General features: G+C 68.6%; 38 protein-coding genes and 1 pseudogene. 26 read left to right on the plus strand and 13 right to left on the minus strand.

The annotated features are described in order from the left end of the window. Positions 1-146 precede the first annotated feature (146 nt). Complete coding sequence (locus VHR41_16655; GenBank protein HEX3235830.1) at positions 147-2,852, plus strand: protein kinase; 2,706 nt, start codon at positions 147-149, stop codon at positions 2,850-2,852. Positions 2,853-2,904: 52 nt separating this feature from the next. Further along, positions 2,905-3,108 (plus strand): hypothetical protein, encoded by a 204-nt coding sequence (locus VHR41_16660; protein ID HEX3235831.1) that lies wholly within the window; start codon positions 2,905-2,907, stop codon positions 3,106-3,108. 36 nt (positions 3,109-3,144) lie between these two features. Here the strand turns inward: VHR41_16660 and VHR41_16665 are convergent, their stop codons facing one another. Continuing rightward, the gene (locus VHR41_16665; protein HEX3235832.1) at positions 3,145-5,844 is read right to left on the minus strand and encodes a protein kinase; all 2,700 of its coding nucleotides are present in this window, start codon (positions 5,842-5,844) and stop codon (positions 3,145-3,147) included. 208 nt (positions 5,845-6,052) lie between these two features. Then, positions 6,053-6,430, minus strand: a complete 378-nt coding sequence (locus tag VHR41_16670; protein ID HEX3235833.1) for a hypothetical protein — start codon at positions 6,428-6,430, stop codon at positions 6,053-6,055. A gap of 218 nt (positions 6,431-6,648) precedes the next feature. On the opposite strand from VHR41_16670, the gene VHR41_16675 reads away from it, so the two are divergent. Further along, positions 6,649-9,321 carry a protein kinase gene (locus VHR41_16675; GenBank protein HEX3235834.1) on the plus strand — a complete coding sequence of 891 codons (2,673 nt, stop codon included), beginning with the start codon at positions 6,649-6,651 and terminating at the stop codon, positions 9,319-9,321. A gap of 52 nt (positions 9,322-9,373) precedes the next feature. Here the strand turns inward: VHR41_16675 and VHR41_16680 are convergent, their stop codons facing one another. Beyond that, a complete protein-coding gene (locus tag VHR41_16680) occupies positions 9,374-9,892 on the minus strand; it encodes a VOC family protein (GenBank protein HEX3235835.1) in 519 nt (172 codons plus the stop codon). Between the two features lie 193 nt (positions 9,893-10,085). Between VHR41_16680 and VHR41_16685 the strand changes: the two genes are divergently transcribed. The 13 genes from VHR41_16685 (at position 10,086) to VHR41_16745 (ending at position 26,267) form a co-directional block, all read left to right on the plus strand. Next, positions 10,086-11,495, plus strand: coding sequence for an amidohydrolase family protein (locus VHR41_16685; protein HEX3235836.1), 1,410 nt, complete (start codon positions 10,086-10,088; stop codon positions 11,493-11,495). A gap of 93 nt (positions 11,496-11,588) precedes the next feature. Next, complete coding sequence (locus VHR41_16690) at positions 11,589-11,762, plus strand: hypothetical protein (protein HEX3235837.1); 174 nt, start codon at positions 11,589-11,591, stop codon at positions 11,760-11,762. Beyond that, the gene (locus VHR41_16695) at positions 11,759-12,496 is read left to right on the plus strand and encodes a hypothetical protein (GenBank protein HEX3235838.1); all 738 of its coding nucleotides are present in this window, start codon (positions 11,759-11,761) and stop codon (positions 12,494-12,496) included. Before VHR41_16690 ends, VHR41_16695 begins: the two co-directional genes overlap by 4 nt. Before the next feature lie 100 nt (positions 12,497-12,596). Continuing rightward, positions 12,597-13,145: a hypothetical protein gene (locus VHR41_16700; protein ID HEX3235839.1), complete on the plus strand. Its 549-nt coding sequence runs from the start codon at positions 12,597-12,599 to the stop codon at positions 13,143-13,145. A gap of 135 nt (positions 13,146-13,280) precedes the next feature. Next, a complete protein-coding gene (locus tag VHR41_16705; protein HEX3235840.1) occupies positions 13,281-13,532 on the plus strand; it encodes a hypothetical protein in 252 nt (83 codons plus the stop codon). Then, complete coding sequence (locus VHR41_16710; protein ID HEX3235841.1) at positions 13,529-14,488, plus strand: serine/threonine-protein kinase; 960 nt, start codon at positions 13,529-13,531, stop codon at positions 14,486-14,488. Before VHR41_16705 ends, VHR41_16710 begins: the two co-directional genes overlap by 4 nt. 208 nt (positions 14,489-14,696) lie before the next feature. Next, entirely contained in the window at positions 14,697-17,402 is a 2,706-nt protein-coding gene (locus tag VHR41_16715; GenBank protein HEX3235842.1) for an EAL domain-containing protein, read from the plus strand. Positions 17,403-17,416: 14 nt separating this feature from the next. Further along, positions 17,417-18,685 (plus strand): methyl-accepting chemotaxis protein, encoded by a 1,269-nt coding sequence (locus VHR41_16720; protein HEX3235843.1) that lies wholly within the window; start codon positions 17,417-17,419, stop codon positions 18,683-18,685. A 65-nt stretch (positions 18,686-18,750) separates the two neighbouring features. Further along, positions 18,751-19,560: a M48 family metallopeptidase gene (locus VHR41_16725; GenBank protein HEX3235844.1), complete on the plus strand. Its 810-nt coding sequence runs from the start codon at positions 18,751-18,753 to the stop codon at positions 19,558-19,560. A 145-nt stretch (positions 19,561-19,705) separates the two neighbouring features. After that, positions 19,706-20,881: a beta-aspartyl-peptidase gene (iadA, locus tag VHR41_16730; GenBank protein ID HEX3235845.1), complete on the plus strand. Its 1,176-nt coding sequence runs from the start codon at positions 19,706-19,708 to the stop codon at positions 20,879-20,881. A gap of 2 nt (positions 20,882-20,883) precedes the next feature. Continuing rightward, positions 20,884-21,705, plus strand: coding sequence for a cyanophycinase (locus VHR41_16735; protein HEX3235846.1), 822 nt, complete (start codon positions 20,884-20,886; stop codon positions 21,703-21,705). A gap of 17 nt (positions 21,706-21,722) precedes the next feature. Beyond that, a complete protein-coding gene (gene cphA, locus VHR41_16740; protein HEX3235847.1) occupies positions 21,723-24,530 on the plus strand; it encodes a cyanophycin synthetase in 2,808 nt (935 codons plus the stop codon). Positions 24,531-24,548: 18 nt separating this feature from the next. Beyond that, positions 24,549-26,267 carry a Mur ligase family protein gene (locus VHR41_16745; GenBank protein HEX3235848.1) on the plus strand — a complete coding sequence of 573 codons (1,719 nt, stop codon included), beginning with the start codon at positions 24,549-24,551 and terminating at the stop codon, positions 26,265-26,267. On the opposite strand, the gene VHR41_16750 is transcribed toward VHR41_16745, so the two are convergent. Next, positions 26,264-26,998, minus strand: a complete 735-nt coding sequence (locus tag VHR41_16750; GenBank protein HEX3235849.1) for a class I SAM-dependent methyltransferase — start codon at positions 26,996-26,998, stop codon at positions 26,264-26,266. The genes VHR41_16745 and VHR41_16750 overlap by 4 nt on opposite strands. Before the next feature lie 73 nt (positions 26,999-27,071). Here VHR41_16750 and VHR41_16755 point away from each other — a divergent pair, with 73 nt between their 5' ends. After that, positions 27,072-27,929: a carboxypeptidase-like regulatory domain-containing protein gene (locus VHR41_16755; GenBank protein ID HEX3235850.1), complete on the plus strand. Its 858-nt coding sequence runs from the start codon at positions 27,072-27,074 to the stop codon at positions 27,927-27,929. A 9-nt stretch (positions 27,930-27,938) separates the two neighbouring features. On the opposite strand, the gene VHR41_16760 is transcribed toward VHR41_16755, so the two are convergent. Then, entirely contained in the window at positions 27,939-29,078 is a 1,140-nt protein-coding gene (locus VHR41_16760) for an AAA family ATPase (protein ID HEX3235851.1), read from the minus strand. A 15-nt stretch (positions 29,079-29,093) separates the two neighbouring features. Then, positions 29,094-29,462, minus strand: coding sequence for a hypothetical protein (locus tag VHR41_16765; GenBank protein ID HEX3235852.1), 369 nt, complete (start codon positions 29,460-29,462; stop codon positions 29,094-29,096). A gap of 63 nt (positions 29,463-29,525) precedes the next feature. On the opposite strand from VHR41_16765, the gene VHR41_16770 reads away from it, so the two are divergent. Beyond that, positions 29,526-29,822, plus strand: coding sequence for a hypothetical protein (locus VHR41_16770; protein ID HEX3235853.1), 297 nt, complete (start codon positions 29,526-29,528; stop codon positions 29,820-29,822). On the opposite strand, the gene VHR41_16775 is transcribed toward VHR41_16770, so the two are convergent. Then, complete coding sequence (locus VHR41_16775) at positions 29,803-30,159, minus strand: hypothetical protein (GenBank protein ID HEX3235854.1); 357 nt, start codon at positions 30,157-30,159, stop codon at positions 29,803-29,805. The two genes, VHR41_16770 and VHR41_16775, sit on opposite strands and share 20 nt — an antisense overlap. Before the next feature lie 184 nt (positions 30,160-30,343). Between VHR41_16775 and fdh the strand changes: the two genes are divergently transcribed. The 4 genes from fdh to VHR41_16795 are packed head-to-tail and all read left to right on the plus strand — an operon-like array spanning position 30,344 to position 35,746. Beyond that, complete coding sequence (gene fdh, locus VHR41_16780; GenBank protein HEX3235855.1) at positions 30,344-33,508, plus strand: formate dehydrogenase; 3,165 nt, start codon at positions 30,344-30,346, stop codon at positions 33,506-33,508. Continuing rightward, complete coding sequence (locus VHR41_16785; protein HEX3235856.1) at positions 33,505-34,464, plus strand: 4Fe-4S dicluster domain-containing protein; 960 nt, start codon at positions 33,505-33,507, stop codon at positions 34,462-34,464. The genes fdh and VHR41_16785 overlap by 4 nt, the downstream gene beginning before the upstream one ends. Beyond that, positions 34,461-35,516: an NrfD/PsrC family molybdoenzyme membrane anchor subunit gene (gene nrfD, locus VHR41_16790; protein HEX3235857.1), complete on the plus strand. Its 1,056-nt coding sequence runs from the start codon at positions 34,461-34,463 to the stop codon at positions 35,514-35,516. Before VHR41_16785 ends, nrfD begins: the two co-directional genes overlap by 4 nt. Continuing rightward, positions 35,513-35,746 (plus strand): hypothetical protein, encoded by a 234-nt coding sequence (locus VHR41_16795; protein HEX3235858.1) that lies wholly within the window; start codon positions 35,513-35,515, stop codon positions 35,744-35,746. Before nrfD ends, VHR41_16795 begins: the two co-directional genes overlap by 4 nt. Here VHR41_16795 and VHR41_16800 read toward each other — a convergent pair. Then, positions 35,743-36,465, minus strand: a complete 723-nt coding sequence (locus tag VHR41_16800; GenBank protein HEX3235859.1) for a BON domain-containing protein — start codon at positions 36,463-36,465, stop codon at positions 35,743-35,745. The two genes, VHR41_16795 and VHR41_16800, sit on opposite strands and share 4 nt — an antisense overlap. 297 nt (positions 36,466-36,762) lie before the next feature. Between VHR41_16800 and VHR41_16805 the strand changes: the two genes are divergently transcribed. Then, entirely contained in the window at positions 36,763-37,158 is a 396-nt protein-coding gene (locus VHR41_16805; protein HEX3235860.1) for a response regulator, read from the plus strand. Positions 37,159-37,167: 9 nt separating this feature from the next. Here the strand turns inward: VHR41_16805 and rocF are convergent, their stop codons facing one another. The 5 genes from rocF to VHR41_16830 all read right to left on the minus strand — a co-directional run bounded on the left by rocF (position 37,168) and on the right by VHR41_16830 (position 42,129). Continuing rightward, positions 37,168-38,073 carry an arginase gene (gene rocF, locus VHR41_16810; protein ID HEX3235861.1) on the minus strand — a complete coding sequence of 302 codons (906 nt, stop codon included), beginning with the start codon at positions 38,071-38,073 and terminating at the stop codon, positions 37,168-37,170. A gap of 18 nt (positions 38,074-38,091) precedes the next feature. Next, on the minus strand, positions 38,092-38,886 hold the full coding sequence (locus VHR41_16815; protein ID HEX3235862.1) for a glucose 1-dehydrogenase: 795 nt from the start codon (positions 38,884-38,886) through the stop codon (positions 38,092-38,094). Positions 38,887-38,891: 5 nt separating this feature from the next. Continuing rightward, positions 38,892-40,256 (minus strand): glutamine synthetase family protein, encoded by a 1,365-nt coding sequence (locus tag VHR41_16820; protein HEX3235863.1) that lies wholly within the window; start codon positions 40,254-40,256, stop codon positions 38,892-38,894. Then, positions 40,253-41,671 (minus strand): aldehyde dehydrogenase family protein, encoded by a 1,419-nt coding sequence (locus VHR41_16825; GenBank protein HEX3235864.1) that lies wholly within the window; start codon positions 41,669-41,671, stop codon positions 40,253-40,255. The genes VHR41_16820 and VHR41_16825 overlap by 4 nt, the downstream gene beginning before the upstream one ends. Before the next feature lie 110 nt (positions 41,672-41,781). Next, positions 41,782-42,129 carry an MGMT family protein gene (locus VHR41_16830; protein HEX3235865.1) on the minus strand — a complete coding sequence of 116 codons (348 nt, stop codon included), beginning with the start codon at positions 42,127-42,129 and terminating at the stop codon, positions 41,782-41,784. A gap of 62 nt (positions 42,130-42,191) precedes the next feature. Here VHR41_16830 and VHR41_16835 point away from each other — a divergent pair. The 3 genes and pseudogenes from VHR41_16835 to VHR41_16845 all read left to right on the plus strand — a co-directional run bounded on the left by VHR41_16835 (position 42,192) and on the right by VHR41_16845 (position 43,388). Further along, positions 42,192-42,509 (plus strand): annotated as a pseudogene (locus VHR41_16835) (tyrosine-type recombinase/integrase). A gap of 65 nt (positions 42,510-42,574) precedes the next feature. Then, entirely contained in the window at positions 42,575-42,976 is a 402-nt protein-coding gene (locus VHR41_16840; GenBank protein ID HEX3235866.1) for a nuclear transport factor 2 family protein, read from the plus strand. A 187-nt stretch (positions 42,977-43,163) separates the two neighbouring features. Next, positions 43,164-43,388 carry a DUF3565 domain-containing protein gene (locus VHR41_16845; protein ID HEX3235867.1) on the plus strand — a complete coding sequence of 75 codons (225 nt, stop codon included), beginning with the start codon at positions 43,164-43,166 and terminating at the stop codon, positions 43,386-43,388. Positions 43,389-43,495: the final 107 nt, after the last annotated feature.

A 43,495-nucleotide genomic window follows, 5' to 3' on the forward strand; every position in this document is an offset into this window, starting at 1 on the left:
GTCGGCGAGCCGGAGAAGGCGTTGGATCAGCTCGAGCCGCTGCTCAAGATGCCGTACTACCTGTCGCCGGGGTGGCTCAAGATCGATCCGGCGTTCGAGCCGCTGCGCAAGAACCCGCGGTTCCAGAAGCTGGTGGCGGGCACCGCGTGAGCGCCGAGCTTCGCGTCGCGCTGGAGGCCGCCCTCGCCGGACGGTATGCGCTGGAACGTGAGCTGGGCCGCGGCGGCATGGCGACGGTCTACCTGGCGCAGGACGTGAGGCATGACCGCCCGGTCGCGCTCAAGGTGCTGCACGCCGAGCTGGCTGTGGCACTGGGCGCGGAGCGTTTCCAGCGGGAAATCAAGCTGGCCGCCCGGCTCCAGCATCCGCACATCCTCACGGTGCACGACTCGGGTGAGATCGCGGGACCGCCGGGCAGTCCGCCGATTCTCTGGTTCACCATGCCGTACATCGAGGGCGAAAGTCTGCGCGAGCGCCTCACACGCGAGAAGCAGCTCTCGGTCGATGAAGGCCTTCGGATTACCCGTGAGGCGGCCGACGCGCTCGACTATGCCCACCGTCATGGGGTGATCCACCGCGACATCAAGCCGGAGAACATCCTCCTCAGCGAGGGCCATGCGCTGGTCGCCGACTTCGGGATCGGCAAGGCGCTCACCCAGGCAAGCGACCAGAAACTCACCGAGACCGGCATGGCGGTGGGCACGCCGGCCTACATGAGTCCCGAGCAGGCCGCGGGTGACAAGGATCTCGATCCCAGGAGCGACATCTACAGCCTGGCGACCGTGCTCTATGAGATGTTGGCCGGTGCGACGCCGTTCGACGCGCCGACGTCGCAGGCGATGATCGCCCGGCGGTTCATGGAGACGGCGCGCCCCCTGCGGCAGCTCCGCGACGCAGTGCCGGAGCATGTCGAGCAGGCGGTGCAGCGAGCTCTGGCGCGCACGGCTGCCGATCGGTTCGCCAGCGCGGCGGAGTTCGCGCGTGCGCTCGGTGCAAACGTGTCGGCACCAGTTCCTACCGTGAGGACAGCCGCGGCCCCCGCTCCCGCCCCATCGCCCGCGACCACCGGCGGGCGCCCGCGCGGTAGGCGCAGGGTCCCGGTCGCCGCCACGTCGCTTGGCCTCGGGTTCCTGCTGGGGCTCGGACTGCTCTTCGGGTGGCTCAAACGGCATGGGCCTCCCGCTCGCGAAGAGAACGGCCCCCGACGCCTCGCGGTCCTGCCGTTCCAGAACCTGGGCAGCGCGGCGGACGAGTACTTCGCCGATGGCGTCACGGACGCGGTCCGCGGGAAGCTGACGGCACTGCCGGGGTTGCAGGTGACCGCGTCCAACAGCTCGACAGAGTACAAGGGCACCGTGAAGTCGGCCGAGCAGATCGGGCAGGAACTGGGCGTGGATTACCTGCTCGTGGGGAAGGTGCGCTGGGAAAAGAGCGGTGGCGCCAGCCGGGTGCGGGTGAGCCCCGAGCTGATCCAGGTTTCCACCTCGACTGCCAGGTGGCAGGAGCCCTTCGACGCGGCGGTGACCGACGTGTTCCAGGTCCAGACCGACATTGCAGGACGCGTGGCCCAGGCGCTGGATGTGGCGCTCGGTAGCGCGGAGCGCCAGACCCTGGCGGCAAGGCCGACCGCCAGTCTGCCGGCGTACGACGCCTTTCTCAAAGGCGAAGAGATCAGTGTCCGCCTCAGCACCATTGATCCGGTGACGCTGCGGCGGGCGGCTGGATACTACGAGCAGGCTGTGGCGCTCGACTCCACGTTCGCGACCGCCTGGGCTCAGCTCTCGCGAGCGCGCTCGACGATCGCCGGCACCGGCGGCTCGTCACTCGACGGAAGCCTCGCCCGCGTCGGCGCGGAGCGCGCGCTTGTTCTCGCACCCACCAGCTCGGCCGGCTATCTGGCCATGGGCGACTACTACGCCGCTTCGGGGGATTTTCGACGAGCCGTCGACCAGTACGCAGCGGGGCGGCGGCTTTCTCCCAACGACGCCGAGCTGCTCGCGTCGGCGTCATTGGCCGAGCAGAGCACCGGCCACTGGACGGATGCGCTCGAGCACCTCCAGCAAGCAAGCCGCATCGATCCGCGCTCGGTTCTCACGGCCCGGCGGTTGGATCGCGCGTACCTGTTCCTCCGGCGCTATCCCGAGGCGCGTGAGGCCGGCGAGCGGGCACTCCAGATCGCCCCGACGTCGTTGGATGTCATCGAGACTCATGCGATGACTTTCCTGGCCCAAGGCGACCTCGAGGGAGCACGGTCCGTGCTCGCCGCCGCCGCCACTCGGGTGGAGCCGACCACGCTGGTGGCTTTTACCGCCACATTCTGGGATCTCTACTGGGTATTGAATGACGAACAGCAGGCGCTTCTGCGCCGGCTCACGCCGGGACCGTTCGACGACAATCGGGCGGGATGGGGACTGGCGCTGGCCCAGGCCTATGCGCTCCACGGCGATGCGTTGCACGCGCGGGCCTACGCCGATTCCTCCCGCATCGCGTTCGAGGCGTTGTTACGCGCTGATCCGAACAACGGACAGAATCGCGTGCTCCTAGGTGTCGTCCTGGCCTACATGGGCCGGAAGGCTGAGGCAGTGCGCGAGGGACAGCGGGGGCTGGCGTTGGCCCCGATCTCGAAGGACGCGTATGGCGGGGCCTACAATCAACTCCAGCTGTCCCGGATCTACATCATGGTGGGTGAGCCGGACAAGGCGCTGGACCAGCTCGAGCCGCTGCTCAAGTTGCCGTACTATCTCTCGCCCGGGTGGCTCCGGATCGATCCTACGTTCAACCCGCTCAGGAGCAACCCGCGGTTCCGGAAGCTGGTCGAGGGGACGACCGCCGCTCCAGGGCAACCCAACTGACCGACCAACCTCTGCTTCCCCGGAGCACGGCTACAAGACAGCTGGAGTGAGCATGCCATTCAAGAGCAAGGCCCAGCGCAGAAAATTCGCCGAGCTTCTGGTCAAGGGAGAGATCTCGGAGGAGACATTCGAGGAGTGGAATCGGGAAACCGGAAAGGCGAAGCTTCCCGAGCGGGTTCAGCCCAAGTCGAGAGCGAAGGCCAAGGCGAAAGCGAAGGCGAAAGCCAAGACTAAGGCGAAGGCCAAGAAGCGTTAGCGTTAATGGAGGGGGCTAAAGAGGGAAGCGCCTGACTCAGCGTCGCGCCTTCATGTTGGCGGTGAACTCATCAAGCCAGTTTTCGACGTAGATCACATTCCGACCCGCCTCCTCGCTCGCCTCCCGGATCATCAGGAAGTGGCGGTCGTCGGGCGCCACATCGTATTCCTGGCGGTTTCGGGCGGCACGGTAGCCGGACAGATCGAACAAGGGCCGCGGACTTCCAGAGGTGAAGGTCGATCCGGGCGTCACCTCGACCACCATCATCCGTCGCGGGCCTCGGAAGAACAACTCCCGGCCGCTATGGGCCCAGCGTGGCTCGGACCCGCCGTCTCGGGAGACGACGTGAGTGGACGTGGGATTGGGGAAGGAGGTGACGTAGATCTCTCGTCGCCCGCTTGTCAGCAGCGAGTAGGCCAGCCAGTGACCGTCGGGTGAGAGCGAGGCCTCGTTGCTCTGGTCCTTTCCCACTACCAGCGGGACCAGCGCGGTATCACTGCCTCGAAGTCGCCGGGCGCGGATATGGCCGATATCTCCTTCTTCGTCCGAGCGTACGACCAGCCACTCTCCATCATGCGAGAGCTCGGCTTCCCAAAGACCAAAGGTATGGTGCAGCAGCCGCACCGGCGCGGTGCTGCCGTCTACCGGCACCTGATACACATCGTAGGCATCCTGACCGCCGGCGCCGTTCATGTTCGACAGGTACACCAGCGCCTTGCCATCCGGCACCCAGGAGGGGCGCCAGTTCACCGTCCCGGTCTGCGACAGTTTCTGACGAGTCCCGTCGGCCCGCCGGATCCAGAGCTGGGTCGAACCGTCTCGCACACTCACCGCGAGCGCCTTGCCGTCCGGAGACAGCGCGGGATAATGGAAGTCCGCCTGCCAGGCGGTGTCGAGTGGAACGGCCTGACCGTCCCGAGCAACCCACATCAGCTCGGACGACGCACTGCCGCCTTTGACGGAGTAGAGCGCGGTGCCGGACGGCGACAAGCTGAAGCTGACCGGCGCCACATCCTCGAGCACCGGGACCACGCCAGAGGTGAGGACGAGCCGCTTGAGATCGATCGACGCGGCGTAGAGGCCGCCGGTGCGATCGGTGTAGAGCAGGTGACCACTCGGTGAATACCATGCGCCGGCCGCGTTCGGCACGATCATCCGACCGCTGTCGGCGGCGAAATCGAAGACGTAGATCGAGGATTCGATGCCGCAGTTCCCCGGGCAGACCGTGGCGAGGACGCCGCGGCTGCCGGGCAACGCCTGCAGGGTGGCGATGTTGACTCGATCGGTCGAGCTGCTTCGCCTCACCACCCGGCTCTCCCCACCGTCGGCCGACACCCGGCGAAGTTCCTGTTCCTGGCCGACGTAGACGATCGTGCCATCAGCCAGCCAGGTCGCGCCGAGGTAGCCCGAATTCGAGGAGTTTGCGAGGGTAATCGAACCGCCGCCTTCGACCGGCACCTTGCGCAACCGTCCGTCGATCGTCAGATACCCGATCCACCTCCCATCGGGTGAGAAGAAGGGCGAGACGCCGCCCTCCGTTCCAGCCAGTGGAGCGGGCTCGATCTCATCCCGTCGCTTCCGCAACAGCAGGCTGGTATTGCCGACGGAATCGACGAACACGATGCTCGAGCCATCAGGAGCGATCGCGGCCTGGGTGATCAGGTGCTCGAGCCCCGGGGCGAGAAACTGCCCGAACGAATGATTCCACAGCGCCACCCGCTGGCGACTCACGCTGCCCCTGGGAGCGCGCCCAAGCCAGCCCCAGAGGGCGAGTGCCCCGGTGATGACGAGTGCGACAGAGAGCCCAATAACTGAACGGCGGAACGACGGCACCGGGGACACGGGGAAGCGGGACGACGCGCGGCTGATAGTCCTTTCCGTTCCTCCTGACCGCCGAACCATCGTCTCGTCCCTCAGCGCACCGGCGAACTCCGCCGCACTGGCGAAGCGGTCAGCGGGGAGCTTGGACAACGCGACGCCTACCGCGGCATCAACGTAAGGCGGGATGGTACGGCGCTGCATGGTGAGCGAGCGCGGTTCCTCGGTCATCATCTTGGCGACGATGGCCTGGGCGGTGGGCCCGGTGAACGGCGGCTCCCCGACCAGCATCTCGTAGGTGACGCATCCCAGGGCATAGACATCGGAGCGCGCCGTGATCTCCCGCTCGCCCATGGCCTGCTCGGGGCTCATGTAGTGCGGGGTGCCCAACGACATGCCGGTCTCGGTCATCCGGGTCCCGCCGGCCTTGCTCGCGGCGAGCGCAATGCCGAAGTCGGCCACCAGCGCGGAGCCATCGTGCAACAGGATGTTCTCCGGCTTGATGTCGCGGTGGATCACGCCGTGGCGGTGGGCATAGTCGAGGGCACTGGCCACCTCGGTGGCGAGGCGCACGGCATCATTGATCGGCAGCTGCTTCTCGCGGTTGAGCCGGTCGCGAAGAGACTCTCCTTCGACGAACGGCATCACGTAGTAGGCGGTGCCGTTGACCTCGCCGCTGTCGATCAGACCCAGGATGTGGGGGTGCTGCAGGGTGGCGATGGTATTGATCTCACGGAGGAACCGCTCAGCGCCGATCACGGCGGCGAGCTCGGGCTTGAGCACCTTGATGGCGACGTGGCGGTGATGCTTGAGGTCTTCGGCGAGATAGACCGTGGCCATGCCGCCCGCCCCCAGCTCGCGTTCGAGACGGTAGAGATCGGCTACGGCGTCGGCCAGGCGGGACGGCGGCTGGGTCATCGAGGGTGAAGATCCCTCCGCACGGCTCACCCGGCCGGCCAGAGCCCGCGGGAGCGTGCTGGTCGGATGGGCGATCGTGTCGTCTGGTTCGGGGTGTAGAGAGATGGAACTTAGCAGCGCCGTCAGGTTGCTGCCATCGGCCCCGGTTCGCCACCCACTCGCCCATGTCGGGGTGAGGAGTTGCCCGCTTGGGTGCGGGCTACGCGCACTAGTCGGTGTATCCGCAGAAGACGATGCACAGCACGCCCAGCGTCGCTGCGGCCGCACCCACCAGCGATCCCCCCACGAGCAAGGCAGTGCGCGGCGCGCTCGGGCGCCTGACATCCAGCTCCCGGACCTGCCCCAGTGGGATGGCGACGGCTGTCGTGTCGCGCGTGCCGGTCAGGGTATCGGCCCTGAGCGCGGGATGGTCGAGCTTGAACCGCTGCCCGTCCAGCGTGGTGACGCGGACGCCTTTCCTCACCAGGTTTGAATCCTGGAGTACTCTCTCGGGAGCGACGTTCGGAGCTTGCCAGCTGCTGCACCCGGACAGCCAGCTGACCAGCAGAACCGCCGAGCTGTAGCGCCGCCTGATACTTCGCATCATGGGAGCCTCCCCTGTCGGATTGAACCGCGACGGCGAACACCGACATGATCGCAGGTGCCCGTGGCCTCCGCGTTACCTGAGGGTGACCCAATCCCTGACGCGTAAAGGCAGGCGGGTTGGAGAGTTACTAGCACACCCGGGCCGCGTCTGCCACTGGCGCCGGTTCCGAGCTGGGCTATTATTGGGTGGCTCTCTCCCCTCTACAATCGAGCTGCGGCATGGCCGAGCCGGTCCGAGGACTGGTAGAATCGCTGCGCGACCGCTACGCGATCGAGCGCGAGCTCGGCCGCGGCGGCATGGCCACGGTCTACCTCGCCCGCGATCTCCGGCACGACCGGCCGGTGGCGCTCAAGGTTCTGCACGCTGACCTTTCCGCCTCGCTCGGGCCGGAGCGTTTCCTCCGCGAGATTCGGCTGGCCGCTCGCCTCCAGCACCCCCACATCCTGACCGTCCTCGACTCTGGCGAGGTCGCGGTGCCCGGAGCGCCGCCGCTCCTCTGGTTCACCATGCCCTTCGTCCGGGGCGAGAGCCTGCGCGACCGACTCACCCGCGAGAAGCAGCTCCCGGTGGAAGATGCGCTCCGCATCACGCGCGAGGCCGCCGACGCGCTGGCCTACGCGCACGAGGAAGGGATCATCCACCGGGATATCAAGCCCGAGAACATTCTGTTGGCTGGCACGCACGCACTGGTGGCGGACTTCGGGATCGCGCGGGCGCTGGGCGCGGGGGACGAGAAGCTCACCGAGACGGGGCTGGCCGTGGGCACACCGGCCTACATGAGCCCGGAGCAGGCGAGCGGCCAGCGCGATCTCGACCAGCGGACCGACATCTACTCCCTCGGCGTGGTGCTCTACGAGATGCTGGCGGGGGAGACGCCGTTCGCGGCCCCCACCGCGCAAGCCATGATCGCGCGGCGGTTCATGGAGACGCCAAGGCCGGTGCGGCTGCTGCGCGAGACAGTGCCGGAGCAGGTGGAGCAGGCGCTCCAGCGGGCGCTGGCGCGGACAGCGGCAGATCGGTTCGCCACGGCGGCCGAGCTCGCGCGCGCACTCGAGCCCGGGACCCGGCCGCTCGCCTCCGTGACGACAGGCGCCCCACCCATCCCACCACCGGCAACGTCCGCCACGGCCCCCGCGCGTTCGCCGCGCCGGGTCAACGCGGCCGTCACCTTCGTGCTTGGCCTCCTGGTCACCGCGACGATGGGGATGCTCGTCTGGCAACGGGCCCACCGGAGCGTTGAGGACACGGGCAAGGGTCCCAAGTTCGTCGCCGTTCTGCCGTTCGAGAATCTGGGCAGTCCCGACGAGGAGTATTTCGCGGACGGGGTGACCGATGCGGTTCGCGGCAAGCTCACGGGGCTGCCCGGCCTAGAGGTCATCGCGTCCAACAGCTCCAGCCAGTACAAGCATGCCAGCAAGACGCCGCAGCAGATCGGACAGGAGCTGGGGGTGCAGTATCTCGTCGTGGGCAAGGTTCGGTGGGAGAAGCGCGATGGGACGAACCGGGTGCAGGTGAGCCCGGAGCTTATCCAGGTCTCGACCGGCACGGCCCGGTGGCAGCAGCCGTTCAACGCGGCGATCACGGACGTGTTCCAGGTCCAGGCCGACATCGCCGGCAATGTCGCGGAGGCGCTCAATGTGGCGCTCGGTGCCGGCGAGCGGCAGGCACTGGCCCAGAAGCCGACGCAGAGCATCGCGGCGTATGACGCGTTCTTGAAGGGCGAAGAGGCGTCCGCGAGGTTGGGCGAATCGGATCCAGGCAAGCTGCGGCAGGCGATCGGTTACTACGAGCGGGCAGTGGCGCTCGACTCCGGGTTCGTCGGGGCCTGGGCGGAGCTCTCGCGGGCGCACTCGGCCCTGTACTACAACGGATCGGGCAATGGCGGAGATGCCGGCGCGGCGCTGGCGGGGGCACAACGCGCCGCTGCCGTCGGACCGGACGCCGGCGAGACGCATCTCGCGCTGGGTGACTATTACAACCTGGTGGTCGGTGACTTCGCTCGGGCACTGGAGCAGTACGCGGGCGGCCTGCAACGCACACCCGCCAACTCCGACCTGCTGGCCGGCAGCGCGATCGTCGAGCAGAGCCTCGGACGAATGGACTCCGCGCTGGCGCTCTTTCAGCGTGCCGCGACCCTGGATCCGAGGTCGGTGTTTCCGATTCGCCGGATGGCCCGCGCGCTGCTCTGGCTCAGGCGATATCCGGAGGCGCAGGAGGCGACCGAACGGGGGCTCGCCATCGCGCCGGACAATCTGAGCCTGCTGCAGAACCGAGCCATGGTGGCCCTGGCTCAGGGGGACCTTGCCGGAGCCCGCGCCAGTCTGCAGAACGCCAAAGGCGTGGACCCGATTGGGCTCGTCGCCTTCATGGCCAACTACTGGGACACGTACTGGGCCCTAAGCGAGTCGCAGCAGGACCTGCTGCTCCGGTTGACCCCCGCGCCGTTCGACGACAACCGCGGGGCCTGGGGCCTGACGCTGGCCGGAACGTATAGGCTCCGCGGCCAGGAAGCTCGCATGCGAGCATACGCCGACACCGCCCGGCGAGCCTTCGAGGAGGCGCTGAAGCTCACGCCTGACGATGCGCAGAGCCATCCGCTGCTCGGTGTCGCCCTGGCCTACCTGGGACGCAAAGCGGAGGCGATCAGGGAGGGTGAGCGGGGAGTGGCGCAGGCCCCGATCTCCAAGGACGCGTACGGCGGACCGTACAATCAGCTCCAGCTGGTGCGGATCTACATCCTCGTGGACGAGCCCGAGAAGGCGCTCGACCTGCTCGAGCCGCTGCTCCGGATCCCGTTCTATCTCTCGCCGGGGTGGCTCAAGATCGATCCGACATTCGACCCGCTGCGGAAGAATCCGCGGTTCATGAAGCTGGTGGCGGGGACCGCGTAGGGTGATGAGCCAGCCGCACGCCGAGCACTTCGACTCGGCGTGCGGCCACTCGTCAGCGCCGGCTTCCGGCCGTCTCTCCCTCGAACGCCCGCTCGAGCTCGGCGATGTCGAGCTTCTTCATCTGCAGCAGCGCCTGCATCGCCCGCCCCGCCTTCTCCTTATTCGGGTCGCTCATCATCTCCGCCAGTACGGTGGGCACCACCTGCCAGGATAGCCCGTACTTGTCCTTGAGCCAGCCGCACTGCTGGGAGTTCTTGTCGCCGCCCTGGGAGAGCTTGTTCCAGTAGTGATCGATCTCCTCCTGGGTCCGGCACATGATCTGGAAGGAGACGGCTTCGGTGAACTTGAAGATGGGGCCGCCGTTGAGGGCGGTGAACGGCTGGCCGTTGAGCTCGAACTCGACGGTCATCACGGTGCCGGGGGCCTGCCCGTGCACTTCACGGCCAACCTCCCCGTAGCGGGAGATCTTGCCGATTTTGGAGTTCTTGAAGATGCCGGTGTAGTAGCGGGCGGCCTCTTCGGCCTGGTTGTCGAACCAGAGGCACGGGGTGATCGGTTGGGGTGCAGCCATGATCTCGCTCCTTAGTACGTGTCAAGAACGCACCCGGCACGGGGCCGGCGGATTTCACAATTCACCACACCAAACTCTCACCAGAAGACCTTCAAGGAAAGCCCACTTTCAAGGCAGTTAGACGTCTAGGCTGAGCGGGCAGGCACGCTGTAGCTTTACACCGGCGATCCGTTCCTCCCCAATGGAGAACTCCATGATAGACCGCATGGCGGGTGCAGCGCTCCTCGTCCTGGCTCTCGCGTGCCGGCCAGGAAATACCGCGTCCGCACCCGAGCCCGCCGCCACGCCGGTTGGTGCCGTCGCCCTGGTTGGCGGCACGCTGGTCAATCCGGGCGCTCCGCCGATTCCAAACGCCACAGTGGTCCTGCAGGGCGACCGAATCTCATGCGCCGGACCGACAGCGGAGTGTGCGCCTCCCAAGGGCTCGACCAAGCTCTCGGTTCAGGGCACGTACGTGGGCCCAGGCCTGATCGACGCCCACGTGCACTACTCCCAGACCGGCTGGGTGGACGGGAGACCCGACGCGATCGACCTGCGCTCGCAGTATCCCTACGACTCGGTGGTTCGCGACCTGGCGTCTCACCCGGAGCGGTTCCACCGCTCCAACCTCTGCAGCGGTGTCACCAGCGTGTTCGACGTGGGCGGATTCCCCTGGACCTATGAGGTGGCTCGGGCGAGTCGTGTCGCGAGCGACGCGCCCCGCCTCGAGGCCGCCGGGCCGCTGCTCGCCACCATCCAAGTCGACTCGCAGATGCGGGGACAGTTCGACTACATGAGCGACAGCGCGACGGTCCAGGCCGCCGTTCGCGAGCACCAGAGGCAGGGTGCCGAGGCGCTCAAGGTCTGGTACATCCAGGTGCCCGACTCGGGGCATGCGCATGCCAAGGCGATGCTCATGCTGGCCGGCGAGGAGGCGCGGAAGGCGGGGCTCCGGCTCATCGTACATGCGACCGAGCTGCCCCAGGCGAAGGACGCACTAGAGGCGGGCGCGGTAGTGCTGGTGCACGACGTGTTCACGGGGACGGTCGATGACGAGTTCCTGAGCGCGGCCAAGCGAAATCACACCATCGTGATCCCGACGCTCAGCGTGCTCGAGGGTTATGCCGATGTCTTCGCCGGGCGATCGCCGGGGCTGCGCTATCCACTGGACTGCATAGATCCCGGCGCACGGCACAAGCTCGAGACGGTGCTTCCCAACTCGCTGCGCGCCCAGGGCAACGCGTACTGGCAGGGACCGGACGCGAAGCGGGAGCGCGACACCGGTGCGGACAACCTCCGGCGGTTGTATGAGGCGGGGATCCCGATCGCGATGGGGACGGACGCGGGAAACCCCGGCACGGCGCACGGGCCGAGCGTGTACCGGGAGATGGAAGCGATGCAGCAGGCGGGGATGCCGGCCGCGGCGGTGTTCGCGTCTGCCACGATCGTCGCCGCCCGCGCCATGGCGCTCGACGGGGAGATCGGCTCGATCGCGCCGGGCAAGCGTGCAGACGTGGTGGTGTTCGAGGCGGATCCCACGGCCGACAGCCGGAACGTGCGTCGGATCCGGCTGGTGATACGCAACGGCAAGGTCTATCAGCAGCGTGAGTTACTGCCCCACTAAACAAATCTTCATGGGTGATTCAAGCGAGCTTCGCCAGTTCCGGTGTAGCGTGCTCTGGCGCGTGGTTTTCCCTAACGGACGGGGCACTTTCCGATGAACACCGAACGAATCCGCATCGAGCAGCAGGGCCTGGCGGGCGTGGTGTGGGTCTGGGCCTGGCTCTTCACCATCGGGTTGCTGCACCTCACGTTCTGGAAGGCGGTGCTAGGCATTCTCCTGTGGCCGTATTATCTCGGCGTCACCCTCAGCGCGCTGCTTCCCAAGTGAAGCGCCGCGCAGGGCGGGTCATCGGGGCGGGAGCCGCAACGGTGGCGCTGGCTGGCCTGGGCTACGTCGGCATGACCTGGCTGCGGTATGGCAAGCGGACGTCGGTACTCGGCCGCCCCGATCCGCTGGTCGACCGGTTCATGCCGACCTACGAGGTGCGGGAGCTGCACGAGACGAAGGTTGCGGCCCCGGCCGACATGACCTATACCGCGGCGCGCGATCTCGACCTGCAGCGATCCGGCCTGGTCCGGGCGATCTTCAGGGGGCGCGAGCTGTTGATGGGCGCGCAGCCTCCGAGGGGTCGTGTGCAGCAGACTTTCCTGAGCGAGGCGCTCGCCCTGGGTTGGCGCATGCTCGCGGACGAGCCGGGACACGAGCTGGTGATGGGTGCGGTGACCCAGCCGTGGGAGGCAAACGTCGTGTTCCGCGGCCTGCCACCCGATGAGTTTGCGGATTTCCACCAGCCCGGCTACGCCAAAATCGTCTGGACGATGAAGGTCGACCCGACCGGCCTCGACAGCTCGATCTTCAGCACCGAGACGCGGGTTGCCACCACGGACCCGCACTCGCGCGAGCGGTTCCGCCGCTATTGGTCGCTGCTCTCGCCCGGCATCCTGCTCATTCGCCGGGAGATCCTGAGGCTCGTCCGGGAGGACGCCGGCCGGCGCCTCAGGGCCAGGCTGACGCTCCAGGCCGGCGGGGCAGTGATAAGCTCATCGCCCTCAGAAGGTTAGGAGCAGCCCAGAGGGCCCGGGCCGCCACCCTGGCGCGCACGTGGTGGAGGGCTATTATTCGGCGTTGCTGCTCCCACCTCAGACGCGGCGTGGCCGCCCTATGAACCAGATCCTCGCTCTCGGGACGGTCGCACTGCTCGCCCTGGGTCGTCCGACCGCGCCGGCCGCCGGCTCGGCCGCCGCCGGTCGCGACGAATCCGACGTCGCGGCCGTCATCGCCAAATTCAAGGAGAAGGACCCGGGCATGGCCCGCGTGTTCGCGCAGGCCTACGGCTACGCCGTGTTCCCCACGGTCGGCAAAGGGGCCATCGGCATCGGCGGCGCGCGCGGCAAGGGTTGGGTGTACCAGCACGGACACCTGATCGGCCGCTCCACGCTCACCCAGGTGACCATCGGCTTCCAGCTCGGCGGGCAGGCGTACAGCGAGGTGGTCTTCTTCAAGGGCCCAGACGCGCTGGAGAACTTCAAGCTGGGGCATCTCAAACTCGACGCGCAGGCGTCGGCGATCGCGCTCACGGCGCGAGCGTCCGGTGACCTGGCCTACCGGAGCGGAGTGGCGATCGTGACGATGGCCAAGGGCGGGCTCATGTACGAGGCGTCCGTGGGCGGGCAGAAGTTCTCGTTTCACGCCGTCGAGAAGGGAAGCTGACGCAGTGACGGACCGCTCGACCTGGCCGGTTCGGGTACGGGGACTGCACGACCCCGAGCGCGACCATGACCTACGCGCGAGACTTTCGCGACATACTGTCCGCGTTCTCCGCGGGGGAGGAGAGGATCCCGCCTGATGCCGGATCTCCGAAGCGAGCTCGCGGCCGCGTTGGCCGATCGATACACCATCGAGCGCGAGCTGGGCCGCGGCGGCATGACGACCGTCTTCCTGGCACTTCTGGGTGAGCCGGAGAAGGCCCTCGACCAGCTCGAGCCGCTGCTCAAGGTCCCCTACTCTCTCTCGCCCGGCTGGCTCCGGATCGACCCGATGTTCGACCCGTTGCGGAAGAACCCCCGCTTCCAGAAGCTGGTCGCCGGCACCTCGTGAAGCCCGACCTCCGCGCGCTGATCCAGGCCGGCCTGGCCGACCGCTATGCCCTCGACCGCGAGCTCGGCCGCGGCGGCATGGCCACCGTGGTGCTGGCCCGGGATCTCCAGCACGACCGTCCCGTCGCCATCAAGGTGCTGCTGGCCGAGCTGGCCCAGACCGTCGGCGCCGACCGCTTCAAGCGGGAGATCCGGGTGGCGGCCCGGCTGCAGCATCCCAACATCCTCAGCGTGCTCGACTCCGGTGACATCGAGGGCCAGCTCTGGTTCGCCATGCCGTTCGTGGAGGGCGAGAACGTGTACGAGCGGCTCCAGCGGGATGGGCCGTTCGCCCCGGCGGAGGCGCTTCGAATCGCCCAGGCTGCCGCGAGCGCGCTGGCCTACGCGCACGAGCAAGGCGTGGTGCACCGGGACATCAAGCCGGAGAACATCCTGCTCTCCGGCGATCAGGTGCTGGTGGCCGACTTCGGGGTGGCGCGGGCGGTGAGCGAGGTGGCCGAGAAGCTGACGGCCACAGGCATGGTGGTGGGCACGCCGACCTACATGAGCCCCGAGCAGGCCAGCGGCGAGAAGGCGATCGACGGCCGCACCGATACTTTCGCGCTGGGCTGCGTGCTCTACGAGATGATCAGCGGTGATGCCCCCTTCAAGGGGCCCACTCCCCAGGCCACCCTGATGCGCCGATTCATGGGACCGCCCCGCCCGCTGCGCCCCATGGCCAACATCTCGGAAGCGGTCGAGCAGGCCATCATGCGCTCGCTGGCCCGGGAACCGGCCGAGCGGTTCGCCACGGCGGCGGAGTTCGCCGACGCGCTGGCGGGCAAAGCGGTCCCGGCGGCGGCACCTGCGCTGGCCACGGGAGCGGACGCCTCCACTCCCGCCAAGAAAGGCTGCGGCGCCGCGGTGCTCCTCTTCATCGCCCTTGGCGGCGTGCTCGGGAGGGCCCTCCTGGGCTGAATCCCTCCGGCACCATCATTGCCAAGTCTTGCACTCCGACCTGGGTTCCCAAGCTAACCTCCTGCCCTAGCTGAGTTTCCGTCCCCGCTCCAGCGCTCTGCCAGTTGCAGAACGCCACGAACTGGGCGACCGGCGATGGGCCAGGACCCTGGAGGGCTCCATCTCCGACACCGCACCGTCCCAGAGCCGTCGCGGCTTTCCCTTCATCGTGGCGTTCCTCACCGCCTGCTACGCCGTGGCGTACCTGGTGTGGGAGGGCAGCGACTGGGGCAGTCCCCAGATACGCAACCTGATCAGCAACGTCGCCTTCATGCCGCTCAACCTGGGCGTGCTGGTGCTGAACGCGCTCGCGTCCCGCCGCACGGTGCTGGACCCCGGGGTCCGGCGGGCTCTCCGGCTGCTGGCGATCGGCGGCGGGATGGTGTTCATCGGGAACGCCATCTCGGTCCTCTACCTCACCGTGCTCAGCCGGAATCCGGCGGTCACCTGGGCCGACCCGTTCTACCTGGCCGACTCGCTGCTCACGCTGAGCGCCCTGCTCTCCTTCCCGCTGGCACGCCGCACCCGGCTGGAGCGGTGGAAGTTCGTGCTCGACGCCGCGATGGTGCTGGTGGGCGGCGGGGTGGCAATCTGGTACTTCTCGGTCCGGCCCACGGCCGCGTCCGAGGGGAACAGCATCATGGTGACGATCCTCGCCTTTGCCTACCCGCTGGCGGGCATGCTGGTGCTGCTTGGCAGCACCACTGTCTGGCTCCGACGGCCGATCGACGGCAACCGGGCGGCGTTCCGGCTGCTGATCGGCGGCGTGGTGGTGAGCATCGTCGCGGACCTCACGTTCAACGTGATCCGGGCCCAGACCGGCGAGCGGCCCGCCAGCTGGACCGACGCGGTGTTCCTGCTCTGCTACGTGATGCTCATCGCGAGCGCCGAGCTGTTCTACCGGCGCCCGGTGGCGGGCACGGTCTCGACCGCGGCGCCTCGGCCGAAGATTCAACCGCTGAGCCCCCTGCCCTATCTGGCCGTCGGCAGCACCTACGCGCTGCTCCTGGTGACCGCCATCCACCCGTGGACCGATCCGGTGAGCGGGCTCGCGCTCGGCGCGCTGCTGGTGACGGCCCTGGTGGTGTTCCGGCAGCTCCTCACCGTCCGGGAGAACGTCCGGCTGTTGGCCGAGACGGCGGCACGGCAGAACGAGGCGCGGTTCCGCTCGCTGGTGCAGCACTCCTCCGACGTCATCATCGTGATCCGCGCCACCGGGGTCATGCGCTTCGTGAGCCCGGCCGCGACCCGGGTGTTCGGGTACGATCCATCCGCGCTGGCCGGTATGCAGGTGTCCGATCTCCTGCATCCGGAGGATCGGGACCGCGCCGCCAAGTTCGTGACCGACGCCGCCAAGCGCCCCGGCGTGACCGGCCCGGTGGAATGGCGCTTCCGCCAGCCGGACGGCTCCTGGCTGCACGCGGAGATCCTCGCCACCAACCTGCTGAACGACTCGACGGTCCGCGGCATCGTGCTGAACACCCGTGATGTCAGCGAGCGCAGGCGGCTGGAGGAGCAGCTCACCCACCAGGCGTTCCACGATCCCCTCACCGGCCTGGCCAACCGCGCGCTGTTCCGCGACCGGGTGAGTCACGCGCTGGCGCTGGCGCGGCGGCAGGGGAACCCCATCACCGTCCTCTTCCTCGACCTGGACGACTTCAAGAAGGTCAACGACAGCCTGGGACATGGCGAGGGCGACCGGCTACTGATCGCGGCCGCGGAGCGGTTCCTCTGCTGCGCGCGAGCGGCGGATACGGTGGCGCGGCTGGGCGGGGACGAGTTCGCCATCCTGATCGAGCATGTGGCCGGGTCGGACGGGCGGGCGGGCATCCTCGACCGGCTGGCCGCCGCCATGACTCACCCTTTCTCGCTCAGCGGCAACCAGATCCAGGTGAGCGCCAGCATCGGCGTGGCCACCGCCGCCGGCGACGAGACGGCGGATGACCTGCTCCGAAACGCCGACGTGGCGATGTACGCCGCCAAGCGCCGGGGCAAGGGGCGCTCCGAGACGTACGAATCCCGGATGTACGCCGACGTGCGCGACCGGCTGGAGATGGAGGCCGCGCTCCGGACCGCCATCGAGCAGTGCCAGCTCACCCTGCACTACCAGCCGATCGTGGTCCTCCGGACCGGGGCGATCCAGGGCGTGGAGGCGCTGGTGCGCTGGGATCACCCGCGGTACGGCCATCTGCTGCCCCAGCACTTCGTGCCCCTGGCCGAGGAGACCGGGCTGATCGTGCGACTGGGCGGCTGGGTGATGGGCGAAGCGTGCCGGCAAGTCCAGGCGTGGCGGGTGGCGTATCCCCAACATTCGCTCTCGGTCTCGGTCAACATGTCGGGGCGGCAGCTGCAACACGCCGCGATCATCGAGGAGACCCGGAACGCGCTGGTGACTTCGGGGATCGATCCGGCCGCCGTGGTGCTGGAGATCACCGAAAGCGTGCTGGCACAGCAAACCGAGACCATCCTGGAGCGGCTGCGCCAGCTCAAGGCGCTGGGCGTGCGCCTGGCGATCGACGATTTCGGCACCGGCTACTCGTCCCTCAGCTACCTGCAGCGCTTTCCGATCGACATCCTCAAGATCGCGAAGCCGTTCGTGGAGGAGGTGGGTCTCGGGGCCGACCGCTCGGCACTGGCGCGCGCCATCATCGGTCTGGGCGACACGCTCAAGCTGCACACCATCGCGGAGGGCATCGAGATGGCGGAACAGCGCGGCGCCCTGCTCGAGCTCGGCTGCGGACTGGGGCAGGGACACTACTTCGCGCCGGCATTGCCACCCCCGGCGATGGAGCGGCTCCTCGGCACCGGGCCGGTGCTGGGTGGAGAGCTCGCCGCATCTCACCATGGCCGCATGGCGGCCGTCTCTCCCACCTGAGCCGCTGAATAGCCATGGCCTCTGCACGCCAGAAATTCATCACCAACCTGTACCTCGCGGCCATCGCCGCCGTGGCTCCGCTCGGCCTCATCGTGGCCCTGCTGCTCGCCTCCGTCACCAGCAACCGGGAGGCGGTGATCCGTGGGACGCTGCTCTTCGTCGCCGCCGGCATGGCCGCGGCGTGGACCCTGGTCCGGCTGCTGCTGGTAAGGGTGCTGAGGCCCACCGGGCGGGCGGCCGGCATCGCGAGCCGGGTGGCGCAAGGGAACCTGAGCACCGACGGCGAGACCGGCAAACCGGGACAGGATGCGCTCTCCACCTCGCTCAACACCATGCTGCTCAAGCTGCGGGACCTGGTCGGCACCATCCGGCAGCACGCGCACGACGCGGCCGCGATGGCGGAGGAGATCGCCAGCTCGACCCACCAGATGACGGCATCCACCCAGGAGGTGGCCAGCACCACGGGCGACCTGACGGAGCGCGCCAACCAGCAGGCGGTCGTGGTCCGGGCCGCGGCCAACGACGCCAGCCGGATCCTGGGAATCGCCCAGGAGCTCGCGGCGGGAGCGGTCGAGGCGGCGGACCGCAACGGTGCACTGGCCCGGCTGGCCCGCTCGCACCGGGAGCGGCTGGACGCGAGCACGGCGGAGCTGGGACGCCTGGCGGAGGAGGTCGAGCAGGCGGCCACCGAGGCTGACGCGCTGGCGGTGGCCTCGGAGGAGATCGAGAAGTTCATCATCCAGACCAAGGCGATCGCCAAGCAGACCCACATGCTGGCCCTCAATGCCTCGATCGAGGCGGCCCGGGCGGGCGAGGAAGGCAAGGGATTCAGCGTGGTGGCGGAAGAGGTCCGGAAGCTCGCCGGCCAGGCGGCGCAGGCGGCCGCGTCCACCAGCGAGACGGTCCAGGTGGTGCTGGCCCGGGTGCAGACCGCGCGGGAGCGGCTCATCCGGCTGAGTCATGGCGGGATGGCAGCCAAGGACGCGGCACACGCGGCGGCGGACGGCCTGATGCACGTGGCGGCGGACGCGGAGGCCAACGACGAATGGACCCGGCGGATCTCCGCGTCCGCCGGCGAGGTTCGCGGGCTGGTCGAGGGGATCGCCGGGCGCATGCGCGAGGTGTCCGCCGGGACCGAGGACTACGCCGCGGCCGCCCAGGAGATCGCCGCGGCCGCGCAGGAGCTGAACGCGTCGACCGAGGAGATCTCCGCCTCGGCCGGCCACCTGGCGGAGGCGGCGGAGCGGCTCACCGGCGCGGTGGGCGGATTCACGCTGGGGTGAGGACGGTCACCGCCCCGGCGCGGTGATCCGATGTAAATGGGACGATCCTCTCCGGGAGCCGTCCCATGTCGCGCGGAAGACTCTGGATCGCCCTCTTCGTCGCTGCCATCTCCCTGTTCGGTTACTTCGGCAGCAGCGTCTTCAATCCCATCACCCAGGAAAAGCAGCACGTCGGCAGCATCACCCCCGAGCAGGAGGTGGCGCTGGGGCTGCAGGCCGCGCCGGAAATGGAGCAGCAGTACGGCGGGCCCGACCCCGACCAGGAGGCGCAGGCGCGGGTCAGCCGGGTGGGCGAGCGGGTGGTGACCCGGAGCGCCGCCGGAAAGAGTCCCTACCGCTTCGAGTTCCACCTGCTGAACGATCCCGAGACGATCAATGCGTTCGCGCTCCCTGGCGGCCAGGTGTTCATCACCGAGGGTCTGCTCAAGCGGTTGACCAGCGAGGGAGAGCTCGCGGGCGTGCTGGGGCATGAGACGGGACACGTCGTGGGGCGACACGGGGCGGAGCACATCGCCAAGGAGCAGCTCACCCAGGGGCTGACCGGCGCGGCGGTGCTCGCCACCTACGATCCCAACGATCCGTCGAGCCGGAACTCCAGCGCGGTGGCGCTGATGATCGGGCAGCTGGTGACCATGAAGTTCGGCCGACAGGACGAGCTCGAGGCCGACCGGCTGGGGGTCAGGCTGATGAGCGAGGCAGGGTACGATCCGCGGTCGATGGTCGCGCTGATGGAGATCCTGGAAAAGAGCGCCCAAGGCCCCAGGACGCCCGATTTCTTCAGCACGCATCCCAATCCGGAGAATCGGATCGTGCGGATCCGGGAGGCGATTCAGGCGCAGTATCCCAACGGGGTGCCGGAGGGGCTGGAGAAGTGATGGGAGGCCGGTGGGCGGGAGGCGGTAAGGGCGGTAAGGACGGTAAAGGCGGTAAGAACGGTAAGGAATTCAAGCCCTGCACGTACGAACCTTACCGCCCTTACCGCCTCCCGTCCTTCCCGCCCTTCGTTAACTTCCGGGCGCCATGATCCACCTCCTCCGCAACGCCGAGTTATACGACCCGGAGCCGCGAGGCCGCGCCCACCTGCTGGTGGCGGGCGAACGCGTGGCCTGGGTCGGCACCGACGTGCCCGCCCTACCGGCATCGCTCGGGGTGACCGAGCACGACCTCGAAGGGCGCCGGGTGATTCCGGGCCTGATCGATGGCCACGTGCACCTGACCGGTGGCGGCGGCGAGGCCGGACCCAACACCCGGGTGCCGCCGCTCGGGCTCAGCCGCATGACGTCGGGCGGAGTCACCACCGTGGTAGGACTGCTGGGCACCGATGACGCGGTGCGGACGACCGCGGAGCTGGTCACGGTGGCGCGCGGCCTCAACGCCGAAGGGCTCACGGCCTACTGCCTGACCGGCGGATATCATCTCCCTCCGACGACGGTGACCGGCAGCGTCCGGCTCGATATCGTCCTCATCGATCTCATTCTCGGCGTGGGCGAGGTGGCGATCAGCGATCATCGCTCCAGCCAGCCCATCCTGGACGACCTGCTGCGCGTTGCCGGTGAGGCGCACGTCGGCGGGCTCATGGCGAACAAGGCGGGGATCGTCCACCTGCACGTGGGCAACGGCGCACGCGGACTCGAGCTGGTGCGCCGAGCGCTCGGATGCAGCGAGCTGCCGGCCGGCGTGTTCAATCCGACCCACGTGAACCGGCGGAAGGCCCTCTTCGACGAGGCGCTGGCACTGGCGGAGCGCGGCTGCACCATCGACATGACCGCCTTCCCAGTCGAGGAGGGCGAGGATGCCTGGCCGGCCGCGGAGGCGCTGCTCAGATACCTGGACGCCGAGCTTCCGGCCAATCGAGTCACCGTGAGCTCGGACGGCGGTGGCTGCTTCCCGACGTTCGACGGTGAAGGCCGAGTGGTGACGTTCGACGTGGGGCGCCCCTCCGCGCTGGGAGACACGCTGACGGAGCTGCTGGCCGGCGGGCAGGCGCTCGAGCGGGTGCTGCCGGCGTTCACCAGCAATCCGGCCGGGCTGCTGCGGCTGCCCCGCAAGGGCCGGCTCACCGCCGGCTCGGACGCCGATCTGGTGGTGCTGGACCGGGAGCATCGGCCGGCGGACGTCATGGCGCGGGGCCGCTGGCATGTACGTGACGGCACGCCGGCGGTCCGGGGGACGTTCGAGTGGCTCGAGGGCCGCTAGCGTTGGAATCGCCGCGGGGCTACATCATTCCGGTCGGCGGGGCCGAGGAGAAGATTGGCGACGTCGAGATCCTGCGCCGGTTTTCCACTATCTGCGGCGGCGGCGACTGCCGGATCGCGATCATCCCCACCGCATCGGAGCTGAGCGACACCGGGCTCCGCTACGAGCAGATCTTCACCAGCCTGGGCGTGGGGGAGGCGCGGGAGATCCCGATCGCCAGCCGGTCCGACTGCGAGCGCCGGGAGTGGCTCGACCTGCTGGATCAGGTGAACGGCGTCTTCCTGACCGGCGGGAACCAGCTCCGGCTGAGCACCATGATCGGCGGCACCGAAGTAGCCAAGGCGTTGCGGCGGCGGAACCGCGAAGGGATGCACGTGGCCGGCACGTCGGCCGGGGCGGCGTTCCTCTGCGAGCACATGATCGCGTTCGGAAAGGAAGGGTCGCTGCCCCGGTCCAAGATCGTCACCCTGGCGCCGGGGCTGGGACTCACCAACCGGGTGCTGATCGACCAGCATTTCCGCCAGCGGGACCGGCTGGGGCGGCTGCTCACGGCGCTGGCGTACAATCCGTTCGCCATCGGGATCGGGCTGGACGAGAACACCGCCGCGTTCATCGGTCCCGACGAGACACTCGAGGTCGTGGGTGGTGGGGCGCTCACCATCGTGGACCCCTCAGAGCTGGAGTTCTCCTCCATGGCGCGGGTCCGCAAGAACGATCCCATCTGTCTGATCGGCCTTCGCTTGCACATTCTCGACCAGGGCTCGACGTTCAACCTGCAGACCCGGGCGGCGGCGGCGGCGCCGATCATCGCCAAGCGGGTCTAGAAGGGTCGTGAGGTCCGATGCGCATACTGGATAGAGCGGTCTACGTGGGCCCCAGCCTCTATGCCCACTTTCCGGTGATCCGGCTGGAGCTGGATCTCGGCGAGCTGGAGGAATGGCCGTCGGGGAAGCTGGGGCCGGCGTTCACCGACGCGCTGGTGGCCGCCTTGCCGGGTCTGCAGGAGCACGGCTGCTCCTACGGGGAGCCGGGCGGGTTCATCCGCCGGCTCACCGAGGGCGAAGGCACCTGGATGGGCCACATTCTGGAGCACGTGGCGATCGAGCTGCAGAACGTGGCCGGCGAGCCGGTGACGTTCGGAAAGACCCGGTCCCAGGGTGCCCCGGGCCACTACCACGTGGTCTACCAGTACGAGCAGGAGGACGTGGGCCTCGAGGCCGGACACCTCGGGATCACCCTGCTCCACTCGCTGCTGCCCCCCGCCCTCCGGCCCGAGGGCTCGGTCCCGGCGGGGTTCGACTTTCCGGCCGAGCGGGACGAGTTCATCCGCTTTGCCCAGCGGCGGGCGCTGGGTCCGAGCACCATGTCGCTGGTGCGGGCGGCGGAGGAGAGGCGGATCCCCTGGATCCGGCTCAACGAGCAGAGCCTCATCCAGTTCGGGCATGGACGCTTCCAGCAGCGGATCCAAGCCACCGTCACCAGCCGTACGCCGCACATCGCCGTGGAGCTCGCCTCCGACAAGGAGGAGACCAACCGGCTGCTGGCCAACCTTGGCCTGCCGGTGCCGCGCCAGCGGCTGGTGCAGCGGGTGAACGACGCCGTATCCGCGGCGGAGCAGATCGGCTACCCGGTGGTGGTGAAGCCGTACAACGCCAATCACGGCCGGGGGATCTCGATCCACCTGACCACCGAGACCCAGGTGCGCGACGCGTTCGAGCTGGCGCGGGAGCACAGCCGCAGCGTGATCGTGGAGAGCTTCATCACCGGCGAGGACCACCGGATGCTGGTGATCAACGGCGAGCTGGTGGCGGTCTCCAAGCGGGTGCCGGGACACGTGGTGGGCGATGGGGTGCACACGGTCGAAGAGCTGGTAGAGGAGGTGAACCGCGACCCGCGCCGCGGCATCGGCCACGAGAAGGTGCTCACCCGGCTGGTGTTCGACCACCAGGCAGACACCCTGCTCGCCGGGCGAGGCTATACCCGCGAGACGGTGCCCGCCGATGGTGAGCGGGTCTTTCTCCGGTCGACCGGCAACCTCTCCACCGGCGGGACGGCCACCGATCTCACCGACGTGGTCCATCCCGACAACATCGGGATGGCGGTCCGCGCCGTCCGGGCCATCGGGCTCGACGTTGGCGGGGTGGACTTCCTCACCAGCGACATCACCGAATCGTACAAGGACGTGGGCGGCGCGATCTGCGAGGTGAATGCGGCGCCCGGCTTCCGCATGCACATGGCGCCGAGCGAGGGACGGCCGCGCGACGTGGCGGGACCGGTGATGGACATGCTGTTCCCGCCGGGGACGCCGAGCCGGATCCCCATCGCGGCGGTGACGGGGACCAACGGCAAGACCACCACCGCCAGGATGCTGGCCCACATCCAGAAGCTGGCGGGCCACCACGTGGGACTCACCTCGACCGACGGGGTGTACATCGACGGGCAGCGCACCGTCGCCGGCGACATGACCGGCCCGGTGGCCACCCGCATGGTGCTGAGCGATCCGGGCGTCGACGTGGCGGTGCTGGAGATCGCCCGGGGCGGGCTGCTGCGTGCCGGCATGGGGGTGCGGCACTGCGACGTGGGTGCCGTGCTCAACGTCAAGTCCGACCACCTGGGACTCCGTGGAGTGGGCACGCTGGCGGAGCTGGCCAAGGTCAAGCGGATCGTGGTGGAAGTGGCGCGGGACACCGCCATCCTCAATGCCGACGACCCGCTCTGTCTGGCGATGGCGGACTACACCGAGGCGAAGCACCTCTGCTACGTGACCATGGACCCCACCCACGGCCTGGTGGGCGAGCACATCAAGGCGGGCGGCCGGGGCGTGGTGCGTGAGTCGGGCATCAAGGGCGAGATGATCACCATCTACGACCGCGGCGCGCACATCCCGCTCCTGTGGACCCATCTGATCCCGGCCACACTGGAGGGCCGCGCCCTGCACAACGTGCAGAACGCGATGTTCGCGGCCGCGATGGCCTTCAGCATGGGACTCAAGCTGGAGGACATCCGGCACGGCCTCCGGACGTTCGATACCACGTTCTTCCAGGCCCCCGGCCGGATGAATATCTTCGACGAGCACCCGTTCAAGGTGATCCTGGATTACGGGCACAACGCCGCCGCGGTGGAGGTGATGTGCCAGCTGGTGTCGAGGCTCGAGGTGAGCGGACAGCGGATCTGCGTGCTGGCAGCGCCGGGCGACCGACGGGACGAGGACATCGTGGAGGTCGGACGGATCGCCGCGGGACACTTCGATCGCTACATCGTCCGCCGGGACGACCATCTGCGGGGCCGGGGACCGGAAGAGGTGCCCCACCTGCTGCGGGACACGCTGCTCCAGGCCGGGGTTGCCGCCGAGCGGATCGCGGTGATCCCCGACGAGCAGGCCGCGATCGACGCCGCGCTCCGCGAGGCTCAGCCCGGCGACCTGGTACTGATTTTCGCCGATGCCGTCACCCGGAGCTGGAAGCAGGTGATCCAGTTCCGCCCCGAGGCACCCAACCGGCCGATCGACCGGACCAGGGCGGCGGTGGCCGAGCCGGTGGCGGTCCCCGCGGCTCCGAGCCCGGTGCCCGCACCGGGCGAAGATGGCCGGCGGGAGTTCGTCCGCGACGGCCGGGGAGTGCGGCTCGCGCGCGAGGAGCAGGCGGACTGACGGCTCCCCGCCCCGGCGATGACCTTCCTCGATTCGCGCAGACTCACCGGACCGGGACTGCTCCTCGATGGTCCCGGCGCCATTCTCGAAATTCAACTGGATGACCCGCAGCGTTCCCTCGCCCTGGCTGCCTGGCGACGGGCGGCGCGGCGCATGCTCGATGCCGTCGGATGGTCGGGCGAAACGCTCGCGACCAGGATCTTCGCCGGAGGCGCGAGTCTCGCGCTGAGCGCCCCGGCTGACGCGCTGTACGCCGCCACCGAGGTGAACGAGTGGGCCTGGGCGGCAGCAGAGGCGGAAATTCAGGGCGGCCCCGAGCCGGACTTCGTCGCAGCGGCGGATCGTATCCGCGCGGCCATCCGGGAGGAGCAGTGTCCCGCGCTGCTCGCCCTGCGCGACGCGGCACGGGCCCGCGGTCTCACGTTCCTGAGCGACGAGGAGGGCGTGTCGGTGGGCGCAGGCACCGGCGCGCTGGTCTGGCCGCTCGATCGCCTGCCGGAACCCGGAGCGGTGGATTGGGATCGGGTGCACGAGATTCCCACTGCCCTGGTCACCGGCTCCAACGGAAAAACCACCGTAGTGCGGCTGCTCGCGGCCATGGTGGCTGAGACCGGGCAGATCACCGGAACCACCTCGACCGACGCGGTGACCGTGGGCCGCGTGACGATCGCCCAAGGGGACTATTCCGGGCCGGAAGGTGCCCGGATGCTGCTGCGCCGGCCGGAAGTGGAGGCGGCCGTCCTGGAGACCGCGCGGGGCGGACTGCTTCGTCGCGGGCTCACGGTCGAGCGGGCCGACGTGGCGGTGGTGACCAACATCGCGAGCGACCATCTCGGCGAGTTCGGGGTGCAGGACCTCGGCGCCCTGGCGGAGACCAAGCTGCTGGTGACTCGCGCGGTGGGGCCGGAAGGCGGGGTGGTGCTCAACGCCGACGATCCGGTGCTGGTCGTCGGCGCGGCGACTGTGCAGGCGCCGGTCATCTGGTTCTCGCTCGAGCCCGACCGACCCACGTTACTGAGGCACATTCGGGCCGGCGGCGCCGCCGCGGTGTGCGCCGGCGACGACCTGCTGCTCGCCACGGGTGACACGCTGTATGTGGTCGGGGCGATCTCGGACCTGCCGATGGCGCAGGGCGGGGCCGCCAGACACAACGTCGCCAACGCGCTCGCGGCGATGGCGGCCGCGCAGGTGCTGGGTGTTCCGGTGGAGGTGATGGGGCGGGTCCTGCGGCGCTTCGGGGGCAACGCCGAGGACAATCCGGGACGAGCCAACGTGATGGAGCTGGGTGGTGTAGTGGTGGTGATCGATTTCGCCCACAATCCGCATGGTGTGGCCGCGCTGGTCCGGATGGCGGCCTCGTTTCCGGCACGCCGCCGCCTGCTGCTGCTGGGTCAGGCGGGCGACCGGAGCGATGCGGACCTGAGCGGGCTGGCCAGGGCAGCCGTGGCGTTCGAGCCCGACCGGATCGTGCTCAAGGAGATGGAGCACTACCGGCGGGGCCGGCAGCCAGGCGAGGTGCCCCGGATTCTGGCGGATGAGCTTCAGCAGCTGGGCTTTCCGGCCGGCGCCATCGCCCAGGCGGGCAGCGAGCTGGACGGCGTGCGCGAGGCTTTGAGCTGGGCGCGTGCCGGAGATCTGCTGCTGCTCACGGTGCATGAAGACCGAGCAGCGGTGGTCGGTCTGCTGGAGCGGCTGCGGGCGGAGGGGTGGCGGGCGGGGGAGGCCGTTCCGGGTTAGGGCAGCCGCACCCGCCGGGTCAGCCGAGCGAGATAGTGACCGTACTCGTCCGGGGGACTGATGATCTCGCACTGCCAGCCTGTCTCATCCGCATGCCTTCCGAGCGTCTCCTGATCGACGTAGAGCTGGGCGAACGGCGGGCCTTTCCGGCCGCCGAACTCGAGCTGGAAGTGGAGCTCGCCGATGTAGCGGCCGTCGGCCCGGCGCAGTGAGCCGGTCCGGCCTGCCTCGGGGTCCATCCGCACGCGGACATCGGTCGAATCGGCGATGAGCTGTCCGTCCGGCCGAACCAGGCGCCGCATCTTTCGGAGGAATCGCGGCAGACCCGCCAGCGTCTCGGCCAGGCCGAAGCCGTTCATCAGCACCAGCACGGTGTCGTAGGGCCGGGCGACGAGATCGGCCCAGGTGGACTGCCGGACGTCCCGGACCCCCCGGTCGCGGAGGATCTGGACCAGCTCGGGCACCGCCTCGATGGCGGTGACCTCGAGGCCCCGGGCCTGGAGCGCCAGGCTGTGACAGCCGGAGCCGGCGCCCACATCCAGCACCCGGCCGCGGCAGCGCTCCAGCGCGAGCCGCTCGTAGGCGGGGAACTCCGCCGGCTCGCGGAAGAAGTAGGCGACCGGGACCTCGTCGCGCTCGTAGTCGTCGTAGACCACGATGGCGGCGTCCCGCTGGCCCTGGTGGAAGGCCCGCATCGCGGCGCCGTGCGGCGCCCAGGCGCTCTGATCCATCGGGGGAATCTAACGGCCGATCCCCCGTGGTATCTTCCGGCTGACAGATCTCATCTTCCGAGGACTCGCAGGGTTGCCAAAGCCGCTGGACCTTCCTTCGCGACAGCGACCCTGGATCTCCCTGGTGGTGAGCGCGGCGGTGCATGCGCTGCTGCTGGCCCTGGCCGTGCGGTTCTCCCGTGCGCCCGTGGCGGAGCCACCGAAGGACCAGGCGGAGGCCCGAGACGAGCCACAGCGCCAGGTGGAGATGGTGTACCTGCAGCCTCCACCACCCACCCCGCCCAAAGCGACACCACCGCCGCCGGCTCCGAAGCCCCCGCCCGCACCTCCCGCGCAGACTCCGCCCCCGCAGCCGCGTCCGCAAGCCGTGGCGCCGCCGCCGAAAGAGGCCCAGACCAGGCCCGAGCCTGACGCGAACGCCCCGCCGGAAGCCAAGCGCACCGAAGGCGAGGAACCGACCGACGCGGAGAAGCCGCCGGGCGGCGCTCCGGACGCGCCCGAGGCGACGATGGAGTCCGAGGCACGACGCATCTTCGGTCGCCAGCACCGGGGTCCCGCACCGGGCGCCGGGCCGCGCGCCAGCCGGCCGATGGAGGCATACCTCCCGGACCATCCCGAGAAGTGTATTCCGCAGCAGCCGCCGGCCGCGGATTCCGCCGGACCGACGCAGTTCGGAGTGGTGACGGGGCGGATCTACCGGCAGGACAACGGCCGCCCTCTGGTGGGCGCGCACCTGCAGATGCTCGGGACTCCCTACGTGACCTTCACCGACCAAGTCGGGGAGTACCGGTTCCGGTTCGACCTGTCGCTGGTGGACAACTGCCGCACCCAGTACGTCAGGGTCACGGCGTCGGGATACGAGTCGCGCCTGCTGGTGCTGGTGGTGGGGCCCAACGTTCGGAGCGAGGACGTGCTGCTGAAAAAGAGGTAGCCTGGCGCTTCAGGACCCGTGGCGGATGAGCGCCAGCACCAGCCCGCTGCCGGCAAGGACCAGCGCCGCGGCGACCCCGTACCAGAGCGTCCGCCAGCGGGCTCCCGCCGTGGCCCGCATCGACTCCAGCGCGGTGGACTGACTGCTGCCGAGCTGCTCGACGGCTCGGCGCTGGCGGCGCTCCATGTCCTCGAGCCGCTCCGCCAGGAGACCGAGCTCCGCCCGGAGCTCCTCCTGTCCCTCCACCATGCGCTCGAGGACGCCGGGCACCGGCGGCGCGCCCGCATCCTCGAACAGCGACTGCTGCATCACCGCCTGGCTGGCGATGACCTCATCCATACCCTGAACGAAGTGGCGCTGGTGGATCCGCTTGCCCGCGTCCGGGCCGGGCTCGGTGGTGGCGAGCTGGGCGGCCTTGAGTACGGCATTCTTGATGTCGCCGCCGCTCCGGGGATAGGACTCCGCCAGGGCGTGGAAATCGACGTCATCGGCCAAGGGGGTCTTTCGGGCGTGCAGTTGCACCCGCCAGATCCGCTCGCGCTCCTCCAGATTGGGCATCTCGAACAGGATGTGGGTGCGGATCCGGCGCTCGAACGCCGGGTCCATGTTGGCGGCCAGGTTGGTGGCGAAGATGACCACGCCGGGAAAGCTCTCCAGCTCGTGCAGGAGCACGTTCACCACGGCGTTGGCCTCGCGCTCGTAGGCGGCCGCGAGACTGGTGAAGCGCCGGCCGGCGATGGCGTCCGCCTCGTCGAAGAAGAGCACTGCGTCCTGCCGGTCGGCGGCACGAAACACCGCCGCGACGTGCTTGGCGGTCTGTCCCACCCAGCGGGACTCGAGCTCCGCGTAGCGCACCACCAGCAGCTTCTTTTCCAGCGTATTGGCCAGCGCCTCCGCGCAAACGGTCTTTCCGGTGCCGGGCGGCCCCGCGAAATGGAAGGCGAGACCCAGGCCAGTGGTGTGCCGCTCGGCGAGTCCCCACTGGCGGAAGATCAGATCGTGCTTTCGGACCAGGGCGAGCGCGTTGTTGAGCGCCCGAAGGGTGGTCGCCGGGAGCACGACGTCGTCGAACGTTCGCCGGGGGACGAGCGCCTCGACCAGGTCACGGGCGGGCGCGCCGAAGAAGAGATCGCGAATTGAATCGGCCATGGCTTAAAGATACGGCTATTCCCGGATCTGCGGCCGCCGGCTTTCGGCCTGAGCGGTGGAGCCGCCGGTGACCCGATCCCAGGCGTCGCGCACCGCGTCCTTGATCTCCTCCCACACCGACGGCGCCTCACCCCGGTGCTCGTAGCGCTCCCAGCCCGCCCGCAGGTCGGGCTCGGCCTCGTCCCACCGGCGGCCCAGGCCGTGGACCCCCGCCTCAAAGCCGTAGCGATACGCGGGACGGAAGCGATCGTAGTAGTCGGGCCCGATGGCATAGGGCCGGCTGCTGAAGTTCTCGAACCAGTAGTTGTCCTCGGTCTCCCAGGAGGCCTGCCAGTTGGCGGATTCAGCGGGGGAGACGCGGTCGAAGGCGTTGGGATCGCTCATGGTGGTACCCTCGTCGAAGGGATGCTTAAGATCGGCACACGGTACATTCCATCACGGACGTTGGTGATCTCATTCCTGGGGAGGCGCCGCCGGGTGATCGTGATGGACCGGGAGAACTATGTCGCGCGCGGCTGGTCGCACGTCCTCTCGACCACCGGCGACGTGCAGGAGCTCGAGACGTTCCGCAAACGGGTCGGAGCTCCGCCCCAGGCGCTGCATCTGGAGAACCGTCGCTGGCCCCACCTCGATCTCAAGCTCGAGCCGCGCGACCGGGCACTCGCCGCATCGGACGTCCGGGTGTTCGAGCGCACCTCCGAGATGCTTCGCTACCTCAAGTCGCTCACGCCTGCACCGAAATAGGGCCCGGGGTCGGCGGCTCGGGCGGGACCAGCAGCCAGGGCGCCCAGTCCGGCACCTGGGTGGGATGAGCCGAGTCCGGGGTTGGAGGCGTCGCGGGCGGCGAGGTCTCTTCTCGCATAGCCGGCGGCGCGGAATCGGGGGCGCTCGGCGGTGTCGCCTGCAGCGTGTCGCTCGGGAGGGTCGGGGCAAGCTCCGGCGTGGGACCGGATCGGCTCCGTGGTGCATAGTTGGCCTGCAGCGTGTCGCTCGGAAGCGTGGGCGCGGCCTGCGCGTCGACCGCGCGGGCTCCGCCCAGGGCGGACCCTAAGACAAGCAGGGACAGCAGAACGATCCGCATACGTCGCTCCCGGTGGGGGTGACAGGCCATGCTCACTCTCCATGTTCGGCATTCGCGGTGCCGGCCGCGCCGATCCAGGTCCGCCGGCGAGTGTGACCCGCGACACAATCAGAACCGCAGGTGGGCTGCATTCTGGGAGCCGCGGATCGGCGCACAGGCGCGCACGGTATCGGGAGGAATCAGGATGACACGCAGACTGTTGGGCCGGGTTCGCGAGGCGGTCCAGCGCTGGCCGGTAGCCCGACAGTTGAGAGGTGCGGACGGCGATGCCGCCGTGAGCGACCGGACGCGCGGACTCCATTCGCGTCTCCAGGGGACCACGGCGGTGACCAGCATCTGCCCCTATTGTGCCGTGGGCTGCAGTACCCTGGTGCACGTGCGGGAGGGCCAGGTGGTGGACATCGAGGGAAACCCGGCCAGCCCCATCAACCACGGCGCGCTCTGTCCCAAGGGCGCGGGCACCTTCCAGTACACCGTCAATCCCAACCGGCTGACCAGGGTGCTCTATCGGCGGCCTTACGGTACCGAGTGGGAGTCGGTGGACCTCGACTGGGCCATGGAGCGGATCGAGCAGCGGTTCCGCGAGAGCCGGGAACGCACCTGGCGCGATCAGGACGAGAAGGGGCAGCCGCTGCGGCACACCGCCGGGGTCGCCTTCCTCGGCGGGGCGGCGCTGGACAACGAGGAGAACTACCTCATCAAGAAGCTGTGCGTCGGCACCGGAGTGGTAGCGGTCGAGAACCAGGCTCGAATATGACACTCCTCCACAGTCCCCGGTCTGGGGACACCGTTGGGGCGCGGCGGCGCCAGCACGTTTCTCCGGGACCTCGAGAATAGCGACTGCCTGCTGATCATGGGCTCGAACTTCGCCGAGTGTCATCCGGTGGGGTTCCGCTTCGTGATGCTGGCGCGGGAGAAGGGCGCCGAGGTGATCCACGTCGATCCGCGCTTCAGCCGGACGTCGGCCTGTGCCACCAAGTACGTCCAGATCCGCGCGGGCAGCGATATCGCCTTCCTCGGCGGGCTGATACGCTACATCCTGGCCAGCGAGCCGTGGAACACCGATCCCTTCTTCAAGCAGTACGTGCGCCACTACACCAACGCGGCGACGCTCATCGAGAGCGAGTTCCAGGACGTCGAGGAGCTGGGCGGGATGTTCTCGGGCTGGCAGAAGGACCACTACTGCCCGGATACCTGGCAGTACAAGGGTCTCCAGCGGGTGATCAATCTCGCCGACCAACAGGAGGAGGTGTGCCGGATGAAGACCACCCAATCGTGGGGTCTCCATGCCGGCCGAACCATCGGCGACCCACCGCCGCAAGACGAGACGCTGGAGCACCCGCGCTGCGTGCTGCAGCTGCTCAAGCGGCACTTCGAGCGGTACACCCCGGAGATGGTGGCCCGCGTCTGCGGCTGCCCGCCGGAGCAGGTGGCGGCCACGGCGGAGGCGCTGCTGCGGAACTCTGGCCGGGAGCGGACCTCGGCGGTGGCGTATGCGTTGGGCTGGACCCAGCATACCAACGGACCCCAGATCATCGCGTGCTCAGCTATCCTCCAGCTCCTGCTGGGCAACATCGGGCGGCCGGGAGGCGGGATTCAGCCGCTCCGGGGGCACGCCACCATCCAGGGGTCGACGGACATCCCCACACTGTACGACCTGCTGCCCGGCTACCTGCACATGCCCACTCACCTTGGCATCGATGCCGACCTGGACAGCTATGTCTGGAACGAGGGCGGAGCCACCGGACTCTGGGCATACGTTCGCGAATACATGGTCTCGCTGCTCAAGGCTTATTTCGGAGACGCGGCGACACCGGAGAACGAATTCGGATACCAGTTCCTGCCCCGGATCGACCGTGACTGCTCCCACCTCCCGATGTTCGTCGACATGCACGGCGGAGGTATCGAGGGGCTCTTCCTCATGGGACAGAACCCGGCGGTCGGCGGCCCCAACGCGAGCTTCCACCGAGCCGCCATGGGCAAGCTCAAGTGGCTGGTGGTGCGCGACCTCTTCCTGATGGAGAGCGCCACCTTCTGGCGCGATTCACCGGAAGCTCGCGCGGGGGAAACGCGGCCAGAGGATATCGGCACGGAGGTGTTCGTGCTGCCGGCGGCGAGCGTGGTGGAAAAGGATGGGAGCTTCACCAACACCCACCGCTTGGTCCAGTGGCACGACAAGGCCGTCGAGGCCCCCGGCGATGCCCGGTCCGATGCGTGGTTCATTCACCACCTGGCACTCCGGCTCAAGCGGTCGTACGCCGGCTCGACCGAGCCGAAGGACCGGCCCGTCCAGGCGCTCACGTGGGACTACCCGACGGAGGGGCCGCACCAGGAGCCGATCATCGAGTATGTCCTGCGGGAGATCAACGGCTACACCTGGGCGCCGACCTGGGAGGGCAGGCGCCAGCTCACGTCCAGGGTCGATCTCAAGAGCGACGGCTCTACCGCCTGCGGCTGCTGGATCTACCTCGGCGTCTGTACCGACAGCAACCGAGCCCGCGCGCGGGAAGCGGACGACTACGTCTCGCCGGGATGGGGGTTCGCCTGGCCGGGCAACGTTCGCCTGCTCTACAACCGGGCGTCGGCCGATCCGGAGGGCCGGCCCTGGTCGGAGCGGAAGAAATACCTCTGGTGGGACCCGGCCAAGAACGAGTGGACTGGGAGCGACATGCCGGACTTCGATCCCAATAAGCCGCCGGGCGACCGGGGCGACCTGCCGGCCGGCGGCCTGGCGGCGCTTCCGGGCGACGCTCCGTTCCTGATGAAGCCGGATGGCCGGGCCTGGCTCTTCTTCCCCAACGGCATGAAGGACGGGCCGCTGCCGACCCACTACGAGCCATGGGAGACGCCGGTCGAGAACGCGCTCTATCCCCGGCAGCGGCAGAACCCGCAGACCAAGCACTGGGACATCCCGGGCAACCGCTACCACAAGGTCGGGGACCCGGCGTTTCCCTACGTGCTCACCACCTACCGGCTGACGGAGCATCACACGGCCGGGACCATGACCCGGTTCAACAGTTGGCTCGCCGAGCTGCAGCCGGAGGCATTCGTGGAGCTGAGCCCCGAGCTCGCGACGGAGCATGGGATCACCCAGGGTGACTGGCTCACGGTGGTCACCGCGCGTGGAGAGGCGGAAGCCCGGGCACTGATCACCCGGCGCCTGCGGCCGCTGGAGGTGGAAGGAGAGACGATCCACCAGGTCGGTTTCCCCTGGCATTTCGGCTACGAAGGCCTGGTTCAAGGCAGCTCGGCCAACGACCTGGTGGCTCTGGTGGCGGAGCCGAACGTGTCGATCCCCGAGTTCAAGGCGCTCACCTGCAACATCCGCCGCGGCCGGGCGCGTTCATGAGCAACCCGGCCGCGGGAGTCCAGCACGATGTGGCCGCCTGGGATCAACACGGCGACACACTTGCCGATCAGGCCCGGCAGACGGCAGGAACCCAGATCACGCCCGGCCGAGCCTACGGCTTCTTCACCGACACCACGCTCTGCATCGGGTGCAAGGCCTGCGAGGTGGCCTGCAAGCAGTGGAACCAGCTCCCCGCCGATGACATCCACTTCTCCGGAGCCAGTTACGACAACACCCGCCAGCTCTCGGCTACGACTTGGCGTCACGTCACCTTCATCGAACAGTTCGACCGGGAGCGATTCGCGGGGCTGGAGGCGCCCGAGGTCCGGCCTGGAGCGCTGCCCGAAGGTGAGCAGTGGGCCCAGCCTGGGCAGCGATGGATCTTTCTCTCCGACGTCTGCAAGCACTGCGTCGACGCGCCTTGCCTCGAGGCGTGCCCCACGGGCTCCATCGTCCGCACCGAGTTCGACACGGTGTACGTGCAGCAGGATGTCTGCAACGGTTGCGGATACTGCGTGCCCGCCTGCCCGTTCGGGGTGGTCCAGGTCGATCGCGAGCGCGACGGCAAGGCGCATAAGTGCACACTCTGCTATGACCGGCTCAAGGATGGCATGGAGCCGGCCTGCGCCAAGGCCTGTCCCACGGACTCGATCCAGTTCGGCCCGGTCGACGAGCTGCTGGAGCGAGCACGCGAGCGGGCCGAGCAGCTGCGCGAGCGCGGCATCCCGGGCTACCTCTACGGCTCCGGCGGGCCGTTGGAGGAAGAGTGCGACACCAGCGCGATCTCCGGGCTCAACTGCTTCTTCCTGCTGATCGACCGGCCGGAGGTGTACAATCTGCCGCCGGCTCCGAAGCGGCCGTCCTCCAGCATCGGCGGGGGACTCCTCGCGCTCACGGCCGCGGCACTGGCGCTCACGGCATCGACGTTCCTTGCGTTCCGGGATGGCAACCGGTGAGCCGGCTCCCGATCGCCGGGCCGATTCCGATGGCCCAACGGGAGGGCCGCGCCTCTCCCTCGGCGCACCGACGCGGGGGCACGCTGCACCTGGAAGACCAGGGCTCTCAGCCGGCACCTCCGGTCAAAGGCGCGACCTGGGAGTGGTACATCCCGATCTATTTCTGGCTGGGCGGGATCTCGGGCGGCGCATGGCTGATGACTGCCGCGGAGGATCTTGCCGGCGGCCGGGACCGTCGCGTCATTCGCGCGGCCCGGTATGTCGCGCTGGGAAGCCTGCTCGGCGGGACGGCGCTGCTCATCGCGGACCTGGGGCGGCCGGACCGATTCCTCAACATGCTCCGGGTGTTCCGGCGCCGGTCGACGATGAGTCTGGGAGCATGGGGCCTCACACTGTACGGAGGCCTGGCCGGCGCGGCCGCCCTGCTCCAGGTGGCGGAGGACGGATGGCTGGGGAACTGGCCAATGCTCTCGAGGATGTCTCGGGGAGCGCCCGGGCGGGTGCTCCACGCCCTCGGACTGCCGCCGGCGCTCTTCGTGGGCGGATACACCGGCGTGCTGCTCGGCGCCACCAATACGCCGAGTTGGGCGCGCCGAGCCAGGCTGCTGGGGCCGCTGTTCCTTTCGTCCGCGGTCTCCAGCGGCGCGGCCGCCGTCTCCGCCGCCGTGGAGCTCGCTGGTGGGGTACGGCGACGTACCCGGCGGCGGCTGGCGCGAGCGGAACGGGCGGCACTGGCGAGTGAGCTGGCGCTCACTATCGTGAGCGAGCGGGAGGCACACCGACTGGTGTCAGCCCACCACGAGCCAGGCGTACTCCGGCCGGCCCGCGGTCTCATGCTCGCCGCGGGCATGGCGGCGCCGCTGGCGCTCGCCATGACCGAGCATCGCGGCAAGACGCGCCGCCGCAAGGCGGGACTCGCCTCCGCCGCCCTGGCGCTGGCCGGGAGTCTGGGGCTCCGGTACCTCACCACCTACGAAGGCTACCGCTCCGCCCGTACTCCGGACGATACCTGGCGCCACACCGCGCGCCTCCCGCCACGAGACCACGAATGACGGACGAGGTGCGGGGCAAGCTCACCATCGCGCAGGACGATCGGATCCGGCTGATCGACCGGGAGGGGCGGGGCTATCTCTTCGTGGTCCGGCGAGGCCGGGCGAGCCTGCGCGAGCTCGAGCGTTGGCGGGACCAAGGCACCCAGCTCCGGGTGCGCTATCGGGGCGTTCCCGACGCCGGCGCGACCGCGGATCTGATCGAGCCCATCGTGTCCGATCCGAAGCCTTAGGTGGTGGAGCGGCCTGCGCGGGTACGAGACTCCCCGGCCTCGCGCTCGCTCTTTGAGCCGCGCTGCTCCTCCGAGCTCTCGCCGCTGATCAGGTCCGAGATCTTCTGGCCGATCCCCTGCCGAACCCGAAGCTGGTTGTGGACGTCGATGACGCCCGAGACGCGCTCGGCGAGGTCTTCGGCGAGCCGCTTGGCGTGCCGATCCTCGACCATGCCGGTGAGCGTGACTTCGCTGTTCTCCACCCGAACCTCGACGTCGGACGCGTCGACGTCGGGACTCCGGGTCAACTCTTCGTTGACGTCCTCGCGGATCCGCTCATCAGAGCGCTTATATCCCTTGGGCCCCCTGCCAACGTGAGAGCCGCGCTGATAGCTCCCTTGCTGACCCGAGTAGGTGCCACCGATGCCGCTCTGGCCCTCGTAACTCCGGCCGAATTCGCGACCCTGCGAGCCGTAGCCACCCTGCCCGTACTGCCCTTGGCCATAGCCGCCCTGGCCGTACCCACCACCCTGGAAGCCCTGGAACCCCGTCTGACCCGGGCTCCAGTGCTGCCCACCCTGATACCCGTAGCCAGGCGGCCCGTAACTGCCTTGGCCATAACCACCTTGATAGTCACCGTAAGCCTGGCCACCACCCTGCCACTGCTCTTCCCGCTCACCGGGTTTTCGGAACGAGCCGCCTTGTCCTCGGCTCCCGTAGGTGTAGTCGTCGCGATTCATACTACCACTCCTTCTTTCTGCTCGGGTTACACCAATCGCAGTCGAGATCAACAGATGACCTCGGCACCTCGCGCGAGAACCTAGACGCGTCGATGGACCGCAACCGTGATTGAAGTCACGCCGTGATGGATCACATACATGCACTCGCGTTGTGCAGACCGACAGGCGATTCACCGGAATCATCCTCCCACCGCATACCAAGCTTCCCTCGGGAATCTCACTGGCCCGTGTTGTGCGGCGATTTCCACGGTCACACCCCTCCCCTGGTACCGTCCACGTCACAACCATGGAGCACCGATGCCCGGGTCTCGTGAGAGAATCCTCGTGGTGGACGACACCGAGTCATTGCGGAGCGATGTCTGCCGGATCCTGCGAGGAGAGGGTTACGAGGTCGTTTCGGCGAGCGGGGGGGTGGAAGCGCAATGGTGCTTGGAGCGGGGCATGCGGGTAGACCTACTGCTGGCCGACCTGGCGAGCCCAGAGGCCGACGACTATCACCTGGGCATCGCGCTGGGCATGCTGCACCCGCACCGGCCGGTGATCTTCACCTCGGCGCGGAACCGGCACGAGAACATCCAGCGCGGGCTGCTGGATCCGCGCTCGCCCTTCCTGCAGAAGCCGTTTCCACCCTACCTGCTCACCCGGCTGGTCCGGATGGTCCTCGACAGCTGGGAGCCGCCGCAGGAGATGTGACCGGGCCGGTCAGAGGATCTTCTTTCCGAACGCCGACTGCACCAGCTCCACCGCGAACAGCGCCGACGTGTTTCCCTGGTCCAGGATCGGGTTGACCTCGACCATCTCCAGCGAGGTCATGACACCCGAGTCATGGAGCAGCTCCATGATGACGTGGGCCTCGCGGTAGTCGAGTCCGCCCTTGACCGGGGTCCCGACCCCCGGCGCCAGGGTCGGGTCGACCGCGTCCAGATCGAAGCTCACGTGCAGCAGGTCGGTCCCGTCGGTCACCCGGGCCAGGGCCCTGGTCATCACTCGATGGATCCCGTGCCGATCGATGTCCGACATGGTATGGACCTGCACGCCGGTCTGTTTGAGCCGGCTCTTCTCTCCGGCGTCGAGGCTCCGGATCCCCACCAGCGCGACGTTCTCGGGGGCCACCTTGGGACCCGCCCCGCCGATCGCGGTGAGCTGCCGAGGACCGAAGCCGAGCAGGGCGGCCAGGGGCATCCCGTGGATGTTGCCGGAGGGGGAGGACTGCGGAGTGTTGATGTCGCCGTGGGCATCGATCCACAGCACGCCGAGCTTTTTTCTCTTTCGCCTGGCGTAGGCGGCGATACCGGAGATCGTCCCGGCGGCGATGGAATGGTCGCCGCCGAGCACCAGGGGGAAGTGCCCCTTGCCCATGATGCGGTCGACGTGGCGGCAGACCAGGGCGGAGACCCGGGTGATCTCCGGCAGATACCGGGCCCGCACGTCCCCCACCCTGAGCTGCTCCATGTTCTTGATGGGGATGTCCCCCTCGTCGACCACCTTGTGGCCGAGCTCCCGGAGGGCACCATCGATGCCGGCGATGCGAATGGCGGACGGCCCCATGTCCACACCGCGACGCCCGGACCCGAGGTCCATGGGGACGCCCAGTACGTGGACGATCATGGCGCGAGCCGCTCGGCGTCAGGGATGGTGGCCTGACCCTTCCGGAGTGACATAGGCCGCGGTGATTCCCCCATCGACCCGGAAATCCGCCCCCGTGATGAAGGACGACTCGTCCGAGGCGAGGAACAGCGCCGCCTGCGCGATCTCACGGGCCTCGCCGAACCGGCCCATGGGGATGTGCACCAGGCGCCGCTGCCGCTTTTCCTCGGTCGAGAGGAACTTCTCCAGGAGGGCGGTGCGCACCGGGCCGGGGGACAACGCGTTGGCCCGGATATTCTGGCGCGCGTGGATGATGGCGATCTCTCGCGTCATCGCCAGCACCGCGCCTTTAGAGGCCGTGTACGCGATCTGAGGCGTGGCGGCACCCAGCGTCGCCACGAAGCTCGCGACGTTGATAATGGACCCGCCGCCTGCTTCCAGAAGGTAGGGAATGCCTGCCCGGCAGCATCGCGCCACCCCTTTCACATTGACGTCGAGCACCAGATCCCAGGTGGCGTCGCTGGTATTCACCACGCCGTCGTCCTCGCCCGGGGAAACGCCGGCGTTGTTGTACAGCACAGTGACCTTCCCGAACGCACGCGCGGATTCGGCGTAGAGTCGCTCGACATCGGTCGTCGAGCGTACGTCGCCCGGGAGGAACCGGGCCTTGCCGCCCGCGGCTCTGATCTCCCCTGCCACCGCTTCACCCGCCGCCGGGTTCACGTCGTTGACGACAACGGCCGCCCCTTCCGCGGCAAACAGGCGGGCGGCTTCAGCGCCGAGTCCTGCTCCGGAGCCGGTGATGACGGCGACTTTTCCATCCAGACGTCCCATTGGCCTCACGCGCGCTCGAAGTTCCGCAGCAGGTCGATATCGGTGACCCGCCGGTCGTACACCATCTGCTCCTGACGGGCGGTGTTCACGTAGTGGTCCACGACGACGTCCCCGAACGCCTCCCGCGCGATCGCGGAGTCGTCCAGCAGGCGGACGGCCTCGTACAGCGACTTCGGCACCTCGCGCACTGCGGGGTCGCGGTAGGCGTCGCCGGTGTAGAGGCCCTCGAACGTGAGGCCGTGCGTGATCCCGTGGATACCGGCCGCGATGGTGGCCGCGAAGGCGAGGTAGGGATTGGCGTCGGCGCCGGGGCAGCGGTTCTCCACCCGAATGGCCTTGGGCGAGTGGCCCAGGATGCGGAGACCGCAGGTGCGGTTGTCCACGCCTGCCACCAGTCGCGTGGGCGCGAAGGTTCCCGCCATGTAGCGACGATAGCTGTTCACGTAGGGCGCGTAGAACACGCTGAAGTCCCGCCCGCAGGCGAGCTGTCCGGCGACCCATTGCTGCAGCCGCTCCGACATGTGGGCCGGTCCGGCCTTGGCGTAACCCACCGGCTCACCGGTCTGCGTGTCCCAGAGAGAGCTGTGCAGATGGAAGGAGCTCCCTGCCAGGGCGGCATTCCACTTGGCCATGAAGGTGATGGACTTGCCCATCATGGCGGCCACTTCCTTGATCCCGTGCTTGAACAGGACGTGGTGGTCGGCCATGAGCACCGGCTCCTGATGCGCCAGATTCAGCTCCTCCTGCCCCGGCCCCCACTCTCCCTTGGAGCTCTCGACCTCCAGGCCGAGGGCGTCCATGTGACGCCGCAGCGCCTGCATGAGCGGCTCTTCCTTGGTGGTCTGGAAGATGTGGTAGTCCTGGATGTACCGGCCGACGGGATCGAGCACGCGGTACCCCTTGTCGAAGGCCTGCTCGTAGGTGTCGTTGAAGACATAGAACTCGAGCTCGGAGGCCAGCCGAATGGTGAGCCCGAGATCCGCCGCCCGCCGTACCTGTGCCTGCAGCACCTGGCGCGGGGCCACCGGCAGCGGCTTGTGGTCCTTCCCTTCGACGTCGCCCAGCACCAGGGCCGTTTTGTCGAGCCAGGGGATCACGGCGATGGTCGAATGATCGGGTCGGACCATGAAGTCTCCGTACCCGAGCTCCCAAGAGAACAGGGCGTACCCCGGCAGCGGCTCGTTCTCGATGTCGCAGCCGAGCAGGTAGTCGCATCCTTCCCAGCCCTCGTGCGCGGCGGCAAGGTAGGTGCGGCCGGTGTAGCGCTTGCCCGTGAGCCGCCCCTGCTGGTCCGGGAACACGGCGAGCACGGTATCGATGGCGCCCTGCTCGACCATGCGCCCGAGCTCGGCGAGGCCGACGGTCTTCATGGGGAGGTCTCGAAGTAGATGTTCTTGATCTCGGAGTAGTGGTCGAGCGCGTGCATGCCGAGCTCGCGCCCGAGCCCCGACTGTTTGAACCCGCCGAAGGGAGCCTGGAGGTGCACGCTGGACGAAGAGTTGACCGACAGCACTCCGGTCTGCACCGCGGCAGCCACCCGGAGTCCGCGCTTCAGATCGTTGGTCCAGAGCGAGCCCGACAATCCGTAGATCGACCCGTTGGCGATGGCGACCGCCTCCGCCTCGGTGTCGAACGGGATGACGCTGGCGACGGGGCCGAAGATCTCCTCGTCCACGATTCGCATCCCGGGGCGCGCGTCGGCGAACACGGCGGGCTGGAGGAAGTATCCCGGCCCCTCGATCCGCTGGCCGCCGGTCACCAGCCGCGCGCCCTCCTGCTTTCCCAGGGCGAGGTACCGCTCGGTGACATCGCGCTGGCCGGCGGAGATGACCGGCCCCATCTGGGTCTCTTCGGCGAGCGGATTGCCCACCACGGTACCATCGGCCGCCGCGCGCATCGCCTCCACGAATTGCGGATAGATGGAGCGCTCCACGATGGTGCGCGAGCGGGCGCAGCAGTCCTGCCCCGCGTTGGCGAACACCGATGCGGCCGCCTCGCCCGCGGCCTGTGCGACGTCTGCATCACCGAACACGATACAGGGTGATTTACCCCCCAGCTCCAGCGACACGCGCTTGATGGTCTGGGCGGCCGCGGCCATGATGGCGCGACCGGTCGCGGTCTCGCCGGTAAAGCCGATCTTCGCGACGTCGGGATGCGACGACAGCGCTGCTCCGATCGCGGCACCCGGACCCGGGAGCACGTTGAGCACGCCGGGCGGCACACCCGCCTCGAGCGCGAGCTCCCCCAGGCGCAGGGCGGTGAGCGGGGTGAGGCTCGCGGGCTTGAGCACGACCGTGTTCCCGCAGGCCAGGGCCGGGGCCACCTTCCAGGTGGCGATCACCATGGGGAAGTTCCACGGCACGATCAATCCCACCACCCCGAGCGGCACGCGCAGGGTGATGTCGATCCCACCCTTCTTGACCGGGATGGTCTCGCCGACGTGCTTGTCGGCCGCGCCGGCGTAGTAGCGCAGCGTGTCGGCGACGTGATTGGCTTCCCAGCGGGCGTCGCCGATGGGCTTGCCGACGTTGCGCGCCTCCAGCACCGCGAGCTCCTCGGCGTGGGCGCGCACCAGGTCGGAGAACCGGAACAGGATCTCGGCTCGGGCCACCGCGGTTCGGGCGGCCCACCCGGGAAACGCCGCTTTGGCGGCGGTGATGGCCGCTTCGAGCTCGGCCGGACCAGCCGCGGCGACCTCTTCGAACGGTTCGCCCTTGGCCGGCTCCATCACACCGATGACGCCCGAGCCACTCGGGCGCCGGTCGGCGATCAACAGGTTCCGCATCGATCCTCGATCAGCGCTTGAGCTCCCTGCCGGCCTCGATCAGCAAGGCGAACTCTTCCTCCGGCGCCACATATTCACCCGAATCGGGGGTTTGGCAAGTCGAGGAGCGGCTAGGCGATCTCTCGCTTGGGGGCTGCCGGACGCCAGCGCACCCGGGCGAGCGGCACCCGCCCGCGTGCGTCGAAGACGATGCCCTCGCTCTCCAGCAACTGTCGCTGGGTGACCTCGTCGCCGGGCGCGGCACGGAGACTCACCCCGCCGGCGGCATTGATCACCCGATGCCATGGGACCCGGGAGCCGGGCGGCAAGGCGTGGAGGGCGTAGCCCACCTGGCGCGCGTGGCCGGACAGGCCGGCCAGCTCGGCGACCTGGCCGTAGGTTGCCACCCGGCCCCGGGGAATGCGGCGCACCACCGAGTAGATCCGGGCACGAGTCCCGTCCGACGCCCGCGAACGCATGAGCTCTAACCTAACCGGACCGCATGAGGGACAGCGCCGTCGAGGATCTACTGGCACCGGCCGATCCGGAGAGCGGTCGCGTTCGGCGGCACCACCTCCATGGGTCGGTCGTGCAGCGGGCCATGACCGCAGCGGTCCGGGCGAGCGGGATCGGGAAACGGGCGAGCTGCCATACTCTGCGACACTCCTTCGCAACCCATCTCCTCGAGGCCGGGTACGACATCCGGACGGTTCAGGAGCTCTTGGGGCACCCGGATGTGTCGACCACGATGATCTACACGCATGTCCTGAACCGGGGAGGCCGGGGGGTCCGAAGCCCGGCGGACCGCCTGGGGGATGAATGTGGATGCAGGAATGGCGGAATAGACTGCGGTCGGTGATGTTAGTGCCTGATGACCGGCAAGGGATGTAGGTCCATTGATTAGTTAGGCCGCGAGAAGACCCGATGACGCACTCGAGGGTCGTGACCCACAACGACGCTGCCTTCGAGGCGATTCGACAGGTGCAGGATGCCTGGATCGCCGCAGAGCTCCGCGGGGACATCGAAGGGGTCCTTTGCCTGTGCACCGATGATGTGCGTTGGCTCGTGCCGGGACGCATCGCCCTGGAGGGTCGGGAGGCAGCGCGGGACCTGCTTCAGGCTACGCACGTGGACTTGCTGGACATCCGCGCTAGCGACCTGTGCGTGGAACACAGCGGGGAACTGGCCTTCAAGACCAGCCGCTATGAGACTCGCTACCGCACGGGTGGGCAGGAGAGGGTGGGGCGCGGTACCCATCTATGGATCCTGCGCCGAGAGGGAGCGAAGTGGCGGGTGGCGCTGGTGACGTGGCAGGCTGAAGAGTAAGTCCAAGCGGCTCGCTGCCTAACCCGCGCATGCAGCCGACAGGCCGCAGCGGCGCGAAGTCCCGTGCGGGCGGCACCCTCCTGGAACGCGCTAAGGACCGTAGGTTTCTGCGGGCGCGACCTTGGGGGCCTGCAGCTGATGCGCCAGTCGTTAGACACACTCGCAGGAAGGTCGCGCCGGAGAACGCATGCGGCGGCAAATCGTGGGATTCCGGGAGGACGCTGAAGGCCACTGGGTGGCGGAGCTCGAGTGCGGCCATACCCTGCACGTCCGACATGAGCCACCGTGGCAGGTGCGGCCCTGGGTGCTGACGCCGGAGGGGCGTGCGGCCATGGTCGGGAGCGACCTCGACTGCCTTCGCTGTGACAGCGAGGACCTGAAGGGACAAGGTCCGCGCGGGCTCGGTGCCTAACCCGCAAATGCAGCCGACAGGCCGAAGGCTGCGGCACTCCGCTAAGGCGCGGCCTTCTGTGAGCGGCCAGTGGAACGAAGATTTGTGCGGGCGCTAAGAGGATGGCC

The organism is Gemmatimonadales bacterium (genome assembly GCA_036265815.1).
Classification (GTDB): Bacteria; Gemmatimonadota; Gemmatimonadetes; order Gemmatimonadales; family GWC2-71-9; genus CAVVWJ01.

Coding starts and splice junctions, on each gene's coding strand:
- VHR41_16840 (HEX3235866.1), top strand. CDS start 42,575: ATGACGCACTCGAGGGTCGTGACCCACAACGACGCTGCCTTCGAGGCG.
- VHR41_16720 (HEX3235843.1), top strand. CDS start 17,417: ATGGCCTCTGCACGCCAGAAATTCATCACCAACCTGTACCTCGCGGCC.
- VHR41_16705 (HEX3235840.1), top strand. CDS start 13,281: ATGCCGGATCTCCGAAGCGAGCTCGCGGCCGCGTTGGCCGATCGATAC.
- VHR41_16700 (HEX3235839.1), top strand. CDS start 12,597: ATGAACCAGATCCTCGCTCTCGGGACGGTCGCACTGCTCGCCCTGGGT.
- VHR41_16825 (HEX3235864.1), bottom strand. CDS start 41,671: ATGCGGAACCTGTTGATCGCCGACCGGCGCCCGAGTGGCTCGGGCGTC.
- VHR41_16845 (HEX3235867.1), top strand. CDS start 43,164: ATGCGGCGGCAAATCGTGGGATTCCGGGAGGACGCTGAAGGCCACTGG.
- VHR41_16800 (HEX3235859.1), bottom strand. CDS start 36,465: ATGAATCGCGACGACTACACCTACGGGAGCCGAGGACAAGGCGGCTCG.
- VHR41_16805 (HEX3235860.1), top strand. CDS start 36,763: ATGCCCGGGTCTCGTGAGAGAATCCTCGTGGTGGACGACACCGAGTCA.
- VHR41_16660 (HEX3235831.1), top strand. CDS start 2,905: ATGCCATTCAAGAGCAAGGCCCAGCGCAGAAAATTCGCCGAGCTTCTG.
- VHR41_16690 (HEX3235837.1), top strand. CDS start 11,589: ATGAACACCGAACGAATCCGCATCGAGCAGCAGGGCCTGGCGGGCGTG.
- VHR41_16750 (HEX3235849.1), bottom strand. CDS start 26,998: ATGGATCAGAGCGCCTGGGCGCCGCACGGCGCCGCGATGCGGGCCTTC.
- iadA (HEX3235845.1), top strand. CDS start 19,706: ATGATCCACCTCCTCCGCAACGCCGAGTTATACGACCCGGAGCCGCGA.
- VHR41_16795 (HEX3235858.1), top strand. CDS start 35,513: ATGACGGACGAGGTGCGGGGCAAGCTCACCATCGCGCAGGACGATCGG.
- cphA (HEX3235847.1), top strand. CDS start 21,723: ATGCGCATACTGGATAGAGCGGTCTACGTGGGCCCCAGCCTCTATGCC.
- VHR41_16815 (HEX3235862.1), bottom strand. CDS start 38,886: ATGGGACGTCTGGATGGAAAAGTCGCCGTCATCACCGGCTCCGGAGCA.
- VHR41_16785 (HEX3235856.1), top strand. CDS start 33,505: ATGAGCAACCCGGCCGCGGGAGTCCAGCACGATGTGGCCGCCTGGGAT.
- VHR41_16670 (HEX3235833.1), bottom strand. CDS start 6,430: ATGATGCGAAGTATCAGGCGGCGCTACAGCTCGGCGGTTCTGCTGGTC.
- VHR41_16820 (HEX3235863.1), bottom strand. CDS start 40,256: ATGAAGACCGTCGGCCTCGCCGAGCTCGGGCGCATGGTCGAGCAGGGC.
- VHR41_16765 (HEX3235852.1), bottom strand. CDS start 29,462: ATGAGCGATCCCAACGCCTTCGACCGCGTCTCCCCCGCTGAATCCGCC.
- VHR41_16675 (HEX3235834.1), top strand. CDS start 6,649: ATGGCCGAGCCGGTCCGAGGACTGGTAGAATCGCTGCGCGACCGCTAC.
- VHR41_16745 (HEX3235848.1), top strand. CDS start 24,549: ATGACCTTCCTCGATTCGCGCAGACTCACCGGACCGGGACTGCTCCTC.
- VHR41_16685 (HEX3235836.1), top strand. CDS start 10,086: ATGATAGACCGCATGGCGGGTGCAGCGCTCCTCGTCCTGGCTCTCGCG.
- VHR41_16665 (HEX3235832.1), bottom strand. CDS start 5,844: ATGACCCAGCCGCCGTCCCGCCTGGCCGACGCCGTAGCCGATCTCTAC.
- VHR41_16760 (HEX3235851.1), bottom strand. CDS start 29,078: ATGGCCGATTCAATTCGCGATCTCTTCTTCGGCGCGCCCGCCCGTGAC.
- rocF (HEX3235861.1), bottom strand. CDS start 38,073: ATGATCGTCCACGTACTGGGCGTCCCCATGGACCTCGGGTCCGGGCGT.
- VHR41_16830 (HEX3235865.1), bottom strand. CDS start 42,129: ATGCGTTCGCGGGCGTCGGACGGGACTCGTGCCCGGATCTACTCGGTG.
- VHR41_16680 (HEX3235835.1), bottom strand. CDS start 9,892: ATGGCTGCACCCCAACCGATCACCCCGTGCCTCTGGTTCGACAACCAG.
- VHR41_16775 (HEX3235854.1), bottom strand. CDS start 30,159: ATGCGGATCGTTCTGCTGTCCCTGCTTGTCTTAGGGTCCGCCCTGGGC.
- VHR41_16725 (HEX3235844.1), top strand. CDS start 18,751: ATGTCGCGCGGAAGACTCTGGATCGCCCTCTTCGTCGCTGCCATCTCC.